58 protein-coding genes (2 of these 58 cut by a window edge) are annotated in these 53,932 nt (G+C 67.3%); 8 read left to right on the top strand and 50 right to left on the bottom strand.

Translation table 11 applies throughout. From position 1 onward, the window contains the following. Window positions 1-793: the 3' portion of an ornithine cyclodeaminase gene (locus tag ACX12L_RS11955; RefSeq protein WP_459262780.1), read on the top strand. Its footprint begins 242 nt before the window's first position; only the last 793 of its 1,035 coding nucleotides appear in the window; its start codon lies off the left edge, out of view; its stop codon occupies window positions 791-793. A 104-nt stretch (window positions 794-897) separates the two neighbouring features. On the opposite strand, the gene ACX12L_RS11950 is transcribed toward ACX12L_RS11955, so the two are convergent. From ACX12L_RS11950 to ACX12L_RS11930, 5 genes are all read right to left on the bottom strand, one after another. Further along, complete coding sequence (locus tag ACX12L_RS11950) at window positions 898-1,635, bottom strand: amino acid ABC transporter ATP-binding protein (protein WP_459262779.1); 738 nt, start codon at window positions 1,633-1,635, stop codon at window positions 898-900. A 24-nt stretch (window positions 1,636-1,659) separates the two neighbouring features. Next, window positions 1,660-2,331 carry an amino acid ABC transporter permease gene (locus tag ACX12L_RS11945; protein ID WP_459262778.1) on the bottom strand — a complete coding sequence of 224 codons (672 nt, stop codon included), beginning with the start codon at window positions 2,329-2,331 and terminating at the stop codon, window positions 1,660-1,662. Between the two features lies 1 nt (window position 2,332). Continuing rightward, window positions 2,333-3,085 (bottom strand): amino acid ABC transporter permease, encoded by a 753-nt coding sequence (locus ACX12L_RS11940; RefSeq protein WP_459262777.1) that lies wholly within the window; start codon window positions 3,083-3,085, stop codon window positions 2,333-2,335. Between the two features lie 103 nt (window positions 3,086-3,188). Further along, window positions 3,189-4,088 (bottom strand): transporter substrate-binding domain-containing protein, encoded by a 900-nt coding sequence (locus ACX12L_RS11935; protein WP_459262776.1) that lies wholly within the window; start codon window positions 4,086-4,088, stop codon window positions 3,189-3,191. Between the two features lie 210 nt (window positions 4,089-4,298). Then, complete coding sequence (locus tag ACX12L_RS11930) at window positions 4,299-5,237, bottom strand: LysR family transcriptional regulator (protein ID WP_459262775.1); 939 nt, start codon at window positions 5,235-5,237, stop codon at window positions 4,299-4,301. Window positions 5,238-5,412: 175 nt separating this feature from the next. On the opposite strand from ACX12L_RS11930, the gene ACX12L_RS11925 reads away from it, so the two are divergent. From ACX12L_RS11925 to ACX12L_RS11915, 3 genes are read left to right on the top strand one after another with little or no spacing between them, the layout of a single operon-like run. Continuing rightward, entirely contained in the window at window positions 5,413-5,994 is a 582-nt protein-coding gene (locus tag ACX12L_RS11925; RefSeq protein ID WP_459262774.1) for a TRAP transporter small permease, read from the top strand. Further along, the gene (locus ACX12L_RS11920) at window positions 5,991-7,289 is read left to right on the top strand and encodes a TRAP transporter large permease (RefSeq protein WP_459262773.1); all 1,299 of its coding nucleotides are present in this window, start codon (window positions 5,991-5,993) and stop codon (window positions 7,287-7,289) included. Before ACX12L_RS11925 ends, ACX12L_RS11920 begins: the two co-directional genes overlap by 4 nt. A gap of 23 nt (window positions 7,290-7,312) precedes the next feature. Next, window positions 7,313-8,344, top strand: coding sequence for a DctP family TRAP transporter solute-binding subunit (locus ACX12L_RS11915; RefSeq protein ID WP_459262772.1), 1,032 nt, complete (start codon window positions 7,313-7,315; stop codon window positions 8,342-8,344). A 54-nt stretch (window positions 8,345-8,398) separates the two neighbouring features. Here ACX12L_RS11915 and ACX12L_RS11910 read toward each other — a convergent pair whose 3' ends face one another. Next, entirely contained in the window at window positions 8,399-8,731 is a 333-nt protein-coding gene (locus ACX12L_RS11910) for a nucleotide pyrophosphohydrolase (RefSeq protein WP_459262770.1), read from the bottom strand. A 49-nt stretch (window positions 8,732-8,780) separates the two neighbouring features. Further along, on the bottom strand, window positions 8,781-10,679 hold the full coding sequence (locus ACX12L_RS11905; protein WP_459262769.1) for an ABCB family ABC transporter ATP-binding protein/permease: 1,899 nt from the start codon (window positions 10,677-10,679) through the stop codon (window positions 8,781-8,783). 42 nt (window positions 10,680-10,721) lie between these two features. Between ACX12L_RS11905 and ACX12L_RS11900 the strand changes: the two genes are divergently transcribed. Beyond that, a complete protein-coding gene (locus ACX12L_RS11900; protein ID WP_459262768.1) occupies window positions 10,722-11,147 on the top strand; it encodes an acyl-CoA thioesterase in 426 nt (141 codons plus the stop codon). Window positions 11,148-11,199: 52 nt separating this feature from the next. On the opposite strand, the gene ACX12L_RS11895 is transcribed toward ACX12L_RS11900, so the two are convergent. The 41 genes from ACX12L_RS11895 to rfbB all read right to left on the bottom strand — a co-directional run bounded on the left by ACX12L_RS11895 (window position 11,200) and on the right by rfbB (window position 50,858). After that, window positions 11,200-11,757: a bactofilin family protein gene (locus ACX12L_RS11895; protein ID WP_459262767.1), complete on the bottom strand. Its 558-nt coding sequence runs from the start codon at window positions 11,755-11,757 to the stop codon at window positions 11,200-11,202. Between the two features lie 235 nt (window positions 11,758-11,992). Continuing rightward, a complete protein-coding gene (locus ACX12L_RS11890; protein ID WP_459262765.1) occupies window positions 11,993-12,769 on the bottom strand; it encodes an enoyl-CoA hydratase in 777 nt (258 codons plus the stop codon). 5 nt (window positions 12,770-12,774) lie between these two features. Further along, window positions 12,775-13,608, bottom strand: a complete 834-nt coding sequence (locus ACX12L_RS11885; RefSeq protein ID WP_459262764.1) for an acyl-CoA thioesterase — start codon at window positions 13,606-13,608, stop codon at window positions 12,775-12,777. A 43-nt stretch (window positions 13,609-13,651) separates the two neighbouring features. Beyond that, window positions 13,652-14,845: an acetyl-CoA C-acyltransferase gene (locus ACX12L_RS11880; RefSeq protein WP_459262763.1), complete on the bottom strand. Its 1,194-nt coding sequence runs from the start codon at window positions 14,843-14,845 to the stop codon at window positions 13,652-13,654. A gap of 172 nt (window positions 14,846-15,017) precedes the next feature. Next, entirely contained in the window at window positions 15,018-17,420 is a 2,403-nt protein-coding gene (locus tag ACX12L_RS11875; RefSeq protein ID WP_459262762.1) for a 3-hydroxyacyl-CoA dehydrogenase/enoyl-CoA hydratase family protein, read from the bottom strand. A gap of 21 nt (window positions 17,421-17,441) precedes the next feature. Then, a complete protein-coding gene (locus tag ACX12L_RS11870; RefSeq protein WP_459262760.1) occupies window positions 17,442-17,870 on the bottom strand; it encodes a DUF2147 domain-containing protein in 429 nt (142 codons plus the stop codon). 61 nt (window positions 17,871-17,931) lie between these two features. Further along, complete coding sequence (locus tag ACX12L_RS11865; RefSeq protein ID WP_459262758.1) at window positions 17,932-19,728, bottom strand: acyl-CoA dehydrogenase C-terminal domain-containing protein; 1,797 nt, start codon at window positions 19,726-19,728, stop codon at window positions 17,932-17,934. A gap of 46 nt (window positions 19,729-19,774) precedes the next feature. Beyond that, the gene (locus tag ACX12L_RS11860) at window positions 19,775-20,446 is read right to left on the bottom strand and encodes a TetR/AcrR family transcriptional regulator (RefSeq protein ID WP_459262757.1); all 672 of its coding nucleotides are present in this window, start codon (window positions 20,444-20,446) and stop codon (window positions 19,775-19,777) included. Between the two features lie 146 nt (window positions 20,447-20,592). After that, entirely contained in the window at window positions 20,593-21,237 is a 645-nt protein-coding gene (gene slmA, locus ACX12L_RS11855; protein ID WP_459262755.1) for a nucleoid occlusion factor SlmA, read from the bottom strand. A gap of 211 nt (window positions 21,238-21,448) precedes the next feature. Then, on the bottom strand, window positions 21,449-22,339 hold the full coding sequence (gene argB / locus ACX12L_RS11850) for an acetylglutamate kinase (RefSeq protein WP_459262754.1): 891 nt from the start codon (window positions 22,337-22,339) through the stop codon (window positions 21,449-21,451). A 63-nt stretch (window positions 22,340-22,402) separates the two neighbouring features. After that, window positions 22,403-23,503, bottom strand: a complete 1,101-nt coding sequence (locus tag ACX12L_RS11845) for an MraY family glycosyltransferase (protein ID WP_459262753.1) — start codon at window positions 23,501-23,503, stop codon at window positions 22,403-22,405. 33 nt (window positions 23,504-23,536) lie between these two features. Continuing rightward, window positions 23,537-24,265 carry a lytic transglycosylase domain-containing protein gene (locus ACX12L_RS11840; protein WP_459262751.1) on the bottom strand — a complete coding sequence of 243 codons (729 nt, stop codon included), beginning with the start codon at window positions 24,263-24,265 and terminating at the stop codon, window positions 23,537-23,539. Further along, window positions 24,198-25,202: a class I SAM-dependent methyltransferase gene (locus tag ACX12L_RS11835; protein WP_459262750.1), complete on the bottom strand. Its 1,005-nt coding sequence runs from the start codon at window positions 25,200-25,202 to the stop codon at window positions 24,198-24,200. The genes ACX12L_RS11840 and ACX12L_RS11835 overlap by 68 nt, the downstream gene beginning before the upstream one ends. Further along, entirely contained in the window at window positions 25,202-26,107 is a 906-nt protein-coding gene (locus ACX12L_RS11830) for a lysophospholipid acyltransferase family protein (protein WP_459262749.1), read from the bottom strand. Before ACX12L_RS11830 ends, ACX12L_RS11835 begins: the two co-directional genes overlap by 1 nt. Next, complete coding sequence (locus ACX12L_RS11825) at window positions 26,089-27,309, bottom strand: ABC transporter ATP-binding protein (protein ID WP_459262748.1); 1,221 nt, start codon at window positions 27,307-27,309, stop codon at window positions 26,089-26,091. The genes ACX12L_RS11830 and ACX12L_RS11825 overlap by 19 nt, the downstream gene beginning before the upstream one ends. Then, complete coding sequence (locus ACX12L_RS11820; RefSeq protein WP_459262747.1) at window positions 27,309-28,172, bottom strand: ABC transporter permease; 864 nt, start codon at window positions 28,170-28,172, stop codon at window positions 27,309-27,311. Before ACX12L_RS11820 ends, ACX12L_RS11825 begins: the two co-directional genes overlap by 1 nt. Before the next feature lie 31 nt (window positions 28,173-28,203). Then, a complete protein-coding gene (locus ACX12L_RS11815; protein WP_459262746.1) occupies window positions 28,204-29,445 on the bottom strand; it encodes a glycosyltransferase family 4 protein in 1,242 nt (413 codons plus the stop codon). Between the two features lie 72 nt (window positions 29,446-29,517). After that, the gene (locus ACX12L_RS11810) at window positions 29,518-30,492 is read right to left on the bottom strand and encodes a glycosyltransferase family 2 protein (protein ID WP_459262804.1); all 975 of its coding nucleotides are present in this window, start codon (window positions 30,490-30,492) and stop codon (window positions 29,518-29,520) included. Window positions 30,493-30,682: 190 nt separating this feature from the next. Then, complete coding sequence (locus tag ACX12L_RS11805) at window positions 30,683-31,345, bottom strand: methyltransferase domain-containing protein (RefSeq protein WP_459262744.1); 663 nt, start codon at window positions 31,343-31,345, stop codon at window positions 30,683-30,685. Between the two features lie 64 nt (window positions 31,346-31,409). Next, window positions 31,410-32,315: a peptidyl-prolyl cis-trans isomerase gene (locus ACX12L_RS11800; RefSeq protein WP_459262742.1), complete on the bottom strand. Its 906-nt coding sequence runs from the start codon at window positions 32,313-32,315 to the stop codon at window positions 31,410-31,412. A gap of 18 nt (window positions 32,316-32,333) precedes the next feature. Continuing rightward, window positions 32,334-33,434: an FG-GAP repeat domain-containing protein gene (locus tag ACX12L_RS11795; RefSeq protein ID WP_459262741.1), complete on the bottom strand. Its 1,101-nt coding sequence runs from the start codon at window positions 33,432-33,434 to the stop codon at window positions 32,334-32,336. Between the two features lie 111 nt (window positions 33,435-33,545). Then, window positions 33,546-34,178 carry a hypothetical protein gene (locus ACX12L_RS11790; protein ID WP_459262740.1) on the bottom strand — a complete coding sequence of 211 codons (633 nt, stop codon included), beginning with the start codon at window positions 34,176-34,178 and terminating at the stop codon, window positions 33,546-33,548. 33 nt (window positions 34,179-34,211) lie between these two features. After that, window positions 34,212-34,409: a hypothetical protein gene (locus ACX12L_RS11785; RefSeq protein WP_459262739.1), complete on the bottom strand. Its 198-nt coding sequence runs from the start codon at window positions 34,407-34,409 to the stop codon at window positions 34,212-34,214. A 169-nt stretch (window positions 34,410-34,578) separates the two neighbouring features. Beyond that, on the bottom strand, window positions 34,579-35,031 hold the full coding sequence (locus tag ACX12L_RS11780; RefSeq protein WP_459262738.1) for a hypothetical protein: 453 nt from the start codon (window positions 35,029-35,031) through the stop codon (window positions 34,579-34,581). 65 nt (window positions 35,032-35,096) lie between these two features. After that, window positions 35,097-37,526, bottom strand: coding sequence for a type II secretion system secretin GspD (gene gspD / locus ACX12L_RS11775; RefSeq protein WP_459262737.1), 2,430 nt, complete (start codon window positions 37,524-37,526; stop codon window positions 35,097-35,099). A 32-nt stretch (window positions 37,527-37,558) separates the two neighbouring features. Beyond that, the gene (locus ACX12L_RS11770; RefSeq protein ID WP_459262736.1) at window positions 37,559-38,044 is read right to left on the bottom strand and encodes a hypothetical protein; all 486 of its coding nucleotides are present in this window, start codon (window positions 38,042-38,044) and stop codon (window positions 37,559-37,561) included. Then, complete coding sequence (gspM, locus tag ACX12L_RS11765) at window positions 38,041-38,589, bottom strand: type II secretion system protein GspM (RefSeq protein WP_459262735.1); 549 nt, start codon at window positions 38,587-38,589, stop codon at window positions 38,041-38,043. The genes ACX12L_RS11770 and gspM overlap by 4 nt, the downstream gene beginning before the upstream one ends. Then, complete coding sequence (locus tag ACX12L_RS11760; protein WP_459262734.1) at window positions 38,586-39,599, bottom strand: PilN domain-containing protein; 1,014 nt, start codon at window positions 39,597-39,599, stop codon at window positions 38,586-38,588. Before ACX12L_RS11760 ends, gspM begins: the two co-directional genes overlap by 4 nt. Beyond that, entirely contained in the window at window positions 39,596-40,507 is a 912-nt protein-coding gene (locus tag ACX12L_RS11755) for a type II secretion system minor pseudopilin (RefSeq protein WP_459262733.1), read from the bottom strand. Before ACX12L_RS11755 ends, ACX12L_RS11760 begins: the two co-directional genes overlap by 4 nt. After that, window positions 40,504-41,115 carry a prepilin-type N-terminal cleavage/methylation domain-containing protein gene (locus ACX12L_RS11750; RefSeq protein WP_459262732.1) on the bottom strand — a complete coding sequence of 204 codons (612 nt, stop codon included), beginning with the start codon at window positions 41,113-41,115 and terminating at the stop codon, window positions 40,504-40,506. The genes ACX12L_RS11755 and ACX12L_RS11750 overlap by 4 nt, the downstream gene beginning before the upstream one ends. After that, entirely contained in the window at window positions 41,112-41,513 is a 402-nt protein-coding gene (locus tag ACX12L_RS11745) for a type IV pilus modification PilV family protein (protein WP_459262731.1), read from the bottom strand. The genes ACX12L_RS11750 and ACX12L_RS11745 overlap by 4 nt, the downstream gene beginning before the upstream one ends. Then, the gene (locus tag ACX12L_RS11740; RefSeq protein ID WP_459262730.1) at window positions 41,510-41,992 is read right to left on the bottom strand and encodes a prepilin-type N-terminal cleavage/methylation domain-containing protein; all 483 of its coding nucleotides are present in this window, start codon (window positions 41,990-41,992) and stop codon (window positions 41,510-41,512) included. The genes ACX12L_RS11745 and ACX12L_RS11740 overlap by 4 nt, the downstream gene beginning before the upstream one ends. A gap of 29 nt (window positions 41,993-42,021) precedes the next feature. Then, window positions 42,022-42,462, bottom strand: a complete 441-nt coding sequence (gene gspG, locus ACX12L_RS11735) for a type II secretion system major pseudopilin GspG (RefSeq protein ID WP_459262729.1) — start codon at window positions 42,460-42,462, stop codon at window positions 42,022-42,024. A 26-nt stretch (window positions 42,463-42,488) separates the two neighbouring features. Further along, window positions 42,489-43,700, bottom strand: a complete 1,212-nt coding sequence (locus ACX12L_RS11730) for a type II secretion system F family protein (RefSeq protein ID WP_459262728.1) — start codon at window positions 43,698-43,700, stop codon at window positions 42,489-42,491. Continuing rightward, window positions 43,693-45,396 (bottom strand): GspE/PulE family protein, encoded by a 1,704-nt coding sequence (locus tag ACX12L_RS11725; protein WP_459262727.1) that lies wholly within the window; start codon window positions 45,394-45,396, stop codon window positions 43,693-43,695. The genes ACX12L_RS11730 and ACX12L_RS11725 overlap by 8 nt, the downstream gene beginning before the upstream one ends. 7 nt (window positions 45,397-45,403) lie before the next feature. Next, complete coding sequence (locus ACX12L_RS11720; protein WP_459262726.1) at window positions 45,404-46,315, bottom strand: glycosyltransferase family 2 protein; 912 nt, start codon at window positions 46,313-46,315, stop codon at window positions 45,404-45,406. After that, window positions 46,312-47,433, bottom strand: coding sequence for a DUF1972 domain-containing protein (locus ACX12L_RS11715; protein ID WP_459262803.1), 1,122 nt, complete (start codon window positions 47,431-47,433; stop codon window positions 46,312-46,314). Before ACX12L_RS11715 ends, ACX12L_RS11720 begins: the two co-directional genes overlap by 4 nt. 50 nt (window positions 47,434-47,483) lie before the next feature. Further along, window positions 47,484-48,029 carry a dTDP-4-dehydrorhamnose 3,5-epimerase gene (rfbC, locus tag ACX12L_RS11710; protein ID WP_459262725.1) on the bottom strand — a complete coding sequence of 182 codons (546 nt, stop codon included), beginning with the start codon at window positions 48,027-48,029 and terminating at the stop codon, window positions 47,484-47,486. After that, entirely contained in the window at window positions 48,026-48,913 is an 888-nt protein-coding gene (gene rfbA, locus ACX12L_RS11705) for a glucose-1-phosphate thymidylyltransferase RfbA (protein ID WP_459262724.1), read from the bottom strand. The genes rfbC and rfbA overlap by 4 nt, the downstream gene beginning before the upstream one ends. Before the next feature lie 8 nt (window positions 48,914-48,921). Further along, the gene (gene rfbD, locus ACX12L_RS11700) at window positions 48,922-49,800 is read right to left on the bottom strand and encodes a dTDP-4-dehydrorhamnose reductase (protein WP_459262722.1); all 879 of its coding nucleotides are present in this window, start codon (window positions 49,798-49,800) and stop codon (window positions 48,922-48,924) included. Further along, window positions 49,797-50,858 carry a dTDP-glucose 4,6-dehydratase gene (rfbB, locus tag ACX12L_RS11695; protein ID WP_459262721.1) on the bottom strand — a complete coding sequence of 354 codons (1,062 nt, stop codon included), beginning with the start codon at window positions 50,856-50,858 and terminating at the stop codon, window positions 49,797-49,799. Before rfbB ends, rfbD begins: the two co-directional genes overlap by 4 nt. Before the next feature lie 172 nt (window positions 50,859-51,030). On the opposite strand from rfbB, the gene ACX12L_RS11690 reads away from it, so the two are divergent. Together ACX12L_RS11690 and ACX12L_RS11685 are read left to right on the top strand one after the other, a co-directional pair. Beyond that, window positions 51,031-51,477 (top strand): phasin family protein, encoded by a 447-nt coding sequence (locus ACX12L_RS11690; protein WP_459262720.1) that lies wholly within the window; start codon window positions 51,031-51,033, stop codon window positions 51,475-51,477. A gap of 161 nt (window positions 51,478-51,638) precedes the next feature. Beyond that, entirely contained in the window at window positions 51,639-52,355 is a 717-nt protein-coding gene (locus tag ACX12L_RS11685) for a TetR/AcrR family transcriptional regulator (RefSeq protein ID WP_459262719.1), read from the top strand. A gap of 3 nt (window positions 52,356-52,358) precedes the next feature. On the opposite strand, the gene ACX12L_RS11680 is transcribed toward ACX12L_RS11685, so the two are convergent. Next, entirely contained in the window at window positions 52,359-53,135 is a 777-nt protein-coding gene (locus ACX12L_RS11680; protein ID WP_459262718.1) for a type III pantothenate kinase, read from the bottom strand. Between the two features lie 141 nt (window positions 53,136-53,276). Here ACX12L_RS11680 and lysM point away from each other — a divergent pair, with 141 nt between their 5' ends. Continuing rightward, on the top strand, window positions 53,277-53,765 hold the full coding sequence (gene lysM / locus ACX12L_RS11675; RefSeq protein WP_459262717.1) for a peptidoglycan-binding protein LysM: 489 nt from the start codon (window positions 53,277-53,279) through the stop codon (window positions 53,763-53,765). Between the two features lie 54 nt (window positions 53,766-53,819). Here lysM and ACX12L_RS11670 read toward each other — a convergent pair whose 3' ends face one another. After that, a protein-coding gene (locus ACX12L_RS11670; protein WP_459262716.1) for a rhodanese-like domain-containing protein crosses the window boundary here: on the bottom strand, window positions 53,820-53,932 show its final stretch. The gene runs 319 nt beyond the window's last position; 113 of the gene's 432 nt are visible here — the last part of the coding sequence; its start codon lies beyond the right edge, outside the window; it ends in the stop codon at window positions 53,820-53,822.

Genomic DNA, 53,932 nt, shown 5'->3' with positions numbered 1-53,932 from the left:
CCTGCCCACGGTGATGGCCTTCGGCGTGCTGGCCGAGGTGGCCACGGGCCTGCCTCTGCTGCTGTCGGAGCTGACCCTGGCCACCGCGCTGCGCACAGCCGCCACCTCGGCCCTGGCGGCTCAGGCGCTGGCGCGCCCGGGCAGCCGCAGCATGGCGCTGATCGGCAACGGCGCGCAGGCCGAGTTCCAGGCCCTTGCCTTCCATGCGCTGCTGGGCATCGAAGAGCTGCGCGTGTTCGACACCGCGCCGGCCGCCACCGACAAGCTGCTGCACAACCTGGCGCGCACGCCGGGGCTGAAGATGATCCGCGCGGCATCGGTGGCCGAGGCCGTGCGCGGCGCCGACATCGTGACCACGGCCACGGCGGCCAAGCGCCACGCCCGCATCATCACACCGGACATGCTGGAGCCGGGCATGCACCTGAACGCCGTGGGCGGCGACTGCCCCGGCAAGACCGAGCTGCACCCCGGCGTGCTGCGGCAGGCGCGCATCGTCGTCGAATACGCGCCGCAAAGCCGCGTGGAGGGCGAGATCCAGCAACTGGCCGGGGACCATCCGGTGACCGAGCTGTGGCAGGTCCTGTCGAGCCAGGCGAGCGGGCGCGAACATGCCGATCAGGTCACCGTCTTCGACTCCGTGGGCTTCGCGCTGGAGGACCACGCCGCCCTGCGCTTCATCCACCGCCAGGCCCTCGCGCGGGGGCTGGGCACGGACCTGGCGCTGGTGCCCACGGACGGCGACCCCAGGGACCTGTTCGGGCGCACGCGCAGCCACCTGCGCAGGGTGGTTTGATTTTTAGCCAAAACAGTCGTAAACGCCCGTATAGCAAACGGTTGCAGCTATCAAAAAAGAAAAGGTGCCATTGGCACCTTTTTGCATGGCGACCCGGCACGGGGTCAGTGCTGCAGGATCTTGTTGAGGAAGTCCTTGGTGCGCGGCTGGCGCGCATCGGGGTTACCGAAGAACTCTTCCTTGCTGCAGTCCTCCAGGATCTTGCCGCCCACGTCCATGAAGATCACGCGGTTGCTGACCTTCCTGGCAAAGCCCATCTCGTGCGTCACGCACATCATGGTCATGCCCTCGTGGGCCAGGCCCATCATCACGTCCAGCACCTCGCCCACCATCTCGGGGTCCAGCGCCGAGGTGGGCTCGTCGAACAGCATGACGATGGGGTCCATGGACAGGGCGCGCGCAATGGCCACGCGCTGCTGCTGGCCGCCCGAGAGCTGGCCCGGAAACTTGTCCTTGTGGGCCGTGAGGCCCACGCGGTCGAGCATCTTCAGGCCCCGCTTCTTGGCGTCGTCGGGGCTGCGCCTCAGCACCTTGATCTGCGCGATGGTCAGGTTCTCGGTCACCGACAGGTGCGGGAACAGCTCGAAGTGCTGGAACACCATGCCCACGCGCGAGCGCAGCTTGGGCAGGTCGGTCTTGGGGTCGTGCACGGCCGTGCCGTCGACCCAGATCTCACCCTTCTGGATGGGTTCGAGCGCGTTGATGGTCTTGATGAGCGTGGACTTGCCCGAGCCCGAGGGGCCGCAGACCACCACCACCTCGCCCTTGCTGATGCTGGTGGAGCAGTCGCTCAGCACCTGGAAGCTGCCGTACCACTTGGAGACGTTCTTGAGTTCGATCATGTGAATTCCTTCCGAAAAAACGCCTCAGCGGATGATGGCGATCTTCTTGTGCAGCCGCTTGACGGCCCAGGACAGCGAGTAGCAGATCACGAAATAGGCCACGGCGGCGGCCAGGTAGGCCTCCACGGGACGGCCGAAGTTCTTGCCCGCCACGTCGAAGCCCTTGAGCATGTCGTAGGCACCGATGGCGTAGACCAGGGACGTGTCCTGGAACAGGATGATGGTCTGCGTCAGCAGCACCGGCAGCATGTTGCGGAACGCCTGCGGCAGCACCACCAGCTTCATGTTCTGGCCGTAGGTCATGCCCAGGGCCTGGCCCGCGAAGACCTGGCCGCGCGGGATGGACTGGATGCCCGCGCGCATGATCTCGCTGAAGTAGGCGGCCTCGAAGGCGACGAAGGTGATGATGGCCGAGACCTCCGCCCCGATGGGCCGCCCGATGAGCAGCGGCACGAGCAGGAAGAACCACAGGATCACCATCACCAGCGGAATGCTGCGCATGCCGTTGACGTAGATGGTGGCGGGGGCCATCAGCCACTTCTTGCCCGACAGGCGCATGAGGGCCAGCAGGGTGCCGAAGAACACGCCGCCCAGCGTCGCGATCACGGTGAGCACCACGCTGAAGATGAAACCCTTGAGCACGAAGCCGCGCAGCAGCTCCCAGCTGAGGAAGGACCAGTCGATGTGCAGCATCATCTCAGTGCCCCCCCCCGCCGGCGGCGATCATGCCCGGCACGCGCGAGCGCTTCTCGATGAAGGCCATGATGCGGTTGATGGCCAGGGCCGACACCACGTACAGCGCCGTCACCAGCAGGTACACCTCGATGCCGCGCGAGGTCTCCTCCTGCACCTGCATGGCGTACATGGTCAGCTCGGACACCGACACCGCGAACGCCACCGACGAGTTCTTGAAGATGTTCATGGTCTCGCTGGTCAGCGGCGGGATGATGATGCGAAACGCCATGGGCAGCAGCACGTAGCGGTAGTACTGGAACGTGGTGAAGCCCATCGCCATGCCCGCGTAGCGCTGGCCGCGCGGCAGCGCCTGGATCCCCGAGCGCACCTGCTCGGCGATGCGCGCCGAGGTGAAGAACCCGAGCGCGAACACCACCAGAACGAAGCCCGGCAACGACTTCATGGGCGGGAAAATGGCCGGGATCACGTGGTACCAGAGGAAGATGTGGACCAGCAGCGGAATGTTGCGGAAGAACTCCACCCAGGCATTGCCCAGGCGCACGATCCACGGACTGTCCGGCAGCGTGCGCAGCGTGCCGATCAGCGAGCCGACGACGAGCGCGATCGCCAGCGCGAGCAGCGATACCGATACCGTCCAGCCCCAGGCGGAGAGCAGCCAGTCGAGGTAGGTGATGTCTCCGCCCTTGCCGAAGCAGCTCTGCGCGACCTCTTGCGTAATGGTGTCCTGGCAGAACACCTGCCAATCCCAACTCATAGGAGCACCTCTTTCATTGAATTCCAACGATGCCACGCCGCAGCGCCGGCAACAAAAAAGCCCCTCCAAACCCCGGGTCTGAAGGGGCGGCACGCATCACGGATTACTTTTGGTAGTCTTCCATGGGCTTGTCATTGGGGTGCTCCCAGGCGTACTTGGTGGCCGGAGACAGCGGCAGGCCCACCTTGGTGTTGTTGGGCGGAATCGGCTGCATGAACCACTTGTCGTAGGACTTGGCCAGGGTGCCGTCCTTGATCTGGGCCACGATGGATTCGTCCACGGCCTTCTTGAACGCCGGATCGTCCTTGCGCAGCATGCAGGCGATGGGCTCGACCGACAGCGCCTCGCCCACGATCTTGAAGTCGTTGGGGTTCTTGGACTTGGAGATGTTGCCCGCGAGGATGGAGCCGTCCATGATGAAGGCGTCGGCGCGGCCAGTCTCCAGCATCAGGAAGCTGTCGGCGTGGTCCTTGCCCATGACTTCCTTGATCGTCAGGCCGTCGGCGCGCTTGTTCTTGCGCAGCGTCTGCACCGAGGTGGTGCCCGTGGTGGTGACGATGGTCTTGCCGTTCAGGTCCTTGATGTCGTTGATGCCCGAGTTGGCCTTGACCGCGATGCGCACCTCTTCCACGTAGGTGGTGTCGGCGAAGGCCACGTCCTTCTGGCGCGCCAGGTTGTTGGTGGTGGAGCCGCACTCCAGGTCCACCGTGCCGTTGACGACCAGCGGGATGCGGTTCTGCGAGGTCACCGGCTGGTACTTGATCTCCAGCTTGGACAGGCCCAGCTTCTTCTGCAGGTCGCGCGCGACGCGCTCGGCCATCTCGGTGTGGAAGCCCACGTACTTGCCATCGCCCAGGGTATAGGCCAGCGCGCCCGACGATTCGCGCACGCCCAGGGTGATGGCGCCGCTCGACTTGATCTTGGCCAGCGTATCGTTGGCCTGCGCAATTGCGCTGCCTGCGGCCAGGACGGTGATCGCGGCGGCCAGCAAATGCTTCTTCATAGGTACTCTCCTTGTGGGTGAAACGGTGGGCAAAGTGTAGTGAATGGATGGCGCGCCGAGAGGCAACCCTGTGAGCGCACCCCTCCATCGACCACCCCTCCCCCGGATTGCGGGACAGGTTTCCTATTGTGCGTGCTCCGATGCCCGCAAGGGCGCTTCATTCCTAGGGTATTTCCAGAACCCTGGCCGGTGGGAACGGACGCGGCCGTATCAGATCGGGTTTTGCCCGCCCTGGGCCTGCAGATAGGTCCACAGGTCCTGCGCCAGGCTCTTGGCCGGTTCCTTGCGCGAGGGCTTCTCGCGGTAGGCCCGCACCTCCATGACCATCTGCAGGTCCTCCGCCCCCGGCGGCGCGGCGCTCGCCAGCTTGCGCGCGCGCAGTTCCTTCTTCACCGCGCTGTAGGGCAGGAAGGCCACGCCGTGGCCCTCCAGCGCCATGGCCTTCAGGCCCTCGGCCATGTCGGTCTCGTACACGCGGTCCAGGTGGATGGCCGTGCCCGCCTGCTTGAGGATCAGCTCCGTCACCCGGCCCAGGTAGGCCCCGGGCGCATAGGCCAGGTAGGGCAGCGGCTCGCCCGCGCGCCCCGGCAGGCTGAACAGCGGCTGGCCATCGGGGCCGGCCTTGGCGTAGGGGGCCAGCACCTCCTGGCCCAGGGTCACCATCTCATAGCGCTCGGCGTCCAGCTGCAGCGGCTGCGAGGGGTGGTGGTACGAGATCAGCAGGTCGCACCCGCCCTCCACCAGGCGCAGCACGGCGTCGTGCACGTTGAGCGCGATCAGGCGGCTCTTGAGCGGTCCGAAGTCCGCGCGCACGGCCGACACCCAGGCCGGGAAGAAGGTGAACGCGAGCGTGTGCGGCACGGCGAACTCGATCATGTCGGTGCCGGCGCTGGTGTGGGCGCGCAGTATGGCGCGCGTGTTCTGCAGCGCCTGCAGCACCTCCAGCGCCTGGTCGTACAGCGTGGTGCCGGCGGCCGTGAGCCGCGTGGGGTAGGAGCTGCGGTCCACCAGGTCCGTGCCTGCCCAGGCCTCCAGCGCCTGGATGCGGCGCGAGAACGCCGGCTGCGTCACGTGCCGCAGCTGGGCCGAACGGCTGAAGCTGCGCGTCTCGGCCAGGCTGACGAAGTCTTCGAGCCATTTGGTTTCCATGGCGCGCATTATCGGCCCCCTCGGGGAACACCCTGCGGCCAGGGTCTGCGGATTTGATAGCAAAATAGCGGCCTTGGCGCCCACAGCGCCGCCCACAAGCCAAGGCCCCCGGCGCACGACGCCGGCCGGCAGAGCGACCCGTCCTTCATGCCCGATCCATCCGCCCTCCACCCCCATGTCCTCCCAACCCACACCCGGGCCGGCCGACCATGCCGCCCCGGCCGGCGCAGCCGACCCTAGCGAACCGCGCTCCCTGCGCATCGAGGACTGGCTCACCGTCATCGTCATGGCGCTGCTCGCGCTGATCACGTTCGCCAACGTGATCGTGCGCTACTTCACCGACTCGTCCTTCGCCTGGACCGAGGAGATCTCGGTCTTCCTGATGATCGTGCTGGCGCTGGTGGCCGGCTCGGCCGCCGTGGCGCGCGACCGCCACATCCGCATCGAGTTCTTCTGCGAAAGCGGCTCGGCCATGCGCCGCAGGCGCCTGGCGCAGCTGGGCGCGCTGCTGGTGGCCCTGCTGTTCGCAGTCATCGCCGTGCTCAGCGTGCGCGTGGTCTGGGACGACTGGCGCTTCGAGGAAACCTCGCCCGGCATCGGCGTGCCGCAGTGGTGGTATTCGGTCTGGCTGCCCGTGCTCTCGCTGCTCATCGCCTGGCGCGCCATCGGCCTGCTGGTGCGCCGCACGCGCCAGAGCGACGTGGAGTACCTGCTCGACGAGGCCGGCGACGATGGCAACGGGGAGCCCCGGCCATGATCGCCACCCTGCTCTTCGTCGCCTTCCTGGTGCTGATGTTCGTGGGCGTGCCCATCGGCGCGGCCCTGGGCCTGGCGGGCGCGGCCGCCATTGCGCTGGCCAACGCCGAGACGCAATGGTTCGGCCTGCTGGCCGTGCCGCAGAACTTCTACGCCGGGCTGGGCAAGTACCCGCTGCTGGCCATCCCGATGTTCGTGCTCGTGGGCTCGATCTTCGACCGCTCGGGCGTGGCGCTGCGGCTGGTGAACTTCGCCGTGTCCATCGTCGGGCGCGGCCCCGGCATGCTGCCGCTGGTGGCCATTACGGTGGCCATGTTCCTCGGCGGCATCTCGGGCTCGGGCCCGGCCAACGCGGCCGCCGTGGGCGGCGTGATGATCGCGGCCATGAGCCGCGCGGGCTACCCCGGCAGCTTCTCGGCCAGCGTGGTGGGCGCGGCCGCGGCCACCGACATCCTGATCCCGCCGTCGGTGGCGTTCATCGTCTACTCGGTGCTCGTGCCCGGCGCCTCGGTGCCGGCGCTGTTCGCGGCGGGCATGGTGCCCGGCGTGCTCGCGGGCGTGGCGCTGATCGCCCCGGCCGTGTGGATGGCGCGCAGGCACAAAATGGGTGCGCTGGAGGCCGACATGCCGCGCCCGCCGTTCTGGCGCAGCCTGCGCGAGGCCTCATGGGGCCTGGCCGCGCCGGTACTGATCCTGGGCGGCATGCGCGCCGGCTGGTTCACGCCCACCGAGGCCGCCGTGGTGGCCGTGTTCTACGGCCTGTTCGTGGGCATGGCGATCCACCGCACCATCGGGGTGCGCGACCTCTACGTGATCCTGCGCGAGGCGGGCGAGCTCTCGGCCGTGATCCTCGTCGTGGTGTCGCTCGCGGGCATCTTCGCGTTCTCGCTGTCCACGCTGGGCGTGATCGACCCGGTGGCCCACGCCATCGTGAACTCGGGCCTGGGCGAATACGGCGTGCTGGCGCTCCTGATCCTGCTGCTCATCACCGTGGGCATGTTCCTCGACGGCATCTCCATCTTCCTGATCTTCGTGCCGCTGCTGCTGCCCATCATGCAGCACTACGGCTGGGACCCCGTGTGGTTCGGCGTGATCCTCACGCTCAAAGTCGCTCTGGGCCAGTTCACGCCGCCGCTGGCCGTGAACCTCATGGTGAGCTGCCGCATCGCCGGTGTGCGCATGGAGTCCACCGTGCGCTGGGTCGGCCCCATGCTGCTGGCCATGTTCCTGGTGATGGTGGCCGTCATCGCCTTCCCGCAACTCGCCCTGTGGCTGCCGGCCAAGCTGGGCTATTGATTTTTCACAAGGAGACCCTTCCCATGAAACTGCGCACCTTCCTCGCCACCGCCGTGGCCGCGGCCGCCGCCGTCGCCTTCAGCACGCCCGCGCTGGCACAGAACTACAAGAGCGAGTACCGCATGTCGCTCGTGCTCGGCACGGCCTTCCCCTGGGGCAAGGGCGGCGAGATCTGGGCCAACAAGGTCAGGGAGAAGACCAACGGCCGCATCAACATCAAGCTCTACCCCGGCGTGTCGCTCATCCAGGGCGACCAGACGCGCGAGTTCAGCGCGCTGCGCCAGGGCGTGATCGACATGGCCGTGGGCTCGACCATCAACTGGTCGCCCCAGGTCAAGCAGCTCAACCTGTTCTCGCTGCCCTTCCTGTTCCCCGACTACGCGGCCGTCGATGCGGTGACGCAGGGCGAGGTTGGCAAGAGCCTGTTCCAGACGCTGGACAAGGCCGGCGTGGTGCCGCTCGCCTGGGGCGAGAACGGCTACCGCGAGATCAGCAACTCCAAGCACGCGATCAAGAGCCCGGCCGACCTGAAGGGCCTGAAGATCCGCGTGGTGGGCTCGCCGCTGTTCCTCGACACCTTCACCGCCCTGGGCGCCAACCCCACGCAGATGAGCTGGGCCGACGCCCAGCCCGCCATGGCCAGCGGCGCGGTCGACGGCCAGGAGAACCCCATCGCCGTGTACCAGGCCGCCAAGCTGAACACCGTGGCGCAGAAGCACATCACCATGTGGGGCTACATCAACGACCCGCTGATCTTCGTGGTGAACAAGGACATCTGGAACAGCTGGACGCCCGCCGACCGCGAGGCCGTGCGCCAGGCCGCCATCGAGGCCGGCAAGGAAGAGATCGCCATCGCGCGCAAGGGCATGGTCGAGGCGGACAAGCCCCTGCTCAAGCAGATCGAGGGCCTGGGCGTGACGGTGACGCAGCTCACCCCCGCCGAACGCGAGGCCTTCGCGCGCGCCACGCGCCCGGTGTTCGACAAGTGGAAAGGCCAGATCGGCGCCGACCTGGTGAGCGCGGCCGAGAAGGCGATTGCCGCGCGCAAGAAGTAACACTACGAAAACAGGAGCCACCAGCGCTTGCCACACAAGCGCTGGCAGCTCTTTTCATTTATATTCGCTGCCCCTGGCGGCCGGATGCTTGCGCGCATTCTTGACGAGCTTGGCGGCCACCGCCTGCTCCAGGTCCACGCCCGTGTGGTCGGCCAGCTGCAGCAGGTACAGCAGCACGTCGGCGATCTCGTCGGCCACGCGCTCCTTCTCGGCAGCGTCGATGGTGAGGCGGCGCGACTCCTCCGGCGTGAGCCACTGGAACAGCTCCAGCAGCTCCGCCGCCTCCACCATCAGCGCCATCGCCAGGTTCTTGGGCGTGTGGTAGGGCTGCCAGTCGCGCGCCGCTGCGAAGTCGCGCAGCTGGCGCTGCAGGGCTTTCACATCCATACCGGGTTCACTTCTTTTTTCATAGCTTCTGGCGCTTCATACATGAGCCTCAGAGCGTGTTTTCGCTTGAATTCTGCTGCAGCGCCCACATGCTGGCGTAGCGCCCACCCTGGGCCAGCAGCGCGGCGTGCGTGCCGCGCTCGGCGATGCGGCCTGCCTCCATCACCACGATCTCGTGCGCATCGACCACGGTGGACAGGCGGTGCGCGATCACCAGCGTGGTCTTGCCCTGCGCCACCTGGCGCAGCTCGGCCTGGATGGCGCGCTCGTTGGCCGAATCGAGCGCGCTGGTGGCCTCGTCGAAGATCAGGATGGGCGGGTTCTTGAGCAGCGTGCGCGCGATGGCCACGCGCTGCTTCTCGCCGCCCGAGAGCTTCAGGCCGCGCTCGCCCACCATCGTCGCGTAGCCCTGCGGCGTGCTCATGATGAAGTCGTGGATGTGCGCGGCGCGCGCGGCCTGCTCCACCTCGGCCTGGCTGGCGCCGGTGCGGCCGTAGGCGATGTTGTAGGCCACCGTGTCGTTGAACAGCACCGTGTCCTGCGGCACGATGCCGATGGCGCGGCGCAGGGACTGCTGGGTCACGGTGCGGATGTCCTGCCCGGCGATGGTGATGCGCCCGCCCCCGCCGACGCCGGGCCGCCCCAAGTCGGCGGCGGCCCCCTCGGGGGGCAGCGAGCCACACGCAGTGGGCGAGCGTGGGGGCTCAATTCCCACGTCATAGAAGCGGTACAGCAGGCGGCCCAGGGTGCTCTTGCCCGCGCCCGAGGGGCCGACCACGGCCACGGTCTTGCCGGCCGGTATCGTGAGGCTCACGCCCCGCAGGATGGGCCGCGCCGGGTCGTAGGCGAAGTGCACGTCCTCGAAGCGCACCGTGGGCGCATCCAGCCCTGCCAGGGCCACGGCGCCGGGCGCGTCGGCCACCTCCTGCTCCTTGTCCATCAGGGAGAACATCTTGTCCAGGTCGGCCAGGTTCTGCTTGATCTCGCGGTAGATCACGCCCAGGAAGTTGAGCGGAATGTAGATCTGGATCATGAAGGCGTTGACCATGACCAGGTCGCCGAGCGTCATGCGCCCGGCCGCCACGCCCTCGGTGGCGCGCCAGAGCATGGCCACCAGGCCCACGGCGATGATGAGCTGCTGCCCGCTGTTGAGCATGCTCAGCGTGCTGCGGCTCTTGAGCTGGGCGCGCCGCAGCTGCTCCAGGCTCTCGTCGTAGCGCCGGGCCTCGAAGGCCTCGTTGTTGAAGTACTTGACCGTCTCGTAGTTCAGGAGCGAGTCGATGGCCTTGCTGTGCGCGGCCGAGTCGAACAGGTTGGCCTGGCGCCTGAACTGTATGCGCCACTGCGTCACGCCCACGGTGAAGGCGATGTACAGCACCAGCGCCGACAGCGTGATGACGGCGAACCAGACGTCGAACTGGCGCGCCAGGATGAACAGCACCAGCAGCACCTCGATCAGCGTGGCCCCCAGGTTGAACAGGGCGAACGACACCAGCGACTCGATGCCGCGCACCCCGCGCTCGATGTCGCGCGTCATGCCCCCGGTCTGTCGCTCCAGGTGAAAGCGCAGCGAGAGGGCATGCAGGTGCTCGAAGGTCTTGAGGGCGATGGCGCGCGCCGCGCCGTGGGTCGCCTTGGCGAACACCAGCTCGCGCAGTTCGCTGAACACCGAGTTGGCCAGGCGCAGGCCTCCGTAGGCCAGCAGCAGCCCCACGGGCACGACCAGCAGCGCCGTGGGGCTGCCGGCGGGCAGCGCCATGGCATCGACGAGCCTTTTGAGCAGCAGCGGCACGCCAACGTTGGCCAGCTTGGCGCCCACCATGAAGGCAATGGCGGCCAGCACCCGGCCCTTGTACTCCCACAGGTAGGGCAGCAGGCGCTGCAGGGTGGCTCCGTCGGAGCGGATGCGTGAGCTGTCGGGAGCGAGGGCTTCGCCGTGGCGGCGCATGGTGGACAATCCGTGAAATCAGCAAAACCAGAGATTGTGCCCATGTCCCAGGATCTCCCCTGCGCCCACACCCAGTTGCCCACCGACAAGGAGCTGGTGCTCAAGGTGATGCCTATGCCCGCCGACACCAACAGCAACGGCGACATCTTCGGCGGCTGGGTCATGGCGCAGGTGGATCTGGCCGGCTCCGTGCTGCCCGCGCGGCGCATCCAGGGACGCATGGCCACGGTGGCGGTCAACGAATTCGTCTTCAAGCAGCCCGTGCGCGTGGGCGACCTGCTGTCGTTCTTCGCCGAGGTCACGCGCGTGGGCAACACCTCCATGACCGTGCAGGTCGAGGTGTATGCCGAGCATGTCCGCACGCAGGGGCGCTACCTGAAAGTGACCGAGGCGTCCCTGACCTACGTGGCCATCGACGAAAACGGCCGCCCACGCCCCATACCGAAGCAGCCCGGCGACGCGCCATAAAAAAAACCGGGAGCGCCCTGCGGCCTCCCGGTTGCAGCGGCGGGGCAGTCCGTCAGGCCGCGGCGAGCGCAGGCGACGACGAAGCAGCCGGGGATGTGGACGAAGACGACGCGGCCTGCGTGCGTGCGCTGCCCACGCCGACCGAAATCTCGCCCGAGAGCTGGCCGCCCTCCTCGATCACCACCTTGCCATAGCGGATCTTGCCGCTGACCTTGCCGGTACTGAAGATCACCAGCTTCTCGCGCACGGTGAGCGTGCCGTCGAACTCGCCGTGGATCTCGGCGATGTCGATCTCGGCAGTGCCGTGGAACGCGCCCTGCTCGGCGATCTGGATCACGCGCGAATCCATGGTGGCCTCCACCGTACCCTCCACGACGAGGGTGTCGCAGTCGGTGATCTCGACGCCCTTGAGCTTGATGTTGGGCCCCACGGTGAGCTTGCTGCCGCCGCTCTCGGTGGTGGTGCTGGAGGCGGCGGGCTTGGCCGTGGCGGCATTGCTGCCGGTGCTGGTCGTGCTGGTCACGCTGCCGCCAAGCACGGAGGACGAGGGTTGGCGGGGCTGGAACGATTCGGTCTCACGTTTGCCAAAGAAAGGGTTTTGCACGGCCATCGGTTCGGTTCTCCTGAAAAAGACCCGCCGATGCTAGAAGTTGCAGCGCGGCAAAACCGCCCTTGTTACGCAAGAACGGTAACCAAACCGCTCGTTCGTTGCATGCGCTTGCAGGGTTTGCAGGGTCACACAGCAAACGCCCTGCTCTCAGCACTTGCTGAAATCCGGGTGCCGCTTTTGGCGAAAGCCCCCCGTCTGTTCACACAGTCCGGCCGCCTGCGGCGTCCGCCGGATTTCAGCACTTGCTGAAATCCGGGTGGCGCTTTTCCATGAAGGCGGAGAAGGCTTCGCGGGCCGCCGGTTCGCGCAGCATGCGGCCGAAGCTCGCACCCTCCTCGGCCATGCGTTCGAGCACCGCGGCGCTCTGGCCCTTCTTGAGCAGGCGCTTGGTCTCGACCAGGGCCGACAGTGGCTTGGCCGCGAGCTTGCGCGCCTGGGCCTGGGCGATCGCGTTGCACTCGGTGGGCGGCACCACGCGGTTGACCAGGCCCACCTCCAGCGCCGCCTCGGCCATGAAGGGCTCGCCCAGGAGCAGCGCCTCGGCCGCGCGGTGGTAGCCCAGCATCTGCGGCACGAGCAGGCTGGACGCCGCCTCGGGGCACAGGCCCAGGTTCACGAAGGGCATGGAGAACGCCGCGTTGTCGCCCGCATAGACCAGGTCGCAATGCAGCAGCATGGTCGTGCCGATGCCCACGGCCGGGCCGCACACGGCCGCCACCACGGGCTTGGGGAAGGTGGCGATGGAGCGCAGGAAGCGGAACACGGGCGCGTCCTCCGTGCTGGGCGGCTGCTGCAGGAAGTCGCCGATGTCGTTGCCGGCGCTGAAGATGGCCACGTCGCCCTGCAGCACCACCACGCGCGCGGCCGCGTCCTGCGCCGCGGCCTCGAAGGCGTCGGCCAGCTGCGCGTACATGGCGGTGGTGATGGAGTTCTTCTTCTCCACGCGGTTGAAGGTGATGGTGCGCACGCCGCCCTCGGCGTGGACCAGGATGTCCTGGGAAATGGTGCTCATGGTCTTCATTCTTTGTAGTAGACGATCTGGTGGCTTGTGGCCAGCACGGTGCCGGCCTCGTTCCACAGGTGCGCGGTCTGGTCGAAAAAGCCGTTGCGGAACTCCTGCGCGCGCGCCTGGCCCAGCAGGTAGCCAGTGCCGGTCTGCGCCAGCAGCTCGCTGCCCGCATGGAAGTACACGGTGATGGACACCGTGCCCGCGGGTACCTGGCGCGCGCGGCGCAGCCACACGCGCGGGAAGAAGACGTCGGCCATGGCCGCCAGCGCGCAGAAGTCCAGCGGCCGCGCGGGTGCGTCGCGCATCCACAGCTGGGTCATGCTGGTGTGGCCGCTGTCGTCCCACTGCGTGGGCAATTCGCCCGTCACGGGCCGCATCTCATAGCGGCGCAGCCATTCGGAGCGAAACGCCAGCCGCACCTGCTTGCACTGCGCGGGCGCGGGAACACAGGGCATGGGCGTGTCGGTCGCGCCCCAGGTCTCGCGCCGCACGGCCGTGACGACGGTGGCCGTGGTGGTGACCACGGGCGCGCCATCGGCGCCGGCCTGCAGGATGGACAGCGTCCAATGCTGCGTGGAGCGGTTGGTGCGCACCGGCGTGGCCTGCAGCGTGAACGGCCCCTCGCCCAGCGCGCCGGCGTAGTTCACGGTGAGCGAGAGCGGCTCGCCCAGGCGCTCGGGGTGCCGCATCACGGCCTGCAGCAGCGTGGCGGCGGTGATGCCGCCGAACGGCCCCACCATGTTCCAGTAGCCGGGCGTGGTGCGGCCGGTGTATTGGCCCGTCGTTTCGGACGCGAGCGCCAGCGCCTCGTCCAGGGGGTGAATGCTGTGGTGCGAAATCATGGTCCGAGTGTGCCGCCAATTTGCAATGGCCGTGCCGTGGGGCCTATACGCGCTCGAAGATGCCGGCCGCGCCCTGGCCCGTGCCCACGCACATGGTCACCATGCCGTACTTCAGGTTGTGGCGGCGCAGCGCATGCACCACGGTGGCGGCGCGTATGGCACCGGTAGCGCCCAGCGGATGCCCCAGGGCGATGGCGCCGCCCATGGGGTTGACCCTGGCCGGGTCCAGGCCCAGGGTGTTCACCACTGCGAGCGACTGCGCAGCGAAGGCCTCGTTGAGCTCGTACCAGCCGATGTCCTGGCTCTGCAGGCCCGCGTAGCGCAGCGCGGCGGGAATGGCCTCGATGGGGCCTATGCCCATGATCTCGGGCGGCACGCCGCGCGCGGCGTAGCTCACGAAGCGCGCCAGCGGCGCGAGGCCGAACTGCTTGACGGCCTTCTCGCTGGCCAGGATCAGCGCGCCCGCGCCATCGCTGGTCTGCGAGCTGTTGCCCGCCGTGACGCTGCCGCGCGCGGCGAACACGGGCTTGAGCTTCGCCAGCGCTTCGAGCGTGGTGTCGGGGCGCGGGCCTTCGTCCAGATTCACGGTGCGCTTCTTCGCCACGACCTCGCCAGTGGCGAGGTTGGGCGAGCGCTCCACGATCTCGAACGGCGTGATCTCGTCGCTGAACTCGCCGGCCTGCTGCGCCTTGACGGCGCGCAGGTGCGATTCCAGCGCGAAGGCGTCCTGCGCCTCGCGCGACACCTTCCACTGCTGCGCCACCTTCTCGGCGGTCAGGCCCATGCCGTAGGCGATGCCCACGTTCTCGTCGCGCGCGAACACCTCGGGGTTGAACGAGGGCTTGTTGCCGCCCATGGGCACCAGGCTCATGGATTCGGCTCCGCCGGCGATCAGCACGTCGGCCTCACCCACGCGGATGCGGTCTGCCGCCATCTGGATCGCCGTCACGCCCGAGGCGCAGAAGCGGTTCACCGTCACGCCGCCCACGGGATGGTCGAAGACCAGGCCCATGGCGATGCGCGCCATGTTCATGCCCTGCTCGCCCTCGGGGAAGGAGCAGCCGATGATGGAGTCCTCGATGGCCTTCGGGTCCAGCGTGGGCACCTGGGCCATGGCGCCACGGATGGCGGCCACCAGCAGGTCGTCGGGGCGGGTGTTCCTGAAATAGCCGCGGCCCGAACGGCCGATGGGCGTGCGCGTGGCGGCAACGATGTAGGCGTCCTGCACTTGTTTCATGGTGAATGTCCTTCTCAGTTTTCCGAAGCGCTTACGCGCTGCCCCTGGCGCATGCAACTGGCGCGCCCCATGCCAGCAGACGCCGTGGAGCTGGCTTTGCCAGGCCACCGGCGGCGCCCCCTCTTCCCGCAGGAGAAGGGGAAAGGCGCGAAGCGACTCAGGGGGATGGTCATTAGTTGCGCACGGGCTTGCCGGTATTGAGCATGCCCAGGATGCGCTCATGCGTCTTGGGCTGGCCGATCAGGTGGCAGAACGCCTTGCGCTCGAGCTGCATCAGGTATTCCTCGCTCACCAGCGCGCCCGCGTCCACGTCGCCGCCGCAGACCACCTCGGCGATCATGCTGGCGATCTTGAAGTCGTAGGCGCTGATGAAGCCGCCGTCGCGCATGTTCACGAGCTGCGCCTTGATGGTGGCGATGGCATTGCGGCCGGCCACGGGGAACAGGCGCTTCAGGGGCGCGCGCCAGCCGCTGGCGGCCATGGACCTGGCCTCGTTGATGGCGACGAAGAGCAGCTCGTCCTTGTGCGGCACGATGATGTCGCTGTCCAGCAGGTAGCCGAGCTTGCACGACTCGATGGCGCTCGTGCCCACCTTGGCCATGGCCGCAGCCGTGAAGCCTTCGGTCAGGAAGGGCAGGATGTCCTTGCCGGTGCTTCTGGCGGCGTTCTCGGCGGCGCGGCGGGCGATGTAGGTCAGGCCGCCGGCGCCGGGCACCAGGCCCACGCCCACTTCCACCAGGCCAATGTAGCTCTCCATGTGCGCCACGCGGCGCGCGGAGTGCACGGCCAGCTCGCAGCCGCCGCCCAGGGCCATGCCGTGGATGGCCGAGACCACCGGCACCTGCGCGTAGCGGATGCGCAGCATCAGGTTCTGCAGCTCTGCCTCGATGCTGTCGATGGCGTCGGCGCCGCCGACCACGAAGGCGGGCATGGTGGCCTCCAGGTCCGCGCCCACCGAGAACGGCGCGTCGCCGGACCAGATCACCATGGCCTGGTATTCCTGCTCGGCCAGCTCCACGGCCTCCATCAGGCCCTCCATGACCTCGGGGCTGATGGCGTGCATCTTGTTCTTGATGCTGGCGATCAGCACCTGGCCGTCCAGCGTCCAGGTGCGCAGCGCCTTCGATTCGGCGATCGTCGTGCCGGCCGTCTGCCAGTCGGGCAGGCTGGCCTCGCCCAGCAGTTTCTCGGGGAAAAGCTGTCTTTCGTAGACGGGCAGTACACGGCGCGCCACGAATTTCTTCAGTGCCGGGCTCCAGGAGCCTTGCGCCGTATGCACGCCGCCGGCCTCGGCCACCGGGCCTTCGAACACCCACTGGGGCAGCGGCGCGCTGCACAGCGCCTTGCCGGCGTCAATGTCCTCCTGCACCATCTTCGCCACTTCGAGCCAGCCGGCCTCCTGCCACAGCTCGAACGGGCCCTGCTTCATGCCGAAGCCCCAGCGCATGGCCTGGTCCACGTCGCGCGCGCACTCGGCAATCGATTCCAGGTGGATGGCGGCGTAGTGGAAGCTGTTGCGCAGGATGGCCCACAGGAAGCGGCCGGGTGCGCCCTCGGCGTTGCGCAGCAGCTTCAGGCGCTCGGCCGCGGGCCTCTTGAGCATGCGGCCATAGACGTCGTCGGCCTTCTGGCCGGCGGGCACGTAGTCTTCGCTGTCCAGTTCAAAGCGCAGGATGTCGCGCCCCGCCTTCTTGTAGAAGCCGGCCTTGGACTTCTGCCCCAGGTTGCCCAGCGCTATCAGCTTTTGCAGCACGGCGGGCGTGCCGAAGCTGCCGTAGAACGGGTCGGTCTCCAGGCTCAGGTTGTCCTGCAGCGTCTTGATGACATGGGCCATGGTGTCCAGGCCCACCACGTCGGCGGTGCGGAAGGTGCCGCTGGAGGCGCGGCCCAGCTTCTTGCCCGTGAGGTCGTCCACCACGTCGTAGGTCAGGCCGAAGTTCTCCACCTCCTTCATCGTGGACAGCATGCCGGCGATGCCGATGCGGTTGGCGATGAAGTTGGGCGTGTCGCGGGCAGCGACCACGCCCTTGCCCAGGCCGCTGGTGACGAAGGCTTCGAGCTGGTCGATCACGCGCGCCTCGGTGGCGGGCGTGGCGATCAGTTCCACCAGCGGCATGTAGCGCGGCGGATTGAAGAAGTGGATGCCGCAGAAGCGGTGGCGCAAGGCCTCGGGCAGCGCCTCGGACAGTTTCGTGATCGACAGGCCCGAGGTGTTGCTCGCCAGCAGCGCGTGCGCGGCCACGTGGGGGGCGATCTTCGTGTAGAGGTCCAGCTTCCAGTCCATGCGCTCGGCAATCGCCTCGATCACCAGGTCGCAGTCCTTGAGCAGCCCCATGTGCTCTTCGTAGTTGGCCGGCTGGATCAGGTCGGCATCCTCGGCCACGCCGATCGGCGAGGGCTTGAGCTTCTTCAGGTTGGCGATGGCCTTCTCGGCGATGGCGCTCTTGGAGCCCTCCTTCGCGGGCAGGTCGAACAACACCACCGGCACTTTCACGTTGACGAGGTGGGCCGCGATCTGCGCGCCCATCACGCCCGCGCCGAGCACGGCGACTTTTCTCACATTGAATCGGGACATGGTTGTTTCGGTGTTCAGGGGTTATTCCACGCGCTGCCAGGTCTGGGTGCGCCAAAACGGGCCGAGGTAGCCGCGCACCTCCAGCTTCTTGCCGCCGTCCACGGGCGTAAGGCTGGCGCGGTAGTCCTTGCCGTTCTCGGGGTCGAGGATCCTGCCGCCCTCCCAGACGTCCTTGCCCTCGTCCTTCTTGCCGCCGCGGATGATCTCCAGGCCCACGATGGGCTGGCCCTTGCGGTCGTCCTGGCATTCGGTGCAGGTGGGCTTGGCGTCCTTGCGCAGCGTTTTCTCGATGCGCCCGCTCAGGGCGCCGGCGTTGTCGGTGACGCGGATCTCGGCCTTGGGCTCGCCAGTCTTGTCATCGATGCTGCGCCACAGGCCCAGGGGGTTCATCTGGGCCAGGGCGGGAGCGGTGATTGCCATCAAAACGATAGCTGCTAGCGCTTGTTTCATAAGGGCTCCATGGCAAAAATGCTGAAAATTCACTCTTTCCCCCCTCCGGGGGAAGGAGGGCTCAGGCCAGCGCCGCGTCCGTGTCCATCAGCACCTTGGCGCCGGCACGGGCCGTGCGCATCAGCGTGGCCGTCTCGGGGAACAGCTTGGCGAAGTAGAAGCGCGCCGTCTGCAGCTTGGCCACGTAGAACGGATCCTGGCTGCCCGCCGCGATGGCGCGCAGCGACACCTGGGCCATGCGTGCAAACAGGTAGCCGAACACCAGGTGGCCCGCCACGCGCAGGTAGTCCACGGCGGCGGCGCCCACCTCGTCGGGGTTCTGCATGCCCTTGAAGCCGATCTCGGTGGTGAACTTCGTCATCTGCTCGCCCAGAACCGCGATGGGGTTGATGAACTCGGCCATCCTCTCGTTCACGCCCTCCTCGACCACCAGCTGGCCGACGAGCTTGCCGAATTTCTTCAGCGTCGCGCCCTGGTTGCCCAGCACCTTGCGGCCCAGCAGGTCCAGCGACTGCACGGTGTTCGTGCCCTCGTAGATCATGTTGATGCGGTTGTCGCGCACGAACTGCTCCATGCCCCATTCCTTGATGAAGCCATGGCCGCCGAAGACCTGCATGCAGGCGTTGGTGCTGATGTGGCCGTTGTCGGTGATGAAGGCCTTGACGATGGGGGTGAGCAGCGCCACGAGCTCGTCGCAGTCCTTGCGCACCTTCTCGTCGGGATGGTGGTGCGCCTTGTCCAGCAGCAGCGTGCAGTAGATCTGCAGCGCGCGCGCGCCTTCGGCGTAGGCCTTGGCGGTCAGCAGCATCTTGCGCACGTCGGGGTGCACGATGATGGGGTCGGCTTCCTTGTCCTTGGCCTTCACGCCCGAGAGGCTGCGCATCTGCAGGCGGTCCTTGGCATAGGCCAGCGCGTTCTGGAAGGCCACCTCGGTCAGGCCCAGCGACTGGTTGCCCACGCCCAGGCGCGCGGCGTTCATCATCACGAACATGGCGGCCAGGCCCTTGTTCGGCTCGCCCACCATGGTGCCCACCGCGCCGTCGATGGCGATCTGCGCCGTGGCGTTGCCGTGGATGCCCATCTTGTGCTCCAGGCCCGTGCAGTAGATGGGGTTGCGCGCGCCCAGCGAACCGTCGGCGTTCACGTGGAACTTGGGCACGACGAACAGGCTGATGCCCTTGCTTCCCTTGGGCGCGTCGGGCAGGCGGGCCAGCACCAGGTGGATGATGTTGGCGGCCACGTCGTGCTCGCCCGCGCTGATGAAGATCTTGTTGCCGGTGATCCTGTAGGTGCCGTCGGCCTGGGGCTCGGCCTTGGTGCGCAGCAGGCCCAGGTCAGTGCCGCAGTGGGGCTCGGTCAGGCACATGGTGCCGGTCCACTCGCCGCTCACCAGCTTGGGCAGGTAGGTCTTCTTCTGCGCGTCGGTGCCGTGGGCCAGCAGCGCCTCGTAGGCGCCGTGCGACAGGCCGGGGTACATGGTCCAGGCCTGGTTGGCGCTGTTGAGCATTTCGTACAGGCACTGGTTGACCACGTGCGGCAGGCCCTGGCCGCCGTATTCGGGATCGCACGACAGCGCGGCCCAGCCGCCTTCCACGTACTTCGCATAGGCCTCCTTGAAGCCTTTGGGCGTGGTGACCTCGTGGGTCTGCTGGTCGAGCGTGCAGCCCTCGGTATCGCCGCTGACGTTCAGCGGGAAGGTGACCTCGGCGGCGAACTTGCCCGCCTCCTCCAGCACCGCGTTGATGGTGTCGGCATCCACGTCGGCATGGCGGGGCATGGCCTTGAATGCGTCGCTGACCTGGAAGACCTCATGCAGCACGAATTGCATGTCGCGCAGCGGCGGGTTGTAGGTAGGCATCGGGGGTCTCCTGTGGAGTGATGTGGAAAAAGAAAGCGTGCGGTATTCAGCAGCCGCCCGTGGACGGCCTGTCGGCGCGGTAGCGCGCCAGAATGTTGTCGAAGCCCGTGTTGGCGCGCGCCATGGAGCCGGGCGCGCGCAAGAAGCGCGCCTCGTAGTGCAACGCCAGGATCAGGCCATGGATCTCGAACAGCATCTGCTCCTCGCTCACGTCGGGGCGTATCTCGCCGCACTCCTTGCACTGAGCAATGGCGCGCTTCATGGCGGCCTGCCAGGTCAGCACCGAATTGGCCAGCGCGTCGCGCACCGGGCCCGTGCGGTCGTCGAACTCCACGGCGCCGCTGATGTAGATGCAGCCCGAGTCGAGCTCGATCGAGGTGCGCTTCATCCAGTTGTCGAACATCGCGCGCAGCCGCGCAATGCCGCGCGGCGCCTCCATGGCGGGGTAGAACACCTCCTGCTCGAAGCGCTGGTGGTACTCGCGGATCACCGAGATCTGCAGTTCCTCGCGCGAGCCGAAATGCGCGAACACGCCCGACTTGCTCATGCCCGTCACATCGGCCAGCGCGCCGATGGACAGGCCCTCCAGCCCGATGTGCGTGGCCAGCCCCAGGGCCGCGTCCACGATGGCGGCCTTGGTCTGCCGCCCCTTGTGCAGCGCCCTGCCTTCACGGCGGGGCGCACGGGTGGTTTTGGGTGAGGAGGTCGATGCCGGCATGGAGCGCAATAAAACGAACGATCGTTCTATTTTGCACGAAGCAAATGGGCAATGCCAGTCTTTCCGCGGGCGCGGAACGCACGTCGGGGGTAAACCCCTAGCCTAGACCAACCTCGCCAGCAGGAACTGGCGAATACAGACAGGATTTACAGCAGCAGTGCCAGGGTGGCGTCCAGGTGCTCCGTGGGCAGGCGGCGAAAACCCGAGCGCGCATAGCGCTGCAGGCGCCCGCGAATCAGGTCGCACAGCGCCGCGGCACGCACCTGCGCCTGCACCGTGGGGGCTGCCGCGCCATCGGCCTCGGCCGCGGGCCGCAGGCATTGGCGCAGCGTGGCCTCCACCTTGTCGAAGAACAGGTTCATGCGCTGCTGCAGGCGCTCGTTTTCGAACACCAGTGCATCGCCCACCATCACGCGCACCATGCCGGGGTTGCGCTCGCCAAACTGCAACATCATGGCGACGATGTGCGCCGCGCGCTGGGCACCGCCGGACTCGCCCGGATGCTCCACGATCTGGCGCACCAGCGTGAAGACGCTGTTCTCGATGAAGTCGATCAGCCCCTCGAACATCTGCGCCTTGCTGGCGAAGTGGCGATACAGCGCCGCCTCGCTCACCCCCAGCTGGCGCGCCAGCGCGGCCGTGGTGATGCGCTCGGCACCCGGCTGCTCCAGCATGGCCGCCAGCGCATGCAGGATCTGCTCGCGCCGCTCGCCAGGCCGCAGGCAGCGGCGTGGCGCGGGCGCGTCGCCGGGCGTGGAAGGGTCAGGCGTAGCGGACGAGAAATCAGACATATCGCAACAAATGTATGCAATTGATTCTCGCACACCGTGGCGACGGGCTTACCAGGGTAATCGACAACCGTGGCAAGCGCGCAACCATTTATCGGGGTCAGATTCCAATTTCCCGGAGGAAATTGGAATCTGACCCCGATAAATGTGACCCCGATAAATGCGATAAATGCCTCAGCCGTGCCAGCTGTCCCGCAGGCTTCGCGAGAAAGCCTCAGTGGCTGCGGATCATGGTGCCGTAGGCCTGGTCCGTCAGTATCTCCAGCAGCATGGAATGGGGCACCCGGCCGTCGACCACGTGCACCGCGTTCACGCCCGCCTTCGCCGCGTCGATCGCGCCGGCGAGCTTGGGCAGCATGCCGCCGGAGATCGTCCCGTCGGCAATCAACACGTCGATCTGCTGCGGCGTCAGTTCGGTCAGCAGCTGTCCCGCCTTGTCGAGCACGCCTGGAATGTTGGTCAGCATCACCAACTTCTCCGCCTGCAGCACCGTGGCCAGCCTGCTGGCCACCACGTCGGCGTTGATGTTGTAGCTTTCGTTCTCCTCGCCGAAGCCGATGGGGCTGATGACAGGGATGAAGGCATCGTCCTGCAGCGCCTTGACCACGCTGGGGTCGATGGCCACGATGTCACCTACCTGGCCCACGTCGTATTCGATGCTCGGATCCTTGTTGTCCAGCATCTTGAGCTTCTTGGCCCGGATCATGCCGCCATCGCGCCCCGTCAGGCCCACGGCCTTGCCGCCCGCGTGGTGGATCAGGCCCACGATGTCCTGCTGCACCTCGCCGGCCAGCACCCACTCGACCACCTCCATGGTCTCGGCGTCCGTCACGCGCATGCCCTGGATGAATTCGCCCTTCTTGCCCAGGCGGTTCAGGGCCTGCTCGATCTGCGGACCGCCGCCGTGCACCACCACCGGATTGATGCCCACCAGCTTGAGCAGCACCACATCCTCGGCGAAGTCCTGCTGCAGTTCCGGGTCGGTCATGGCGTTGCCGCCGTACTTGATGACCATGGTCTTGCCGTGGAACTTGCGGATGTAGGGCAGCGCCTGGGCCAGGATTTCGGCCTTGTCGCGGGGGGCGATGGAAAGTAGATCGGTCATGGCAAAAATGGTCCAGCGAAAGCACAGAACAGATGGCCGCGATTGTGCCGCAGCCGGCACCCCTCACGGCTGCAGCCAGCCCGGCACCTTGAAGCGGATGATGGCCAGATACGCCACCACGTAGGCCACCATGAACAGCAGGCAGAACCCTATCAGCACCGGCGTATAGCTCCAGAACAGTACCGCCGGAACCACCGTGAGCAGCGTGAACGCCCAAAGATAGGGAGAAGTGCGATTGTTGCGCTTGAGCATGCGCCTGGCTGCGTCGCCATGCAGCACGCGGCGCACTATGCGCCGGTAAATCAGCTGGTGAAAATGCAGCGCATCGGCCACGCCCGGCGACACGCCACGCACCAGCTTGCGGTACATGGAAAACACCGTTTCCCACACGGGATAGATCAGCAGCAGCATGGGAAACCAGGGCGACACCTGGGGATTGCGCTGCACCAGGCTCAGGCTGGCCAGTGCAATCACCACACCCCAGATATAGGCTCCGCCATCGCCCGCAAACAGCATGCCGCGCGGGTAATTCCATACCAGAAACCCCCCCGTTGCCGCTGCCGTGGATACCAGCACCGCCGCCAGCCCTCGGTCGCCCACCTGTAGCGCCACGTGGGCCAGCGCCAGGCAGACGATGATGGCTACCATGCCGGCGAGCCCGTTGTAACCGTCGATGATGTTGAAGGCATGAGGCAGGCCCGTCACCGCCAGCAGCGCAATCCCCACGCCCAGCCAGGGCGCAGCCGCCAGCAGCGCATCCAACCAGGGCAGATCCAGCCGTGGAAGCTGCAGGCCCAGCATGCTCACGGCCAACACCGCCGTCAGCAGAGACAAAAGCAGGCGAAAGCGTGGCGCCAGGCGCTGAGTCACGTCCTCCACCATCCCACCCACCACGGCCGGCATCAGCGCAAGCATCCACCACAGTACCCAACTGCCCAGGCGCAGCGAAGAGGGATCGCCCAGCGCCGTCGTCAAACGCCCCAGCCCCCAGCTCAACGCTATGCCCACCAGCATGGCCAGTCCACCCAGGCGCGGCACATCGCCGTAATGGAAACGCTGAGGCATCGCGTGCCCATAGTTGCCTGCATGGTCCTGCGCCCAGCGCAGCACACCCGCAGCAGCCAGCACGGAACCCAGAAAAGCAACGACGGAAAGCCAGATCATGAAGGCCCGATGGTAGCCGCCCCGATACCTGCCCTATCGCATCAGCGTGTGGTACAGGCGCATGACCCTGTCCACATACAGCCGCGTCTCGGGGTAGGGCGGGATGCGCCTGCCATGCTTGACGACGGCGCCCTCGCCCGCGTTGTAGGCTGCCAGGGCCAACTCCTTGTCGCCATCGAACATGCGCAGCAGATCCGCCAGGTAGCGGCTACCCACCTGGACATTGAGCTTGGGCTCCATCACCGCGTGCCGGCCATCCGTGCCGGAACGCCCCGCCACCCCATAGCGCTCCGCCGTGGCCGGCATGACCTGCATCAGACCCAGGGCACCCTTGCGCGACACCGCATCGGCGTTGAAGCCCGACTCCGCCGCCGCCACGGCGATGACCAGCGCGGGTTCCAACGCCTGCGCGCGCGCCGCCTCCTCCAACAGCGGCTGTGCCGCCGCATATCCAGGTAACTTGGCCGCCTGGGTGCCGCCCGGCTTAGACTGCACTCCGGGCGCGGTGGAGCCTACGCCCTCGAGCCAGATCACGCCACGCGGCGCCGGAGGCGGCACGTTGCCCATGTGCGTCACGCCATCGCGGTCCACGAATTGCCAAACGGCCTGCGCCTGTGCAGCAGCCAACAAAGTCCCTGCGAGCAGCACCAGCGTGCAGGCGAAGCGCACCATCTTCATAGTCCGTTGCACCATGTCAATCCACACCCAACCGTCGAGCCAGGCGCGCGCGCCAGGAATGCCCAGCCACGGCAGCACGCTCATGGGCCAAGGTCTCTTGCGCGTCCTGGCAGGACTGCTCCAGCGCTGCCTTGTCGGCCGCCAGCTGTTGCACCTGCTGACGCAGCGAATCCCTCTCCTGCTCAAACTGCGCGATCAGCTGCCGGGCCTCGGCAAAGGCCTTCTGGTGCTCCAACAACGAGGCATGTTCCGCCGCATGCGTCAGTTGCAGCGCCTGCAGCTGGGCACGCAGCTGACTGGCCTCGGCGCGCACCTGCACCGTTTCCCAGTCGCGCGAGTCGCGCGCGGGCGCCGCCACCACCATCCACTGGTACACATCGAAATCAGCCCAACCCATGAGCAAATGCTGGCGCCAAGCATCGGGCATGGCCTCCCAGTACCAGGCAAATTCGCTCTGCGCCACGGGGACCCGGTTGGCCTCCCAAGCGAGCGGCACCCAGCCGCAGTCCATCAACAGCTGCTCTATGCTGCGCCGGGTGAAGAAACGCAGGTGGGTGCGGTCGAGCAACCCCTTGTCCGCATAGTCGAACACGCCAGCACGCAAGGCCGCCACCACGCCGGCATAGGCGATATTGGGCAGCGAGACGACCAGGCTGCCCATGGGCTGCAGCAACCCGGCAAGCGCCTTGAGCACCTGCTCGGGCGAGCGCAAATGCTCCAGCACGTCACAGGCCAGGATGGCATCGAAGCGCCGCCCCTGCAGCGCATCCAGCCAGGCCAGGCCATCCAGGTCCGCCTCCACAGCCTGCACACCCAGGGGCTGCAACGCCTGCAGCGCAGCGGGGTCATTCTCCACCACTGTGACCGCTTGCCCCCGCGCGCGCAGCACCTGCGTCATGGCCCCCGGGCCAGGACCCAGTTCGAGCACCGAAGCCCCGCTCGGCACCCGGCGCAGGAGCCGCGCGGCCCAGGCATCGCCCTCGGGGTCGAAGGCGTAGTCGTAGCGCTCTATGTCAGACATTACTCTCCCCCCACTCGTGCGGCTGGCTGCCACATCTGGTCCCACAAACCCCAATGCCACCAGGCCCAGGGGCGCTCTCGCACATCCCTGTCCAGGCGCTGGATCACGGCATCTATGGCAACCTGCGGGCTGCCGGACAACGCTTCCACCACCACCACCATTCTGTCCGGGGCCAGGCTGCGCGTGCAGGCATGCAGCAGGGCCGCCCCGGTGGATTCGGCCAGGCGCTCGATACCCGTGGGCAAACGCAGGTATCCACCCAGGAACGCATGGTCGCGCATGCGCGCAAAGTCTGGGCTCCAGGCATCGGCCAGAATCACCCAGCCCTGACCCTTGCGCAGGCCTTCGTGCACCGGGCGCAAGGGCTCACTCGATGTACGCCACTGCCCCCCCGTAATCTGCGTCGTGGCGGCGATCTTCCTCACCAGAAAAGCGCGCTGCGCCTCACCCAGGCCCGGATTGTCCACGACAGGCATGGTCAGGATGTTCAGCGCCACCCCCCTGCGCCCCAGGGCGATCACCGCAGTGAGCAGGCGGTCGTAGTGGTTGAGCACGAGGATGAATCCCTGTCCGCGTTGCTGCAAGGCCTGCACATGCTCCCAGCCCTGCAGCGCGACACCCGGCCCACCCGGCTCGCCCAGGCGATGCAAGGCCGCGGCGTCCAGCATTTCCGTGGCCAGCATGTCCAGATGCGCACGCGCCCATTGCCGGTGCTGCTCCCCGGTCGCTCCGGGGAACACCTGGCTGAACCGCTGCTGCAAAAACCGTTCGGTTGCACGCCGCACGGCTGGCGCGTCACGGCCCAGCCTATGTACGAGCCGCCAGGGCAAGGTGGAGGGCAGGCGGCCCAGTGCGGGGAACGCCCAGTCCAGGCGCCAGTCGCGGCTCATTGCACCTGCAGCCATTCATGCTCCAGCCAAACCAGACCGAACTCACGGTGTTTCTGGTTGAGCACCGTGAAAGGCTGGATCAATTCCGCCATGTCGAGCACCTGCAGACCGGAATCGTCCAGCGTGTACACGCTCCACAGGTATTCACCCGACAGCAACGGCAGGCGGGGAAACCGCACGCGCACCCGATGCTGACCCACCCCGCGCATGGGAGGCCTGGAGCCGAGGAACTGGGTGCTGCTGCCGAACACGTTGTCCTTGTCCGGCCGCACGATGGCAAACCCCACATGGAACGGGGCGTCGCCATAGGACTCCACCTCGATCTCCAGGGTCAGGTCCTGGAACGAATCCACCTGCGCAGGGTTGATTCCGTCGGCAGTCTCGATGCCTACGCGCATGATCTTCACCGGCACCGATGCGTGCGCTGACGGAGCTGCAGCCGTCTGCGTCGGCGCTGCCGCGGCATCCGGCGCATCGGTACGCAGATGGGCGTAGCGCCGCCGCTCATGCGCCTCGTAGGCCGTAACCACGTCCTCGGTATGGCCGATCGCCTCTATGCGTCCGCCATGGATCCAGGCCGCGCGCTGGCACAGGCTGCGCACCTGGTACAGGTTGTGCGAGCAAAACAGCACCGTCGCGCCGCGCTCGCGCAGTTCCAGGATGCGGTTCAGGCTCTTTTTCTGGAAGTGCAGGTCGCCGACTGACAGCGCCTCATCCACGATCAGCACCTCCGGCTCGATGGCCGTCGCCGCCGCGAACGCCAGGCGCATGAACATGCCCGACGAATAGGTCTTCACGGGCCGCTGCAGGGTTTCGGCGGAAAGCTCGGAGAACTCCGTCGCCCGCGCCGCGAAATCCTCCAGCGCCGTCCCCTCCAGGCCATGCAGCGCAGCCATGAAGCGGATGTTGTCCTGCCCCGACTCCTCGGGGTGAAAGCCTGCCCCGAGCTCCAGCAGCGCCGCCACTCGTCCCTGGCGCGCGACCTCGCCCCGCGTAGGGCGGATGGTGCCGGCCGCGATCTTCAGCAAGGTACTCTTACCCGCGCCGTTCTCGCCGATCAGACCAAAAGTCTCGCCCGGCCGCACCTCGAAGTCGATGCCCGCCAGCGCCACGTGCACGCGGTGGCGCTGGCGTCCGGTCGCCCACTCCCACAGCCTGTCCTGCGGGCGTGCATACACCGCATAGTGCTTTTCTATGTTCTTGAACGCGATGGCCATTACAGCGCCTCACCCAGTGCTGCCTTCATCGAGCGGAAGAACCACCAGCCCCCGCCACCCAGCAGCAGCGTCCAGGCGAGCAGCGCCCACAGCGTGCCCCCAGGCATGGCCATGCCCAGCGCCGCCCACTCCACAGCCAGCACCAGGCAGGCCACCGGATTGAGCAGATACCAGGCATGAAAGCGCTCGGGCACCTGAGCCAGCGGATAGACCACCGGCGTCAGGTAAAACCACAGCTGCAGCGCAAAGGCCACGATCGAGCCCACGTCGCGCCACAGGAAATGCGCCATGCTCAAGAGCAGCGTCAGGCCGAACGTCAACGCCACCTGCGCCAGCACCAGCAACGGCAGCCAGGCCCAGGTGGTCCGCAGCGGCGCCCCCTGTGTGAAGCTGAGCACCAGGAACAAGGCGTAGCCTATGGCCATCACCAACAGGCTGCCCCCGACGGCTACCGCAGGCAGAATCTCGGCCGGCATGGGTTGCTTGCGCAAAAAATCCTCGTAGGCAGCCAGGCAGCCCACGCCCCTGCCTATGGCATCCGTGAACGGCAGCCACACGGCCAAGCCCGCCAGCAGGTGCAGCAGGTAGCCGTTGGCCAAGTCCAGCCCCGGTACGCGCACCGCCAGCACCATGCCAAAAAGCACGTAGAAGATCGCCAGCGTGGCCAGTGGCTGCACGAAGGCCCAGGCCAGGCCCAGGATGGAGCCCGCATAACGCGTCTTGAACTCGCGCAGCATCCAGTAGCGCCACAACACCCAGGCGTGCTGCGCGCGTCCCGACGGCGCCTGCTGCAAGGCCCCTCGCCGATTACCGCTCACGCCCATGGACACCTCGCCAGCGCCCTGTCCGATCCGGTTCCACATGGCCGCTGCCAACGCCTCGTCGCTCGCATCATCACACCGTTTCTTCGGCCACCACGGACAACAGCTTGCGCGCCTCCAGGAGCCCCTGCTCGAAAGCCTCTGCCGACGCCTTCCAGTGCTGGTGGCACGCAAACTCCTGGGCTCGCCTGCACAGAGCCTGGCGCGCGGTGTCGTCCTGCAGCAAATGGCACAGCGCATCCGACAGAGCCTCCAGCGTGGGGTCGGTCAGCAACGCCACATCGTCATTGAGCAGCCACTCGACACAGTCGCCACGATTGGAGACCACGGCGCAGCCCGCGGCCATCACCTCCAGCGGCATCAACGACAGGTTGGTCAACGACAGCACCAGCGCCGCATCGCACTGGCTGAACACATCGGCCAACTCCTCGGGCGAGATGACGCCTGCCGCCAGATGGGGAAACGGAATGTGGTAGTCGCTCACGTCCCAGCCAGCCAGTATGAACTGGACATCCGGCAATCTGCGCGAGACGGCCTCCAGCACCAGCAGGCCGAACTCGAAGGCGCGCCGCGGCGTGGGCGGACGCGCATAGAAAAACACGCGCTTGATATGCGGTTCGCGCCGTGGGCGCTGACGGTACAGGTCGTGATCCACGCCGAAGCTGATGGGATGCGTCAGCATGCCGTAGTCAGCCCGCAGCTTGCGCGCCAGCCAGCCCCCGGCAGTGATGCCGAAGAAGCCGAAATGGTAGGTGTTGTCCGCCAGCACCGACTCGGTCCCGGTCGGGTAGAAACTCGGCTCGAAATCCTGCACGAAGTACAGCTTCCTGGCAGGCCCGGCGACCGCACGCACCGGATAGGCCGTCTGCCAGCCGGTGGCAATGACGAACTCGCTGCTGGGCAGCCCGTCGAAACCCATGAAAACCCGGGCCTGTAGGGGAAAGAAATGCTCGCAGATATCATGGCGCGCGGACTCGGCCGTGGCGTGGACCGTGGGGCTCACGATCACGATGCCCGACTCCCAGCCCATGCGCTCCAGATGCCAGATGGTGCGAAAAATGGTCTGATGCCCACCCGATCCGATATTGAAATCCGGAATGAACCAAAGCAAGGTATTGGCACGCGCCGGCTGCGGTGCCAGTTGCACCCTGTCGACGCGCACGAAATCGTAGTGCGTAAATACATTGCGACTCTTCAGCGGTCCGCCAGGCCCGTGCTTGAGCCTCTGTCTGACCATGGACGCGGCACGCCGCACTCCATGGCGTCGCGTCAAATCCAACACTTGGCGCATACGCAGCCCGATCGATCCCAGCATAAATCCCCAAATACGTGATGTCTCAGAAACAAGGCGCCCGAGCCGAACTCGTCACGAACACGCTGCGGGCACCTAGGCGGAGCCGCCTCGCTGCAGCGCCTGATCGCGCGAAATGACGCCCAGCAACCAAGCCGGCAGACGCTGATACTGCGTGCCCAAAAACTGCCCCAAGGTTCGTGCCAACTCTATGCCAGCCATGTAAGCAGAGTGTTTCAGCCAGCCCCCGCCGCGCACGCCCGCCTGACGCAGCCAGCGCGCGTCGCGTCGCGCCAGCAGGGCCGCGCTGGCCAGCGCGCGCGCCAGGCTGCGCTGCATGTCGTAGCCGAAATCACGCTGGAACGAGCTTGCTTCGTCGAAATTGCGCTGCAGTGTCTCCCATACGCCGAAGTCGTGGGAGTGATAGACCGCCGCCTCGGGCACGAACGCCTTGGCATAACCGGCCTTGATGGCCGCCAGCATCCAGGTCTGATCCTCGGCAAACATCACATCTGGAAACGGCAGTTTCTCCCACACCGAACGTCGCAGGCAGGAATTGTTGTTCGAGAAGAAATGCAGCCACTGGCGGTAACCCACCTCGCGGTCGAAGCGCTCGCGGTCTTCCAGCCGCACCCGCGACAGTGCGCAGCCGAAACCCGCGAAATGCTCGGCCAGTTCGCGCTCAGTGACATGGCGCGCACCGGGGTGCGCGCGGTGCGGACCGAACGCGCCCGCCACGTCGGGCGCGCTGTCGCAGCCCTCGACCAGGTGACGCAACCAGTGCTCGTCGGCCGGCCGGGCGTCCTGCGTGATGAAGACCAGGAATTCGCCGCGCGACAGGCTGGCCAGGTAGTTGCGCGTTCGTCCATGGCCGAACTCGGCAGCGGGTATGGCCTCCACTCGTACGCCACGCTGGCGCGCGCATTCGACCGAGCCGTCGCTGGAGCCCGAATCCACGACGATGACCTCGAGCGGCCAAGGCGTGCTCTGCGCGAGCACAGCGTCGAGCACCTCGCCCAACAGGGCGCCGCCGTTCTTGACTGGGATGAGTACGGATGCTCTAGGAACCATCATGGAGTAAGACGCGCGACGCGTTTTTCGCGCACGTCAACACCAGAGCCGCGCCGAGAGAGCCGCAAAATTAAGATAGCTTTCAATTTTAGTGCGTTCCATCGGGCGCAACAACCTTGCCTCTTGCCACGGGCACGTGCCCACTCCAAACAACCGACCGAGGCCGCCGCGGGCGATGAAGGCTGCGCGGTCAGGATTGCAGCCCCTCGGCCTGCTGCGCCACGGCATACAGCCGTTGCAAGTCTTCGGGATATTCCTGCGGATTCATGAACGTGGAATCCCCCAGTACCTGGCCGTTGTAGAAATCCTTGAACACCTGCGTGATGCGCGCAGGAAAAAGTCCTGCATGCTCATTCCCCTTGAGGAAAACCGCCACGAAATCGCTCCAGACCGCCTCGTCCTGGCGGCTGACATAAGATTCCAGCACGCAGGCATCGACCCCGTTGCGCTGCGCCCAGGTCACCAGCGCCCTGCCACTGTCGGGATAGAAGCGCCAACAATCGACGGGATAGCGGTGAAACGTGCCATTGGACGGCGCATTGAGGTAAAACAGTCCCGGCGACTTGAGCACGCGCATGATTTCGAGAAACAGCACCCAAAACAGCTCGGAATGCTCGAAGCACGAACTGCTGACGACGACGTCGACCGAGGCATCCTCGAAAGGCAGGCGGTAAGGATCGTCGAGAACCACATCGACCCCCTTGCCCTGCACGAAATCCACGCCGATGAACTTCAAATGCGGCGGGCATACGCTGCGCAGCGAACCATTCACATCTTGCGCGCCGATATCGACCACCACTCCCTGCGCCAGTTTCGAGGCGTAAATATCAAAAAACAACTTGCCGTTGTTCATGGCACTGGGATGCATGCGTCGCTCTCTGAAACTTCAGGGAATTAATATCGTCAACCAGCCAATATCACTTGGCTTTGAAAAGACCACTCACGGCATTTTCGTCCACCTGTACACCGTATTTCTGGAACATGCGCTGCTGCACGTCGATACGCCCCTGCTCCCGGCAATAGCTCACCGCGCGCTTGGCGGCGACAGCGGACACATCCTTCCAAGGCACGACCTGGCTGGGCCGCTTGGCGGCGACCTGGAATAGATAGACGAAATCGCCGTCATTCACCGGCCCCACGATGTCGCCCTGGTTCGCATCACCCAGGGCGCGCAGGATCAGGTTCTCTTCACTCAGCATGACCCAGCCCAGGTCGCCCTGCGCATCGAGCTTGTAGGCCTGCTCTGCCCTACGAGCCACGTCCTCGAACTTCTGGCGCCCCTCGCCAATGGCTTGCACTTGGTTCATCAGCCACATACCAGCATGCTCGCCATCCATATTCTCGGTGGCAGGCAATATGACGCGGCTCAAGCGCACGGCGGTGGGCAGCGTGAATGCCTTCGGATTCTTGTCGTAGAAATCGCGCGCGGCGGCCTCGTCCTTTGGCGCTTCGCAAGGGGGGCTGATCCTGCCGAATACCGTGTGTGCGTAAATATCGTCGAAACGCCCGTCACCCTGCTCGCTGCGTGGCGGCACCCCCAGGCTTTGCCCTTCCAGCGCCAGCGCGCGGGCCAGGGCCATTTCCTGCACCACCGTCGTCACACCCGAGGCATTGCGCGCCACACCCTTAAGATCGATGCGGCGGCCTACGTACTGAGTTAGATCTCGTTCGGTGATGGTTTCGCCATTGCCCAAACGGGCCAGGACGGGGTTCTTCGCCTCCTGGGCAAAAGCCGTACCAAGTACCATACCCCCCGCCAGAAGCATGCTGCCAAGAATGCTGCTGCGAATCGATGTCATGACCATATCTTCAATATCTTCCATTGCTCGGTCTGGTGGCAGTTACGACCGGGGTTCAGCCTGATCCCAGAGGGGGCCGTAAATGACGTCCGCGCGTTTACCCGCGGAGTTGAGCACCAGGACATCCAGATGCCCATCGCCGTCAATGTCCTGCAACTGCAGCCTGGTGGAATAGCCACTGGTGCGCAACTCCCGCGTTTGCAGCACGCCACCCGCTTCGTCGAGGCGCTGCAGCGTCAGGCGCCTATCATCGCCCCAGATGACGAGGTCGTCGGCCAGGGGCGCGACGGAACTCGATCCCCTGGGATCGCCGGCGATCCATTGCAGTTCCCCGGTTTGCATCTGGATACGCGCGTTGCGCCCACCGGTCTCCAACGCCACGTACAGCCACAGGCCCGAGGGCGATGGCCGCGCCTGGCGCGGTATGGCGGTGAAACTGGCCAGCACCTGGGGCGCGGCATACCAGTCTGCGTTGGACACCGCCACGACCTTCTTGTCGTCCAGGCAGGCCACGGCGATGCCGCCCTGCGCCGACCAAGGCAGGCGCGCAACGCGGGTCGGGTGCCAAGGCGTCTCGCACCAAGTGGTCTTACGCACCTGGTCGGCCTGCGGCGGCTGCTCGTTCCAGTCCACCCAGGCGACCTGCCGGCCGCCATAGGGGGTGGCCAGCATGCGGTATTGGCCGGGCGGTGCCGGCAAAGCGATCACATCGCGCGGCTCAAAGCCAACCTTGACCTGTGCCAGCCGGGTCAGGCGATCGTCGCTGACCCGGAAGATGTCCAAGCTTTGGCTGTTCTCGACCGCGGCCACCAGCAGTTGCTGCGACAGCCAGGCCGCGGAATCGGGGTGGTAGGCCACGGGCTGGCGATCCAGCAGCGTGGCCGTGCGACCCTTCAGGCGCAGCAGCGACAGCTTGCTGTTTTCATGCTCCACGGCTCCCAGCAGGCAGTCCAACGCGGCGCAGAGCACCTGCCCGCCCCAAGCATCAGGCAGATCCAGGGTGATCGCCTGCGAAGTAGCCTCCTTGGGTGCGGCCTGCGCCGCCTCGGGTGCAGGAGCCACAGGAGCCATTTGGCAACCCAGTGCCAGCAGGACGGCAGCCACGCTCGCGAGACGACACGGCCACACATGCAATTGCTTCATGACACACTCCAAAAAATATAGCGCCTTGCGGCGCTATATGATGACCCATCTGGAAAAGACAGGCCTGATTTTTCAGACCACGGGCGACCTAAGCCACCCGTGGCAGAAAAATTAAGGAGCCTTGTGGAAACCCAGCACCGTTTGCACGGCACCAAAGGCAGGGGCGTCGATCACGCTGTACGAGAACACGCTGCCAGAAAGGCCGCCGCTAGAGGACATAGCGTTCGTAGTATTCCACTCGATGAAACCATCGGTGTAGTCTGTGGGACGGCCAGCAATGGTCGAGGGATCGAACCAATCCAGCTCTTCGAATGCCAAATCGAAGTTCACCGACTTGCGATCCTGCTTGTCGTTATAGATGTTGACGGTATGGCTACCCTTCTGGTCACCGGTGGACCAAACCACGATGTTGGTCTGGGCACCGTCTTGCAGGTAGTAGCGCATGTTCAGAACATGACCCACCGGAGCAGCACCAGCCACTGCCGTCAGAGAAGTGGCACCGAGAACCGTCAGGTCAGTGGCGGAAGCATCGAAAGTCAGGGGACCATCGATCACGGGGGTGTAGGCGACGTCCTTGCTGGCAATCTTCACCTGGAAGGCGTGGGCGGCGATTGCGCCAGTACCGGGGGCCACATCGGCGCAGGTAGCACCACCCACGGAGAACACCAGGTAGCCGCGCTTGCCCTCGAGGCCAACGCCCGACTTGTTGGCCCAGACGAAGGGCTCATAGTCCTTGTTGGTCATGGCGAAGCAGCCGTCGGTCACGTGCTTGGAGTTCTAATCGAAGAAAGTCCAGAACACAGCCTTGGCAGCGCCGCTCTGGTTCACCAGACCCACGGTGGTGGTGTCGCCAGCGCCGTTGTGGATCACGTTGGGAACCACGACGCCATTGCTGAACGTACCAGCGGTGTAAGCGTGTGCCACACCCACAGTCATTGCTGCTGCAGCAACCGCTGCCAGTGCAAATTTCTTCATGTTTAAGTCCTTAAAAATTGAAGGAAGCCTCCCCGACAACTGGGGTATGCAACCCATCCGCCACTTCGTTTGGGTTGTGGGGGATCTTAACTGCAGGATTTCGCGTTTTCAACAAAATCTGCACATAAAACAACATCAGTGTATGCAGATGTTAAAAAACAACAACCCATCATTGCCTACGTTCACCCGGGAAGGCGCTGCTGCGCGGCAGCACGTGGTACCAGAGGCCGTCGATGCGGCGCCATTGGTCCTGCGTATCGGCTTCCATGTTCTTTATGCGCAGCAGCGGCACGCCGTAGCGCATGCGCACATCAATCCGGGCCTCGTCGCCCTGCAGGCTGCGCACGCCCAGCACCTCGACGCTGTCGTAGACGATGCCGCCGCGCTTGACGTAGCCCTCCAGCGTCATGCTTTGGTCCTTGGATGCAGCCTCGTACTTCCATGCGTTGAGGGTGTCGTTCTTGCGCGACAGCTCCCAGTATTCGCGCGCGCGCTGCAATAGGGCCTCGCGGTCAGCCTGGGGCGAGGGGGTGCTGGCGCAGCCGGCCAGCGTGAGCATGACGGCGGCGGGCAGCGCCAGGGCCCACAGCAGGCGGCGGCGGTGGGTGTGCAAGGGTTTCATGGCTTCTCCTGACTAGTGGATTGGGCAGGCCCCGGCCGCAAATGGCTCAGAGCGCAAGGGTTGGCCTACTGCGGCTGCTCGGGCTTCAGGGGCACGGTGCCTGCGGGCTTGTTGGCCGTATCGGCCGGCACCAGCAGGCCCTGCAGCGACAGGGTGCGCATGCGGTCGCGCATTTCGGCGCTGGCGGCGCGCAGGGCATCGTCATCCTCCAGCGCGCGCGGGGTGAGCACGACCAGCAGCTCGGTGCGGGCGCTGGTCGTGGTGTCGGTGGAGAACAGGGCGCCGAGCACCGGCACGTCGCGCAGGCCAGGCACGCCGCTGTTGCCGGTGGACTGGTTTTCGCTCATGACGCCGCCGAGCACGATGGGGTCACCCGAGCGCACGGCGACGCGGCTCTGGATCTGGCGCGTGAGGAAACTGCGCTGGCCAGTAGGTTGGTCCACGTCGCCCACGTCGGTGACCTGCTGGTTGATGTCCAGCGTGATCAGGCCGCCGGCGTTGACCGAGGGCGTGACGCTGAGCATGACGCCCGTGTCCTTGTAGACGATGGACTCGGTGACCAGGTTGCCCGTGGTGACGGTGGTGGACTGCTTGATGGGCTGCTGCTTGCCCACGAGGATGGTGGCACTGTGGTTGTCGAGCACCAGCACCGAGGGGTTGGAGAGCACGCGCAGCTGTGAGTTGGCAGCCAGCGCGTTGAGCGTGGCGCGCACCGCGCCGGCCTTGTTGAGGATGGTGTAGGAGAAGCCCGGCTGCTGCGGGCCTATGTCGCCCGAATTGTTCATGTTAAGCAGGGCCTGGCCGGTGCGGCCGTTGCTCATGCTGTTCTGTATGAACCATTCGACGCCGTACTTGAGGTTGCCGGTGAGGCTGACCTCGACGATGCTGGCCTCGATGAGCACCTGGGTGGGGGCCTTGTCGAGTTCGCGCAAGGCCTGTTCGATGCGGCGGTATTCGGCACGCGGCGCACGGATGAGCAAGGCGTTGCGCTTGTCGTCGGCGACCACGCGCACATTGCCTTCGAGTTGCGACACCGTGGACAGCTGCGGGCCCGTGGCCGCGGCGCCCGCGGGCCGCGCCATGGAGCCTTGGCTGGTGCCAAGGCCCGGACCTGTGAGGCCACCCGCCTGTGCCATGCCGGTGGTGGCCGTGGATGTCATGGACGTCATGGACGTCGCCATGCCCGGCTGCACGCCCTGCGCGGACGTCGCGGCGCCGAATTGCGCGGGCGCGCTGCCCGCTGCCACGCCGGACCGGGCAGCAGCGGCACCCCCGCCTCCGAACAGGCCGTTGAGCATTTCGGCCAGATGCACGGCGGAGCCGTTCTGCACGGGGTAGACGAACAGGTGGGGTTCGAGCGTGTCGGTAGGCCGGTCGAGGCGGCGGATCCAGCTTTCGACCTGGGGCAGCAGGTGGCTGCGCGGCGTGACCACGACCAGGGCGTTCAGGCGCTCGACCGGGAACACGCGGATGAGCCCGCTCAAGGGGCCTGCGCCCGGCGCCGTGCCACCGGCGGCCGCAGCAGACTGTGCGCCAGCCCCCCCGCCAGGGGCGGCACCGGTAGCGCCGGAGGCCGCGCCGGCGCTGCCGCCATAGGGGTCGGCGGCCTTGTCGCCGCCCGCGCCGAGCATGGCCTGCAGGGCGTCGCGCACGACGTTGACGTTGGCGTTCTCGAGCACGAACACGCCCAGCGACATGCCGGCGAGGAAGTCCACGTCGAAGGCTTCGACCATTTCGAGCCAGCCGGCCAGCTGCGCCTTGCTGCCCTGCAGCACCAGCAGGTTGCGCAGACTGTCGACGTAGACGATCGCCTCGCGCGGCGCCAGCGGGGCCAGGATCTTGGCCATTTCGGCGGCGGCAATGTAGTTGAGCGGCACGATGACGGTGCCGCTGCCCGCCAGATCCTTGAACTTGGAGGCGCCCACGACGGGACGCGCGCCCACGGTGACGGCGCGCTTGGTAACGTGGTAGACACCGACGTTGTCGCGCACGATCGCCAGGTCGTGCGGCAGCAGCACGGTGTCGAGCACGTCGAGCACCTGGCTGCGCAGCAAGGGCTGGCTGGTGCGCAGGCTCACGACGGTGTCGCCGCCAGCGTCCACGGTGTAGTTGAGCTTTAGCAGGTCGCCCAGCAGGGCCTGGGCCAGGCCCGCGACGGAGACGTTCTCGAAATTGAGGCTGACGCGGTCGCCACGCGCGAGCACGGGGTCCTTGGGCGGCGCCAGGTCACGCTTGAACAGCTGGTCGTTGCCGGGGTAGAGCTTGGTGCCGGCAGCCTTGGCCTGCGGCGCGGGCTCGGGCTTGCCGGGTTGGTCCGCGTTGTCCGCCTGGTCGCCCTGGCCCTGCGGGGCCACGGTCTGCTCCTTGGCGCGCGCGAGCGGGGGCTGGGCAGGGTTCGCGTCCGCCGTAGCTCGGGCCGTGCCCGGCGTGCCATTCGTGCTGGCACAGCCTGCGGCGAGCAGGGCCAGTACGAGGAGGGATGGCCGAATGTTCATAGGGGATGGACTCCGTGTGTGCTGTGTCTCGTTCAGGGCCTGCCTGCGGCGGCGCGCGCGCGCTTGGGAGCGCCGCTGCCGGCCTCCAGGGGCCGCTCGACGCGCTGGGTGCCGTCCTCGCTCACGAACAGGGCCTTGCGGCCGTCGAAGGATTCAAGGCGCCAGGGTTTGGTGTCGGACGTGAGCTTGAGGGGACTGCCGTCAGGGCGCTGCAGCAGCGCGATGCGCTGCCTGCCCGATTCGAATACGGCCGTCAGGCGCGACTGGTTGATTTCCTGTTCCATGCCGCCTTTCTTGCCGTCGGCCTCGACCGGACGGCGCGAAGCCCACAGCGGCGGCCGCACCAGAGTCTCTCGGACCGTGGCGCGCACGGGCTGCGGCAGGGGCACGAGCTGGGGCAGTTCGGGCATGCGTGCCGGCGGAGGCTGCCAGAGGTCTTTTTCGGCGAGCCACCAGTAGGCGCCGGCAGCCAGCGCGGCGCCGGCCAGCAGGGGGGCAAAGTGCCATGGGCGGATCATGGCTGCCCCTTTTCCGGCGCCAGGGGCGCCGCCAGCTGCAGGGTGAGGCGGGCGGTCTGCGCCGCCCCCGGAGTGTTGGCGCCTTCGCGCGCGAGGCTGGCGGAGCGCACCCAGAACGGCGGCGTGCGCGCCTGCAGGTCCTGCATGAAACGCACGAGCCGGGGCCAGTCGCCGGTCAGGGTGGCCGTGAGGCGCACGCTGGCGAGCCGGCCTTCGGCGCCGGGCTCCAGCGCCACCTGGGACGACACCAGGGTGTTGCCCGAGGCGTTGATGAGTTCGCGTAGGCGCTGCTGCGCGTCGTTGGCGGCGTTCTCGCCGGCCGGGTGCAGCCAGGGCGCGACGGCCTGGCGCGCGGATTCGAGGCGCGAGGCGATCTCGGGGCCGGCGCCGACCAGGCCGTCGATGCGCTCGCTGCGCGCTTCGAGCAGCGACAAGCCGCTGTCGTAGCGGCTCCAGAGCGCGCGGTAGGCCAGCCCCGCGCCGGCCAGCAGGGCCAGCACGCACAGCAGCGCGGCGACCAGGGCCCGGCGTGTCCAGACGTTCATGGCTTGCCTCCTTCGGCTTGGGATGGGCGCCAGCGCATCTCGAAGGTGAAGCGCTCCTTGCCCAGCGCGTTGTCGCGCACGCTGGCGGCGGAGGCGCGCACCTCGACAAAACCGCCGTGGCGGCCCAGGCGCGCGGCAAGGTCGCCGGCGTTGCCCGCGACCCCGGTGATGCGGATGTCGCTGCCGCTGATTTCGACGCGCTCGAGCCAGCTGTCGTCGGGCAGTGCCTCGGACAGCGCCTCGACGACGCTGGCCAGGGGCAGGTCGGCGCTGGCCGCGGCCTGGCGCAGGCTCTCGGCCACGCCAGCCTGCTGGCGCAGCTCATCGAGTTGCGGGCGCAGCGGGGCGGCCTTGGGTTCGAGCTCGCTCACATGCGCCACGGCGCGCACGACGGCCTGGCGCTTGAGCGCCAGGGGCATGAGCGCGGGCACGGCCAGCGCAGCGGCCAGGAGCAGCACCCCGAGCAGGGCCAGGGTATCGAGCCAGCGCTGACGCCTTTGCCGTGCCGGCCACCCGGGGCCGTGCACGGGCAGGGCATGGCCGGCACGTGCCAGGTAGAGCGGGGCATCCGCGGGCAGCCCGAGACGCGACAGGACCTCGCCCTGCTGGTCGCGGCGGCAGGCGCCCCATTCGACGCCCCAGCCGCCCTGGGCCTGGGGCGTGGCGTGCCAGGCGCACCAGATCTGGTCGGGCGGCAGCGGGCTGACGCGCCACAGAGCCTCCTGCACGGCCTGGCCGAGCTGGCGCCGGGGCATGTCAGGCAGTTGCAGGCTGCCCCACAGGCTGTCGCCCTCGGGCACGAGCAGGCCCTGGGGCCTGCGTTTGCCGCCTGCCGGGCGCAGCCGGGTGGCGGCAACGCAAAAGCACGCACCATCGGGTGCCGCGAACACGGGCGCGGCCGCGGGCCACAGGCCGCGCTCGACCAGCATGCGCCGGGCGTCGCCGAAGCCCCAGGCAAGCCGGTCGAACACCGCCTCCAGACGGCGGTTGAACTGCTCCCTGGCGGTCATGGATGGGTTTCCTGTGGTGGCGGGTTCATACGGCGCGTGGGCTCGAGCGAGAGCGTGGTCCAGGGCGTCAACGAGTCAGGGCGTGTGCTCAGGTCCACCCATGCCTCGCGCTGCCACCAGTGCCCCTGATCGGTTTGCACCATGGCGCGCACCTTGACAGTGCCGCCACCTGCGCGTGCCGTGGCGAAAATCTGCGCCGCCGCACCGGACAGGAGGGCGCCGACGCGCATTTCGGGGGGGGATGATTGGATCTGCGCCCCCAGGCCGGGCTGGCCCGTGAGCGCGTCGATCAGCGCGGGAGGCGCGGCATCGATCTCGATGCGTTGCTGCCCATTGATACCCAAATAGGGCGAAATTATCTCATACAGCTCCGGGCTCATTCCGAGCACCATGCGCAGTTCGGAGAGGTCGTCCACGGGGCCGTTGCGCGGCAGCACGGGCCAGCCGGCGGCGCGGTACTGGGGCGCCTCGGCGCCGCCGATGCCGCCGGGCTGGTCGTCGGGGTCGATGTAGTCCCGGATGCGCGAGGCCATGATGGCAGCCTCGCCGGGTGTGAGGCCGCCGACCTTTTGCAGCAGGGCCAACAGCAGGGCGTCGCTGGCGACGTTGACGTCCACCAGCCCGCCCGAGGGGACGATCTCCAGCGCCACGCCATAGGGCCCCAGCTGCAGTTGCCAGGTACGGTAGCCGCGCGCCTGGCCGCCCTCCTTCAGCAGGCTTTGCACAGCGAGTTGGCGCGCCGCATCGAGCACGGGCTCGATGCGCAGACGCTCCAGGTCGAAGGCAGCACGCTGGGTCTGCTGGCGTATGCCGCGGGCCCCCGCGAGCACGGTCAGCGAGAGCGCGGCCACGAGCCACAGCACCAGCACCAGGGCGGCGCCACGCTGGGCGCTTGCGTACCTCTTCATTGCGCCCTCGCCAGGGCGAAGACCAGCTCGGGCCAATCGCCCCGGGCATCCCCCAGGGCCAGGCGGATGCGCGCAGGATAGCCGGCGCGGCTGGCGTCCCATTGCTGGAGCCACTGCCCCGTGGCACCGTCCTGGTAGTACCACTGCAGGGTGCGCACGTCGGGCAGCAGTATTTCGCGCTCGGCGCGCGCCCAGTCCAGCGCCATCAGGGCGCCGTCGTAGGGCAGCGCCTCGATGGCCAGGTCCACCCGCCCGTCGTCGTGGCGCAACGGTGAGGCGCGCAGCACGTACAAGCCGCCGGCGTCGCCGCGTTCGGGCAGGGGCGAGACCCACAGGGCTCCGGCGGCGCTGCCGCTGAAGAAGAGTACGAATTGCCCATCCTGGCCGTGGCTGAGCAGTCGCAGGGTGTCGAACTTGCGGCCCAGCCATTGGCCCACCTGGAGCATGCGTTCGCTGCGGTCAACGAGCTGCTGGCTGCGTTCCTGACTGCGGCCGATGACGCCAAAGCCCGCGAACACCAGGCCGACCACGGCGATGGTCACGGCCAGGGCGATCAGGAGTTCCAGCAGGGTGAAGCCGCGCTGGCGCGAGGGCGTGGGGCGGGTCATGGCGCGGCGCGGTAGGGTTTCCAGCTGGTCCAGGCCAGCACGGGCCGGCCATCGCGCGCGACGGTGAGCTCCACGCGCGCGGCCTGCAGCGGCGGCGGAGCCTGGCGCGCACCCGGCGCGTGCACGGCCACCTGTTCCGGCTGCACCTGCACCGACCATTGCCATGGACCCGACTGCCCCTCGGGGTGCTGCACCAAGTCTTCGGCAAAGATGGCGGAGGCGAGCACCGAGCGTGCCACCAGGGCGGCTTCGGCGCGCGACTCGACCGTGGTGGCGTTGAGCGAGCTCTGCCCGACCGTGCGGTAGAGCACGGCGAAGGCGATCGACGCAATGGCCATGGCCACCAATGCCTCCAGCAGGCTGAAACCGCGCAAGCCGCGCGCGCGCCGGGTGTTCATGGCGCCGCCACCACCGTCTGCTGCACGGTGCCCAGCAACCAGTTGACGCTGAACAGCACGCCCTGCGCGCCACGCGACACCTGGATCTGCCCGCCCCGGGCACCGCCCTCGGCGTTGAACACGAACACCGGCTGGCCGGCCGCGTCCTGCTGCCGCGGGGCCTGCGCCAAGCCCTCCCAGCGCACGGCAAGCGATGCGGGAATATCGAGCACGGCCTGACCGTCGACGTTCAACTGGCGGCTCTGCGGCACGTAGGACACGATAATCTGGCGCCCCTGCTGCATGCACAGCGCGCGCGCGCGGCCGAGCTGGCTGGCCAGGTCGCGCACGGTCTGGTGGTAGCGGGCGCGCTCCATGTAGGCCTGTGCGCTGCCGCCGACCACCGCCACCGCGATGCCGGCGAGCACCAGCACGACCAGTAACTCCAGCAGCGTGAAGCCCCGGTGCCTGCCCCATGGCCGAGGCGTTCGAAGGCGCATGCGCTCACCCAACGCTCAGTGGCCGCGCGTCAGTTGTAGATGTCGGCGTTATCGCTCTCGCCACCGGGCTTGCCGTCGGCACCGAGGGAGAAGATGTCGGGGCCGCCGTGGCGGCCGGGGAATTTGTACTGGTAGGCTGCGCCCCAGGGATCGACGGGCAGGCCCTTCTTGAGGTAAGGGCCGTTCCAGCCCTGCACCGTGGCGGGACGCTCGACCAGGGCGCGCAGGCCTTCGGCGTCGTTAGGGTAGCGGCCCACGTCGAGCTTGAACAGGTCAATGGCCTGCTCCATCTCGCCGATCTGCACGCGCGCCGTCTTGGCCTTGGCGCCGCCGAGCTGGTCGAGCACCCTGGGGCCCACGAGTCCTGCGAGCAGCGTGAGGATGACCAGGACGACGAGCAGCTCGATCAGGGTGAAGCCGCGCGCGCGGCGCGCCTGCGGCGGGGTGCGGAGGGTGGTTGCGAAATGCATGGGATGCTTCCTTCGAGGGATGGTTTTCAGATGGTGTCGTTGATCGACAGTACGCCGCCCAGGATGGCGACGATGATGAAGGCGACCAGAGCGCCCAGGACGATGATGATGAGGGGCTCCATGGTGGCGAGCACGCGGCCCATGGTGCGCCGGCCCTCGTCTTCATAGCGCGCAGCCAGGCTCAGCACCGTGCTGCCCAGCTGGCCGGTTTCTTCCGCCACGCGGATGAGCTGCGGCGTGCTGGTACCCGCGAAATGCGGCGAATCCAGGCCCGAGGACAGGCGCTGGCCGGTCTTGACCACCGCCACCAACGGTTCCATGTCCTGGCGCAGCGCCTGGTTGGTGAGGGTGTCGATAGCGATGCGCAGGGCGTCCACCAGGGGTACGCCGCGCTGCAGCAGCACGCCGAAGGTGCGGAAGTACAGCGCGAACTGCAGGTTGCGCAGCACCTTGCCCATGAGCGGGATGGAGAGCACGGCGGCGTCGATCCGCCTGCGCCCCGCCGCCGTGCCGGCCCAACGCGAGAGTAGCAGGGCCGTGATGGCCAGGCCCAGCAGCAGCGCCATCCAGTGGCCGCGCACGAAGTCGCTGGCCTGCAGCACAAGCTGGGTGGCGTAAGGCAGCGCGTCGCCCATGGAGTCGAAGATCTGGCGGAACTGCGGCACCACGAAGGCCAGCAGCAGGATCACGGACAGCACCGCCACGACCAGCAGGATGACCGGGTAGGTCATGGAGGAGATGATGTAGTTGCGCAGCTTGTCGTCGGCCTCGAGCTGGGTCGTCAGCTCCTGCAGGATGGTGTGCAGCGCCCCCGAGGCCTCGCCCGCACGGATGAGCACCAGGTACTGGCGCCCCAGGTCGCGCTCGAAGGGCTGCAGGGACTGGTACAGGGACTTGCCGCCGCGCACCTCTTCCTGCACCCTGGCGAGAAAGGCTTTGATGCGTTCGTTGCCCGCCGTTTCGCGCAGCATGGCCAGGGCCTTGTCCAGCGGCATGTTGGCCTGCTTGAGGTGGGCCATTTCACGGGTGAACAGCAGCACGTCGCTACGCTTGAGCCGCACGGCCTGCCGTTCGCCCGCCCCCCCGGGCGTGGCGGCCGCATCGCCGCCCTGCAGGCGCACGGGCGTGATGCCCTGGCCGAGCAAGCGCAGGCGGGCCGCTTGCGCATCGCTGGCGCGAATCGAGCCCTGGCAGGGTTTGCCATCGGCGAGGGTTCCGGCGTAGTGGAATTCAATCATGTTGACGTGCGACGCGCAGCACTTCTTCGGCCGTGGTCAAGCCCGAAAAGACCTTGGTTGCGCCGTCCTGCAGCAAGTTCCCGCCGACGTAGGCGCCCTGCACACCGCTCACAGCCGTGCCGCGTTCGAGCACCAGTTGCTTGACCTCGTCGGTGAGCCGCAGCAGTTCGTGGATGGCAATGCGCCCCCGGTAGCCGGTGTTGCGGCAGCTGGCGCAGCCCACGGGCTTGTACAGGGTGGCCTCGCCCGTGGGCGCGACGCCCAGCGACGCCGTGGCGGCGCGGGCCTGCTCGGCAGGCAGCGGCTGCTTGCAGTCGCCGCAGAGCTGGCGCACCAGGCGCTGGGCCAGCACGCCGACGACCGAGGCGGTGATGAGGTAAGGCTCGACCCCCATGTTGATCAGGCGCACGATGGCCCCCATGGCGCTGTTGGTGTGCAGCGTGGACAGCACCAGGTGGCCGGTGAGCGCGGCCTGCACGGCGATTTCGGCAGTCTCGCCGTCGCGCATCTCGCCAATCATGATGACGTCGGGGTCCTGGCGCAGGAAGGCGCGCAGTACCTGGGCGAAGGTCAGGCCGATCTGGGGCTGCACCTGCACCTGGTTGAGCCAGGGCAGGCGGTATTCCACGGGGTCTTCGACGGTGAGGATCTTGAGGTTCTGGCCCTCCAGCTCCTGCATCGACGCGTACAGCGTGGTGGATTTGCCCGAACCCGTGGGCCCGGTCACGAGCAGGATGCCGTGCGGCACGGCCAGCAACTGGCGCATGGCGGCCAGCGTGGGCGGCGTGAAGTGCAGGCTTTGCAGCGACAGCAGGTCGAAGTTCTTCTCGAGCAGGCGCATCACCACCGATTCGCCGAACGCCGTGGGCACGGTGGAGACGCGCACGTCCATTTCCTTGCCATGCACGCGGATCTTGGTGCGCCCGTCCTGGGGCATGCGCCGCTCGGCGATGTCGAGCTGCGAGAGGATCTTGATGCGCGAAACGATGGCCGGCGCATCCTTGTTGTCGATGTCGTCGATGGGGAAGATCTCGCCGTCCACGCGGATGCGCACCACCGACTTTTCCTCATAGGTCTCGATGTGGATGTCCGACGCCTTGGCGCCCACGGCCTGTGCAAGGATCTGGTTGACGCGCTGGATGATGGGGGCCTCGGAGGCCATGTCGCGCAGGTGCTCGATGAATTCGGAGGCGCCATAGGCCTGGCCCTCCTGCTCCTCGGGCGGCAGCTCATCCTGCACGAACCACTGCTGCAGCCGCGCCGCGATCTCCGATTCGAGCCCGAAGGCCAGCCCCGGCACCTGGCCGAACACCAGGCGCAGCGCGGCCTGCATCGCCGGGTCCTGCGGGTCGGCCGCGACGAAATCCGGCAGCGGCGCCTGGCCGTCCACCGGCCCCAGGGGAAGCACATGGTTGGACAGCAGAAAGCTGGTGTTGAGCTGCCCCAGCTCGGGCCGGTCCTGCGGGAAGGCTTCCTGGCGCACCAGGGGCAGGCCCGCCTGGTACGCGAGCGCGGCGCAGACGTCGGCCTCGGACACCAGCCCGAGGCTGAGCAGCAGGCGGCCCAGGCGGCCGCCCATGGAGCGCTGCACCTCCAGCGCGCGCTCGAGGTCGTTGCGCGAGAGCTTTTGCCCAGCCAGCAGGATTTCCCCCAGCTTCTGGCGCGGTTCCTGTGCATTCATGTCGTCATTGTTCATCGGAGATTCACCTGCTCCCTGGAGGCACCACCAGCCCGGAGCGCCCCTGGCAGCCGTGCAGGAGCCCACGCAGCCACATCTTGAAATATTGCCAGCGTCCGGGTACCAAGGTGGAAAACACGATGAAACGCTTCAGCTGACGGAACGTCATATGCGATTTGGACACATGGCCCATCTGGCGAGAGCGGAGCATGAGCACGAAATTGCGGGCCTGATAGTAATGCCGCCACGGCGCATGCCAAGGGATTTCCCGCCCCAGCACCCGCACCACCCTGTCGCCCAGGGTGTGTTCCAGCAGCGCCGCGCACACGCCATAGATCCGGTAGCCCCTGTCCCGGGCGCGCAGACACCATTCGGTGTCCACCCAGTCGATGAAGAAATCTTCCCGCATCCAGCCGACCGCCTGCAGCGCGGGTGCGGGGATCAGGCAGCCGGAGGCGATCACATGGTCCACCTCCCAGACCTGCCGGGCATCGGAACACGCCAGCCAGCGCAGCCGCCCCCCGGCCACCACGCTGAAGGGCGTGCGCCCGGTCTCGCGACGCGGATCGACGTGGCACGCCCCCACGGCCGCGGCCTGGGGGTGCGCGGCCAGCGCGGCCAGCAGGCGGGGCACCATGTCGGGCGCGGGCAGGCTGTCGTCATCCATCAACAGCACATGCGAGGCGCCGAGCGCCAACGCACGCTCCATGCCCCGGTTCTGCGCCGCGCCAATGCCCTGGTTGTCGCCAAGCCAGATGGCATGCAGGCGCTCGGCAGGCCAGCGGCTCGCCAGCGCGCGCAGGCCGTCCCCGGACGCGTTGTCCACCCACACGATGGCGCTCACCTGCTCCAGCAGCCGGTCAAACTGCCGGACCAGGCGCTGGGGATCGCTGCGGTAGGACACCACCACGGCATGGACGCAGGATGCCGCACTCATCGATGCAAGCCCCCCGCGGCGATGCCCGCGCATTCGGCGTGCATGAGGTTCTCATACTGCGCGGCGATCGAGTCCCAGGTGTAGTGCTGCGCCACGATGCCGCGCGCGCGCGCGGCCACGGCCTGCCGCGCGGGCGCAGTCAGCGCACGCACCCGCTCCAGGGCCTCGGCCAGCTGCTGGCTCGTCTGGAAATAATGCGCGGCATCTCGCGCCACCTCGCGGTTGAAGGGGTTGTCATGCGCAACGACCACGTTGCCGCAGGCGAGCGCCTCGAGCAGCGAGGGGTTCGTGCCCCCGACCGAATGCCCGTGCACATGGCAGCCTGCCCCCATGCGCAAGCCCGTCAACAGGCCCGCGTCGTACACCCCGCCGATGAAGCGCACCTTGTCGCCGGCCAGCGCCAGCAACCGCTTCTGGTACGGGGTCACGGGCCGGACATCGCCGACGACCACCAGCGGCCAATCTCCTCCCCAGCGGGCATGGCCTTCGACGATCTCGAGCACATGGTTCTCGGGTTCGGGCCGCGCCACGACCAGGACGTATTCCCCGGTCCGCAGGTTCCAGCGGGACAGATCGTGCGATGCCCGGGAGGAAACGGCGGGCAGTTCGGCGCCGTAGGCGATGAAGCTGCAGGGAACGCCCCGCGGGTAGAGGCGGGCATACCGGTCGGCGATGGCCTGCGCATCCGCCAGCACCCGCGTGGGAGCACGCGACGACACCCACTCCATGGCGCGCAGGTAGGCCCGCGCCAAGCGTCCCCATTTGCTGCGGGCCCACTCCAGGCCATCGACGTTGAGCCAGACCTTCTGCCCCAGAACTTTGCGGTTCCACCAGCAGGCCCAGGCCGCGCCATAGCCCAGCATGTACAGCAAATCGTAGCCCCGGCGCGCATCGTGCAGGCAACGCCAGTCATAGCCCAGTATCGACGCCGCGCCCCAACGTGGGCGCGGTATGTGCCGTATGCGCACGCCCTCGAACCAGGTGTCGGGCAGTCCGGGTCGGTCGGCCTCTGCGTAGACGGTGACCTTGTGGCCGCGCTGTACCAGGCGCACCGCCAGCTGCTGTGCAAAGGTTTCAAACCCGCCATAGCCAGCGGGAATCCCGCGCGTGCCCAGCAACGCCAGGTTCAGCGATCGGTCTGGCGCAGTGTCGATTGGAGCAGCAGCGTTCAGATGCAAAGCTCCGCCTCTGCCAGCGCCTTACCCGCCTGGTCCTTGGCGGACAGCACAGGCTCCCCCCCATAGGGCCACGCGATGGCCAGCTGCGCATCGTTCCACGCGATGCAGCGCTCGTGCTGCGGCGCGTAGTAGTCGGTGGTCTTGTAGAGGAAATCCGCCGATTCGCTGAGCACCACGAAGCCGTGCGCAAAGCCCGGCGGCACCCACAGCTGGCGCTGGTTGTCCTCGGACAGCTCCGCGCCCACCCAGCGCCCGAAGGTGGGCGAGTTTCTGCGGATGTCCACCGCCACATCCCACACCGCGCCGCGCACCACGCGCACGAGCTTGCCCTGGGGCTGCTGGATTTGATAGTGCAGGCCGCGCAGCACGCCCTTGCTGGAGCGGCTGTGGTTGTCCTGCACGAACTGGAAATGGGTGCCGGTGGCCTCGTCGAAGGCCTTCTGGTTGAAGCTTTCGAAAAAGAAGCCGCGCGCGTCGCCGAAGACCTTGGGCTCGATCAGGACGACATCGGGAATGGACAGGCGTGTGGCCTTCATCGGTAGACCTTTTCTTTCAGCAGGCGCTGCAGGTATTGGCCGTAGCCGTTCTTGGCCAGGGGCTGGGCCAGCCGTTCCAGGTGGGCGGCGTCGATCCAGCCATGGCGCCAGGCGATTTCCTCGGGGCAGGCGATCTTCAGGCCCTGGCGGTTTTCCAGGGTGGCGATGAACTGGCCGGCCTCCAGCAGGCTCTCGTGCGTGCCGGTGTCGAGCCAGGCGTAGCCGCGGCCCATCGTCTGGACGGTGAGCCGGCCCTGCTCCAGGTAGGCCTGGTTGACGCTGGTGATCTCCAGCTCGCCGCGGGCGCTGGGCTTGACGGCCTTGGCGATGTCGACCACCTGGCCGTCGTAGAAGTACAGGCCCGTGACCGCGTAGTTGGATTGCGGCGCCTGGGGCTTTTCCTCGATGCTGGTGGCCTTGCCCGCCGCGTCGAAGGCAACCACGCCGTAGCGCTCCGGATCCTGGACGTGGTAGGCGAACACGGTGGCGCCGCTGGCCCGGGCATTGGCGGTCTGCAGCAGAGGCTGGAGGTCGTGCCCGTAGAAAATGTTGTCGCCCAGCACCAGGGCGCTGGGGCTGCCCGCCAGGAATTGCTCGCCGATCAGGAAGGCCTGCGCCAGCCCATCCGGGCTGGGCTGCACGGCGTACTGCAGGTTCACGCCCCACTGGCCGCCGTCGCCCAGCAATTGCGCGAAGCGCGGCGTGTCCTGCGGCGTGCTGATGACGAGGATGTCGCGGATGCCCGCGAGCATCAGGGTGCTGAGCGGGTAGTAGACCATGGGCTTGTCGTACACCGGCAGCAGCTGCTTGCTGATCGCCAGCGTGGCCGGGTGCAGCCGGGTGCCGGAGCCGCCGGCGAGGATGATGCCTTTGCGTGTCGTCATGGGGTGTGTCACAGGATTTCGGTGAGCATGCGCGCCACGCCCTGCTGCCAGGGCGGGAGCCGCAGGCCGAAGGCGGCCTGCAGCCTGGCGGTGTCCAGGCGCGAGTTGTGCGGGCGCCTGGCCGGCGTGGGGAAGGCGCTGGTGGGTACGGGCGCAATCTCCATTGCTTTGATATTGATAGCTGGCTGCGCTTGCCTGGCGTGCTCTACCACGTATTTTGCATAGGAATGCCAGGTGGTTTCCCCGCCGGCCACGCAATGGTACAGGCCGCCGTCCTGCGGGCGCTGCTGCAGGTGGCGGATGGCGTGGGCCGTCACGTCGGCCAGCAGGTCGGCCCCGGTGGGGGCGCCCCACTGGTCGTCGATCACCGTCAGGCGTTCGCGCTCCTGCGCCAGGCGCAGCATGGTCTTGGCGAAGTTGCCGCCGCGCGCGGCGTAGACCCAGCTGGTGCGCAGGATGAGGTGGCGGCAGCCCGACTGCTGGATCAGGCGTTCGCCCTCCAGCTTGGTGGCGCCGTAGACGGACAGGGGCGCGGGGGCGTCGGTTTCGCGCCAGGGGCGGCTGCCGCTGCCGTCGAAGACGTAGTCGGTGCTGTAGTGGACGAGCCAGGCGCCCAGCCTGGCGGCCTCTTCGGCGAGCACGCCGGGGGTGGTGGCGTTGAGCAGGCGGGCGCGCTCGGGCTCGCTCTCGGCCTTGTCCACGGCGGTGTGGGCGGCGGCGTTGACGATGGCGTCGGGGCACAGGGCGCGCACGGCCTGCGCCACGGCCTGGGGCTGGGTGAAGTCGGCTTCGTCATGGCCCAGGGCCGTGACCTGGCCCAGTACGGCGAGGCTGCGCTGCAGTTCCCAGCCGACCTGGCCGTTCTTGCCGAGTAGCAGGATGTTCATGCGGATGCGTATTGCTTGGCAACCCAGTCGCGGTAGGCGCCGCTCTGCACCTGCTGCACCCATTGCGGGTTGTCCAGGTACCACTGCACGGTCTTGCGGATGCCGGTCTCGAAGGTCTCGGCCGGGCGCCAGGCAAGTTCGCGCTCGATCTTGCGCGCGTCGATGGCGTAGCGGCGGTCGTGGCCGGGGCGGTCCTGCACGTGGGTGATCTGCGTGGCGTAGCTCTGGCCGTCGGCGCGCGGGCGCAGTTCGTCGAGCAGCGCGCAGACGGTCTTGACGATCCCGATGTTGGGCTTCTCGTTCCAGCCGCCGACGTTGTAGGTCTCGCCCAGGCGCCCTGCTTCGAGCACGCGGCGGATGGCGCTGCAGTGGTCCTTGACGTACAGCCAGTCGCGCACCTGCATGCCGTCGCCGTACACCGGCAGGCTCTTGCCGGCCAGGGCGTTGACGATCATCAGCGGGATGAGCTTCTCGGGGAAGTGCAGCGGGCCGTAGTTGTTGCTGCAGTTGGTGGTGAGCACGGGCAGGCCGTAGGTGTGGTGCCAGGCGCGCACCAGGTGGTCGCTGGCGGCCTTGCTGGCGCTGTAGGGGCTGTTGGGCTCGTAGCCGTGCGCCTCGGTGAAGGCCGGGGCGCTGGGCGCCAGGGTGCCGTAGACCTCGTCGGTGCTCACGTGGAGGAACCGGAACGCTTCTTTTTCTGTAGCTGGCAGCGCTTGCCAGTAGTGCCTTGCAGCCTCCAGAAGCCTGAAGGTGCCGACCACGTTGGTCTGGATGAAGTCTTCCGGGCCGTGGATGGAGCGGTCCACGTGCGATTCGGCGGCGAAGTTGACGATGGCACGCGGGCGATGCCCAGCCAGCAGGCGGGAGACCAGGGCGCCGTCGCCGATGTCGCCCTGCACGAAGATGTGGCGCGCGTCGCCCGACAGGCCGTCCAGGTTGTGCAGGTTGCCCGCGTAGGTGAGCTTGTCCAGATTGACCACCGGCTCGTCGGAGCCGGCCAGCCAGTCGAGCACGAAGTTGGCGCCGATGAAGCCGGCGCCGCCGGTGACCAGAATCATGATGGGTTCTCTTGCCAGATGTGCCTGTGCCGCAGGGGCAAAGCACGGGATTATCCCATTGGCCCATGGCAGGGCGTAACCATCTGTCCGATCCGGATTAGGGCCGCCCGCCTATGCCGGCGCCGCAGCCATTGCACACAATGCCTGTTCCACGACGAGCCAAGGAGCCACCATGCCACGCCCGCCCCGCGACGACGACGACGCCCCCCACCCCGCCCACGAACTGCCGCGCATGGCGCGCGAGTCGGCCCAGCAGATCTGGCTGGCCGGCCTGGGGGCCTTCGCCAAGGCGCAGGAGGAAGGCGGCAAGGTCTTCGAGGCCCTGGTGCGCGAAGGCCAGGCCCTGCAGCGCAAGACCCAGAGCGCCGCCGAGGAACACCTGGGCGAGGCCGCCCAGCGCATGGGCCACCTGGCCTCGGACCTGGGCGAGCGCGCCGCCGGCCAATGGGACCGGCTGGAGGGCATCTTCGAGCAGCGCGTGGCCAAGGCCCTGCAGCGCCTGGGCATGCCCACGGCGCAGGACATGCAGGCGCTGCAGGAGCGCGTGGATGCCCTGGAGGCAGAACTGCGCCGGCTGCAGGGCCGGCGCAAGACGGGCGCCGCGGACGATGAGGATTGAAGCAGGATGAGGCAGGCGGCCCTCTGGCCAACTGGCCCCGCAGCCCCTTGCCTATCCGGCATTTTCCGCTATCGAAAAATACGTGCGCGCAATGGCCGCCTGAGGTAGAGTGGGCACACCGCGACACCCCGCCCGTCGCCATCTATGGGAGGAGACAGCCCATGGCACGCAAGGCCCCCCGCCGCACCGCCGAGCGCATTCTCGAGGCCAGCCTGGCGCTGTTCAACCGCTTTGGCGAGCCCCACGTCTCCACCGCCTCCATTGCCGCGGAGCTGGGCATCAGCTCCGGCAATCTCTACTACCACTACCGCGCCAAGGACGAGATCGTCAATGCGCTGTTCACGCAGTACGACGGCGCACTGGGCGGGCTGCTGCAGGCTGGCGGCGATGCGGCCGACGTGGAGGACGCGTGGTTCTTCATGCACCGGCTGTTCGAGCTGATCTGGCAGTACCGCTTCCTCTACCGCGACCTGAACAACCTGCTGTCGCGCAACCGCCTGCTGGAGACGCAGTTTCCCGGCGTGCTGCATGCCAAGGTGGCCGCCATGCGCGCCCTGCTGGCCGCCATGCGGCGCGGCGGCGCGCTGCGCATGGACCACGAGGACGACCTGCAGGCCACCGCCACCTGCATGGTGGTGGTGCTGACCTACTGGCTCTGCTTCGAGTACGTGGGCGACCCGCGCCGCGCCATGGAGCCCGAAAGCGCCCAGGCGGCGCTGCTGCGCGGCGCGCACCATGTGCTGGGGCTGCTCATGCCGTACCTGGAGCCGGCGCAGCGCGCACATCTGGCGCGGCTGGCGCAGGCCTATGACGGGGGGGAGGCAAGTGGCGGCGGCCCTGGCATTGCGCCCCCAGCAGAGGGCCGGGGCGAGGGCTGAAGGTCAGGCCCCCACGGCGGCGAAGCGGCGCGAGGCGATCTCCAGCAGGCCGTCGAAGATCAGGTTTTCCACCAGCTCGAAGGGCCGCGCCATGCTGGGCGCCATCTTCCAGCCCGCGCCGCCGGTCATCATGCACACGGGCTCCTGGCCGCAGTGCTGCAGCAGGTGCTGGTACATGCGCTCGACCGCGCCGGCAATGGCATAGGTGCCGCCGCTGGTCAGCGCGTCGCTGGTGTTGGAGGGGAACAGGCGCACCTCGCCCGTGGGCACGTGCAGGCCGGCGGTGCCGCTTTCGAGCGAGCGCAGCATGATGCCGTGGCCCGGCACGATCAGGCCGCCGAGAAAGCGCCCGCTCGTGTCCAGCGCCTCCACCGTGACGGCCGTGCCCACCATGGCCAGGATCAACGGCCGCGCCGGCCCCTGCGCCAGCAGGCGGTGGCGCGCGCCGATCATGGCCACCCAGCGGTCGGCGCCCAGGCGCGTGGGATGGTCGTAGCCATTGACCACGCCGGCCTCCTCCTGCGAGGGCACGACCCAGCGCGCGGGCACGTCCCACAGCTCCATCTGCTCGACCACGCGGCGCTTGACCGCGTCGCCCGCCACCACGCAGCCGAGCATGTGCGTGGGCGCGGGCATGCTCGCCCAGGGCCCTTCGGACAGGCGCTCGATATGGTCCAGGAATTCCACGCCATGGGCGCGCATCGCGGCACCGGGCCGCGCCGCGTCGTACAGCGCCCACTTCAGGCGGGAGTTGCCCACATCAATGGCCAGAAAAGTCATGGGGCGGATTATCCTGAGTTTTTCTGCCGGCACGGCAAATGCGAAGAATTGTCAATGGTGGCGCCGCCCATGCCCTGCCCATGCGCCACGCGTTACATTCAACCGAGAATCATCGTTTCCAGCAACCGAAAGGAGCAATCCATGGGTCTGTTCACATTCATCAAGGAAGCAGGCGAAAAGCTGTTCGGCGGCAGCCCGGCGCAGGCGGCCGGCGCGGCGGCGCCCACGCAGGCCGAGCTCAACGCCCGCGCGGGCAAGGCCATAGAGGCTTACATCGCCACGCAGAACCTGGGCGTGAGCGGCCTGCAGGTGGCCTTCGAGGGCCCCGAGGGCAAGGTGACCGTGACGGGCACGGCGCCCACGCAGGCAGCCAAGGAGAAGGTGACCCTGTGCTGCGGCAACGTGGCCAGCGTGACCAGCGTCGAGAACCACATGACGGTGGCCAACCCCGAGCCCGAGGCCCAGTACCACGACGTGGTGCGCGGCGACACGCTCAGCGCCATCGCCAAGAAGTTCTATGGCGACGCCAACAAGTACCCGGTGATCTTCGAGGCCAACAAGCCCATGCTGAACCACCCCGACAAGATCTACCCGGGGCAGAAGCTGCGCATTCCGCCGCTGCCGCGATAAGCCCCATCGGCAAGGCGAAGCAACGCAGTTATCTTTATTGGTTGCGAAGCCGTATCAGCCCTGCCGCCAGGGCAGGCCGTGGAAGCGCCAGCCGCCCCTGTGGTTGCGCTGGCCGTTCTCGTCGAGGCTGCCCTCGAAGCCTTCCAGGATGTTGTAGGCCGTGATGC

It is taken from the genome of Alicycliphilus sp. T452 (genome assembly GCF_054512775.1).
The sequence above is the reverse complement of the archived record's forward strand: the minus strand, read 5'-3'. Positions and strand labels throughout refer to the sequence as shown.

Excerpts from the sequence above, each read along its gene's own strand:
- ACX12L_RS11785 (WP_459262739.1), bottom strand. The coding sequence starts at position 34,409 with ATGAAGAAATTTGCACTGGCAGCGGTTGCTGCAGCAGCAATGACTGTG.
- rfbB (WP_459262721.1), bottom strand. The coding sequence starts at position 50,858 with ATGATTCTGGTCACCGGCGGCGCCGGCTTCATCGGCGCCAACTTCGTG.
- ACX12L_RS11845 (WP_459262753.1), bottom strand. The coding sequence starts at position 23,503 with ATGATCTGGCTTTCCGTCGTTGCTTTTCTGGGTTCCGTGCTGGCTGCT.
- ACX12L_RS11900 (WP_459262768.1), top strand. The coding sequence starts at position 10,722 with ATGTCCCAGGATCTCCCCTGCGCCCACACCCAGTTGCCCACCGACAAG.
- rfbC (WP_459262725.1), bottom strand. The coding sequence starts at position 48,029 with ATGAAGGCCACACGCCTGTCCATTCCCGATGTCGTCCTGATCGAGCCC.
- ACX12L_RS11690 (WP_459262720.1), top strand. The coding sequence starts at position 51,031 with ATGCCACGCCCGCCCCGCGACGACGACGACGCCCCCCACCCCGCCCAC.
- ACX12L_RS11860 (WP_459262757.1), bottom strand. The coding sequence starts at position 20,446 with ATGCCGGCATCGACCTCCTCACCCAAAACCACCCGTGCGCCCCGCCGT.
- ACX12L_RS11725 (WP_459262727.1), bottom strand. The coding sequence starts at position 45,396 with ATGAACAATGACGACATGAATGCACAGGAACCGCGCCAGAAGCTGGGG.
- ACX12L_RS11800 (WP_459262742.1), bottom strand. The coding sequence starts at position 32,315 with ATGGAAGATATTGAAGATATGGTCATGACATCGATTCGCAGCAGCATT.
- ACX12L_RS11930 (WP_459262775.1), bottom strand. The coding sequence starts at position 5,237 with ATGGAAACCAAATGGCTCGAAGACTTCGTCAGCCTGGCCGAGACGCGC.
- rfbD (WP_459262722.1), bottom strand. The coding sequence starts at position 49,800 with ATGAACATCCTGCTACTCGGCAAGAACGGCCAGGTCGGCTGGGAACTG.
- gspD (WP_459262737.1), bottom strand. The coding sequence starts at position 37,526 with ATGAACATTCGGCCATCCCTCCTCGTACTGGCCCTGCTCGCCGCAGGC.
- ACX12L_RS11895 (WP_459262767.1), bottom strand. The coding sequence starts at position 11,757 with ATGGCCGTGCAAAACCCTTTCTTTGGCAAACGTGAGACCGAATCGTTC.
- rfbA (WP_459262724.1), bottom strand. The coding sequence starts at position 48,913 with ATGACGACACGCAAAGGCATCATCCTCGCCGGCGGCTCCGGCACCCGG.
- ACX12L_RS11815 (WP_459262746.1), bottom strand. The coding sequence starts at position 29,445 with ATGCTGGGATCGATCGGGCTGCGTATGCGCCAAGTGTTGGATTTGACG.
- ACX12L_RS11840 (WP_459262751.1), bottom strand. The coding sequence starts at position 24,265 with ATGAGCGTGCTGCCGTGGCTGGGCATTCCTGGCGCGCGCGCCTGGCTC.
- ACX12L_RS11885 (WP_459262764.1), bottom strand. The coding sequence starts at position 13,608 with ATGATTTCGCACCACAGCATTCACCCCCTGGACGAGGCGCTGGCGCTC.
- slmA (WP_459262755.1), bottom strand. The coding sequence starts at position 21,237 with ATGTCTGATTTCTCGTCCGCTACGCCTGACCCTTCCACGCCCGGCGAC.
- ACX12L_RS11880 (WP_459262763.1), bottom strand. The coding sequence starts at position 14,845 with ATGAAACAAGTGCAGGACGCCTACATCGTTGCCGCCACGCGCACGCCC.
- ACX12L_RS11740 (WP_459262730.1), bottom strand. The coding sequence starts at position 41,992 with ATGCGCCTTCGAACGCCTCGGCCATGGGGCAGGCACCGGGGCTTCACG.
- ACX12L_RS11935 (WP_459262776.1), bottom strand. The coding sequence starts at position 4,088 with ATGAAGAAGCATTTGCTGGCCGCCGCGATCACCGTCCTGGCCGCAGGC.
- ACX12L_RS11745 (WP_459262731.1), bottom strand. The coding sequence starts at position 41,513 with ATGAACACCCGGCGCGCGCGCGGCTTGCGCGGTTTCAGCCTGCTGGAG.
- ACX12L_RS11950 (WP_459262779.1), bottom strand. The coding sequence starts at position 1,635 with ATGATCGAACTCAAGAACGTCTCCAAGTGGTACGGCAGCTTCCAGGTG.
- gspG (WP_459262729.1), bottom strand. The coding sequence starts at position 42,462 with ATGCATTTCGCAACCACCCTCCGCACCCCGCCGCAGGCGCGCCGCGCG.
- ACX12L_RS11750 (WP_459262732.1), bottom strand. The coding sequence starts at position 41,115 with ATGACCCGCCCCACGCCCTCGCGCCAGCGCGGCTTCACCCTGCTGGAA.
- ACX12L_RS11790 (WP_459262740.1), bottom strand. The coding sequence starts at position 34,178 with ATGACCAACAAGGACTATGAGCCCTTCGTCTGGGCCAACAAGTCGGGC.
- ACX12L_RS11685 (WP_459262719.1), top strand. The coding sequence starts at position 51,639 with ATGGCACGCAAGGCCCCCCGCCGCACCGCCGAGCGCATTCTCGAGGCC.
- ACX12L_RS11795 (WP_459262741.1), bottom strand. The coding sequence starts at position 33,434 with ATGAAGCAATTGCATGTGTGGCCGTGTCGTCTCGCGAGCGTGGCTGCC.
- lysM (WP_459262717.1), top strand. The coding sequence starts at position 53,277 with ATGGGTCTGTTCACATTCATCAAGGAAGCAGGCGAAAAGCTGTTCGGC.
- ACX12L_RS11870 (WP_459262760.1), bottom strand. The coding sequence starts at position 17,870 with ATGAAACAAGCGCTAGCAGCTATCGTTTTGATGGCAATCACCGCTCCC.
- ACX12L_RS11820 (WP_459262747.1), bottom strand. The coding sequence starts at position 28,172 with ATGTGGAACCGGATCGGACAGGGCGCTGGCGAGGTGTCCATGGGCGTG.
- ACX12L_RS11890 (WP_459262765.1), bottom strand. The coding sequence starts at position 12,769 with ATGAGCACCATTTCCCAGGACATCCTGGTCCACGCCGAGGGCGGCGTG.
- ACX12L_RS11830 (WP_459262749.1), bottom strand. The coding sequence starts at position 26,107 with ATGGCTGCAGGTGCAATGAGCCGCGACTGGCGCCTGGACTGGGCGTTC.
- ACX12L_RS11835 (WP_459262750.1), bottom strand. The coding sequence starts at position 25,202 with ATGTCTGACATAGAGCGCTACGACTACGCCTTCGACCCCGAGGGCGAT.
- ACX12L_RS11875 (WP_459262762.1), bottom strand. The coding sequence starts at position 17,420 with ATGTCCCGATTCAATGTGAGAAAAGTCGCCGTGCTCGGCGCGGGCGTG.
- ACX12L_RS11905 (WP_459262769.1), bottom strand. The coding sequence starts at position 10,679 with ATGCGCCGCCACGGCGAAGCCCTCGCTCCCGACAGCTCACGCATCCGC.
- ACX12L_RS11755 (WP_459262733.1), bottom strand. The coding sequence starts at position 40,507 with ATGAAGAGGTACGCAAGCGCCCAGCGTGGCGCCGCCCTGGTGCTGGTG.
- ACX12L_RS11940 (WP_459262777.1), bottom strand. The coding sequence starts at position 3,085 with ATGAGTTGGGATTGGCAGGTGTTCTGCCAGGACACCATTACGCAAGAG.
- ACX12L_RS11945 (WP_459262778.1), bottom strand. The coding sequence starts at position 2,331 with ATGATGCTGCACATCGACTGGTCCTTCCTCAGCTGGGAGCTGCTGCGC.
- gspM (WP_459262735.1), bottom strand. The coding sequence starts at position 38,589 with ATGAACGTCTGGACACGCCGGGCCCTGGTCGCCGCGCTGCTGTGCGTG.
- ACX12L_RS11915 (WP_459262772.1), top strand. The coding sequence starts at position 7,313 with ATGAAACTGCGCACCTTCCTCGCCACCGCCGTGGCCGCGGCCGCCGCC.
- ACX12L_RS11730 (WP_459262728.1), bottom strand. The coding sequence starts at position 43,700 with ATGATTGAATTCCACTACGCCGGAACCCTCGCCGATGGCAAACCCTGC.
- ACX12L_RS11760 (WP_459262734.1), bottom strand. The coding sequence starts at position 39,599 with ATGACCGCCAGGGAGCAGTTCAACCGCCGTCTGGAGGCGGTGTTCGAC.
- ACX12L_RS11720 (WP_459262726.1), bottom strand. The coding sequence starts at position 46,315 with ATGAGTGCGGCATCCTGCGTCCATGCCGTGGTGGTGTCCTACCGCAGC.
- ACX12L_RS11865 (WP_459262758.1), bottom strand. The coding sequence starts at position 19,728 with ATGCCTACCTACAACCCGCCGCTGCGCGACATGCAATTCGTGCTGCAT.
- ACX12L_RS11920 (WP_459262773.1), top strand. The coding sequence starts at position 5,991 with ATGATCGCCACCCTGCTCTTCGTCGCCTTCCTGGTGCTGATGTTCGTG.
- ACX12L_RS11770 (WP_459262736.1), bottom strand. The coding sequence starts at position 38,044 with ATGATCCGCCCATGGCACTTTGCCCCCCTGCTGGCCGGCGCCGCGCTG.
- ACX12L_RS11680 (WP_459262718.1), bottom strand. The coding sequence starts at position 53,135 with ATGACTTTTCTGGCCATTGATGTGGGCAACTCCCGCCTGAAGTGGGCG.
- ACX12L_RS11810 (WP_459262804.1), bottom strand. The coding sequence starts at position 30,492 with ATGGTTCCTAGAGCATCCGTACTCATCCCAGTCAAGAACGGCGGCGCC.
- ACX12L_RS11825 (WP_459262748.1), bottom strand. The coding sequence starts at position 27,309 with ATGGCCATCGCGTTCAAGAACATAGAAAAGCACTATGCGGTGTATGCA.
- ACX12L_RS11925 (WP_459262774.1), top strand. The coding sequence starts at position 5,413 with ATGTCCTCCCAACCCACACCCGGGCCGGCCGACCATGCCGCCCCGGCC.
- ACX12L_RS11780 (WP_459262738.1), bottom strand. The coding sequence starts at position 35,031 with ATGAAACCCTTGCACACCCACCGCCGCCGCCTGCTGTGGGCCCTGGCG.
- ACX12L_RS11805 (WP_459262744.1), bottom strand. The coding sequence starts at position 31,345 with ATGAACAACGGCAAGTTGTTTTTTGATATTTACGCCTCGAAACTGGCG.
- ACX12L_RS11910 (WP_459262770.1), bottom strand. The coding sequence starts at position 8,731 with ATGGATGTGAAAGCCCTGCAGCGCCAGCTGCGCGACTTCGCAGCGGCG.
- argB (WP_459262754.1), bottom strand. The coding sequence starts at position 22,339 with ATGACCGATCTACTTTCCATCGCCCCCCGCGACAAGGCCGAAATCCTG.